The sequence below is a fragment of the Pseudomonas moraviensis subsp. stanleyae genome, from assembly GCF_036283065.1.
GTDB classification, from domain to species: Bacteria; Pseudomonadota; Gammaproteobacteria; order Pseudomonadales; family Pseudomonadaceae; genus Aquipseudomonas; species Aquipseudomonas stanleyae.
The window spans coordinates 1-57,032 of sequence record NZ_JAADJI010000017.1; the positions used below are offsets into that span (position 1 = coordinate 1).

The following is a 57,032-nucleotide window of genomic DNA, read 5'->3' on the forward strand; positions in this document are numbered from 1 at the left end:
CCCTCTCCCAATGGGAGAGGGCTGGGGTGAGGGGCTTCTGGCTCAACGAAAAAGGCGACCTCTGCGGGTCGCCTTCTTGTTTTTCGGATCAGGCCTTACTGCCCGCTATAAATCTGATCAAACACCCCACCATCATTGAAGTGAGTCTTTTGCACGGTGCGCCAGTCACCAAACGTCTTCTCCACCGAAAGGAAATCGACTTTCGGGAAACGGTCGGTGTACTTCGCCAGCACCGCCGGGTCACGCGGGCGCAGGTAGTTGGCCGCCGCAATTTCCTGGCCTTCAGGCGACCACAGGTACTTCAGATACTCATCCGCCGCAGCGCGCGAGCCTTTCTTGTCAACCACTTTGTCGACCACGGAAACCGGTGGCTCGGCTTCGGCGGAGACGCTTGGGTAGATCACTTCGAACTGTTCGCGACCGAACTCGCGAGCGATCATTTCCGCTTCGTTTTCGAAGGTCACCAGCACGTCGCCGATCTGGTTGGTCATGAACGTGGTGGTAGCGGCGCGGCCACCGGTATCCAGCACTGGCGCCTGCTTGAACAGTTTGCCGACGAAGTCCTTGGCCTTGTTCTCGTCGCCGCCGTTTTTCAGCACATAGCCCCAGGCCGAGAGGTAGGTGTAGCGGCCATTACCCGAGGTTTTCGGATTGGGCACGATCACTTGCACGCCATCCTTGAGCAGGTCCGGCCAGTCTTTCAACGCTTTCGGGTTGCCCTTGCGAACGATGAACACCGTGGCCGAGGTGAACGGCGCGCTGTTGTTCGGCAGGCGCGTGACCCAGTTGTCCGGGACCAGTTTGCCGTTGTCGGCGAGGGCGTTGATGTCGGTGGCCATGTTCATGGTGATGACGTCCGCCGGCAGGCCATCGATCACCGAGCGCGCCTGCTTGCTCGAGCCGCCGAAGGACATCTGAACGGTGATGTTTTCCTTGTGCTCGGCTTGCCAGTGTTTCTGGAACGCAGTGTTGTAGTCCTTGTAGAAATCCCGCATCACGTCGTAGGAAACGTTAAGCAGCGTCGGGGCTGCCTGGGCGATGTTGGCCAAGGCCAGGCCAGCGGCGAGAATTGAGGCGCCAAAGAGTCTTTTCACTGCGCATTCCTTGTTGGTTATCGTCGCAGGAGCTGCCGAAGGCTGCGATCTTTTGATCTTGATTGTATTGAAACAAAGTCAAAAGATCGCAGCCTTCGGCAGCTCCTACAGGGGTGATGTTTAATTGCCAGCGACTATAACGGCCCGCGCATAGTCGCTTAAAGATTAAAAAGCTCTGTGCTTATTCCACTTTCTTGAACAGCTGACTGCCGCAGCGCGAACAGAACGCCGCGCTCTGCTCGTGGGTCTTTTTCTGACACCCCGGGCAGTCATGTTGCAGCTGCTCGCCGCGCATGGCATTGGCCAGCTCAGCGGTGAAAATCCCCGTGGGCACAGCGATGATCGAGTAACCGGTGATCATCACCAGCGACGAAATCACCTGGCCCAGCGGCGTCTTCGGCACGATGTCGCCGAAACCTACGGTGGTCAGGGTGACGATCGCCCAATAGATGCCTTTCGGAATACTGGTAAAGCCATGTTCCGGGCCTTCGATCACGTACATCAGCGTGCCGAACACTGTCACCAGCGTGCACACGCTGACCAAAAACACGACGATTTTCTGCTTGCTGCCGCGCAGCGCCGACATCAGATAGTTGGCTTGCTTGAGGTACGGGCTGAGTTTGAGCACGCGGAAAATCCGCAGCATCCTGATTATCCGGATGATCAGCAGGTACTGCGCATCGCTGTAATACAGCGCGAGGATGCCCGGGACGATCGCCAGCAGATCCACCAGGCCATAAAAGCTGAAGGCATAGCGCAGCGGCTTGGGCGAGCAGTACAGCCGCAGGATGTACTCGCCGAGGAAGATCGCCGTGAAGCCCCACTCGATGTAAGCCAGTACGTCGGCGTAATTGCGGTGAATGCTATCGATACTGTCGAGCATCACGATCACCAGGCTGGCGAGGATGATCAACAGCAGGATGCCGTCGAAGCGACGCCCGGCCGGGGTGTCGCTCTGGAAAATCATGACGTAGAGCCGTTCGCGCCAATTGTTGCTGCTGTCCATGGATAACGCCTGAATCGAAGATCAGCGCAGCCTAGGGTGATTGTCCTCGTGAGCGCAAGACTCATGCGCAAGCGACGCTTTGCCCAGCATCTGGATGCCGGCGCGAATCAGCCAGCAGGCGAGGATGAACGGCGCGGTCAGCGTCGCCAGTCCGATGGCAGCAAACAGCGGCGTTACCAACAGCGCCAGGACAATCCCGAGCAGCGGCAGCCACGGATGTTGCCGTTGCCCGCTGAAGGCGAGGGCGGCAAGCACGGCGTTGTAGCCACCGAGGCCGAGCAGTGCGGCGGACGTTTCGTGGTGCAGAAGACTGGAGCCGAGGCCGATCGCCGACGCCAGCAGCGCCCAACAGAACGCGCGGCGATCGGCAATCAGCAGACCGCTGGCGATCAACGCCCCGGCCAAAGGATGATCGAGGAGCATCACCTGGCCAAATCCGCGCAGTTCAGCGGTCAGCACATTCACCGTGTTCAGGTCGATCGACGCCGCCGGCGCGGACGGTTCGGCGAATATCAGCAGCACCCAACTGATCGCTACGAACGGCGACGTGTAGGCGGGTATGGAACGGCTGCGATAGACATGCTTGAGCCATTGCTGAGTGAGCATCGCGCTCAAACCGCCAGCCGCGAGAATCAGCGGCGGCAGCAGCGGTGACCAAGGGAAATACAGGCTCAGCAGCAAGCCGAGCAGCACGCCGTTGTAGCTGAACAGCCCGGCCTGGCGATCGGCCTTGGCGTAGTTGCGCCGTTGCGCGGTAAGCAGACCGGCAACGCCACCGAGCAACGCCCCGGCGAACAGCACCGGTGCGGTCAGCAGAATCGCCAACAGACACAGCAGGCCGCACAGCGGATGACGCTGGAAGAAAATCTGACTGAAACCGTTGAGCAAAGCCTCGGCCCAGTCGGGGCAGTGGGTGTTGAAATGATTGGCAGACATGGCAGTTCTGAAAGTCAGGGAAAACCGAGGCGCCTGCTTCGCGAGCAGGCTCGCTCCCACATGGATCTGCGTCCAGTCATTGAGTTTGTGGTGCACACAAATCAACTGTGGGAGCGAGCCTGCTCGCGAAGAGGCCAGTACAAGCGCTAAATCAACGTCTCGATGCGCAGCGAATTGGTCGACCCCGGCTGTCCAAACGGCACGCCGGCGGTGATCAGCAGCGTGTCGCCACGCTCGGCCATGCCTTGCGCCTGAGCGATTTCCAGCGCAGTCGAGCAGACTTCGTCGACCTGCCGCAGGCGATCGTTGACCACCGAATGAATGCCCCACGCCACGCTCAAGCGCCGTGCGGTTTGCAGGTTCGGCGTCAGATTGAGGATCGGCGCTTTCGGCCGCTCCCGCGATGCACGCAGCGTCGAGGCGCCCGACTCGCTGTAATTGACCAGCACCGCCACCGGCAGCACGTTGCTGATCCGGCGGATCGCGCAACTGATCGCATCGGAAACGGTCGCTTCAGCCTTCGGTCGGCTGACGTCGAGCTGGGTCTGATAATCCGGGCCGTTCTCAACCTGACGGATGATCTTGCTCATCATCTGCACGGCTTCCAGCGGGTATTCGCCGGACGCAGTTTCTGCCGACAACATCACCGCATCGGCGCCTTCGGCCACGGCGTTCGCAACATCAGTGACTTCGGCGCGGGTCGGCGTCGGGGAGAAGCGCATCGACTCAAGCATCTGCGTTGCCACCACCACCGGTTTGCCCAGCGCGCGGCAGGTAGTGATGATGTTTTTCTGAATCTGCGGCACGCTTTCCGCCGGCACTTCCACGCCAAGATCCCCGCGCGCGACCATGATCGCGTCGCTCAGCTCAGCGATTTCACGCAATTGCTCGACCGCCGAAGGCTTCTCGATTTTTGCCATCAGGAACGCCTTGTCGCCGATCAATGCGCGAGCCTCGACGATGTCTTGTGGACGCTGGACGAACGACAGCGCGACCCAATCCACACCCAATTCCAGGCCGAAGCTCAGATCGCGGCGATCCTTGGCGGTCAGCGGGCTCAGGTCCAGCACCGCTTGCGGCACATTCACACCTTTGCGATCAGACAGTTCGCCGCCGTTGAGCACGGTGGTGTCGATCGCATCGGCGTACTTGCTGACCACGCGCAGGCGCAGTTTGCCGTCATCGAGCAGCAGGTCCATGCCCGCTTCCAGCGCAGCGATGATCTCCGGATGCGGCAGGTTGACCCGGCGTTCATCGCCCGGTGTCGCATCGAGATCGAGCCGGAACGCTTGACCGCGATGCAGCTGCACCTTGCCTTCAGCGAACTTGCCGACGCGCAGTTTCGGCCCCTGCAGATCCATCAGAATGCCCAGCGGATAATTGAGCTGGCGCTCGACTTCGCGGATCCACTGATAGCGCTTGGCGTGGTCGGCGTGATCGCCGTGGCTGAAGTTCAGGCGGAAGATGTTGACCCCGGCCTCGACCAGCTCGCGGATGTCGTCGATGCCATCGACGGCAGGGCCGAGGGTGGCGAGGATTTTGACCTTTTTATCAGGCGTCATGATTTGCAGTTCTCAAGGATCAGAATGGCGCGGAAGTCGTTGACATTGGTGCGGGTCGGCTCGGTAACGATCAGTGCATCGAGCGCCTGGAAGTAGCCGTAGCCGTTGTTGTTATCCAGTTCGTCGCTGGCGCTCAGACCGAGGGCGGCGGCGCGGGCGTAGCTGTCCGGGGTCATGATCGCGCCGGCGTTGTCTTCCGAACCGTCGATGCCATCGGTGTCGCCGGCCAACGCATAGACGCCGGGCTGGCCCTTGAGGCTGTCGGTCAGGCTGAGGAGGAATTCGGCGTTGCGGCCGCCACGGCCATTGCCGCGCACGGTTACCGTGGTCTCACCGCCGGAGAGGATCACGCACGGCGCCGCCAATGGCTGGCCGTGGTGGATGATCTGTCGGGCGATGCCGGCGTGGACTTTCGCCACTTCGCGGGATTCGCCTTCGAGGTCGCCGAGGATCAGCGTGCTGAAACCGGCCTGACGGCATTTCACCGCCGCCGCATCCAATGATTGCTGCGGGCGGGCGATCAACTGGAAGTGGCTGCGCGCCAGACTCGGGTCGCCGGGTTTGACCGTTTCCGATTCCGGGCTCTGCAGCCATGTGCGCACGGAGGCGGGAATGTCGATGCCGTAGCGCTTGATGATCGCCAGCGCTTCGGCGGAAGTGCTCGGGTCGGCCACGGTCGGGCCAGAAGCGATAACGGTGGCGAGGTCGCCCGGTACGTCGGAGATCGCATAGGTGTAAACCGTTGCCGGCCAGCAGGCCTTGCCGAGGCGTCCGCCCTTGATCGCCGAGAGGTGCTTGCGCACGCAGTTCATCTCGCCGATGGTCGCTCCGGATTTCAGCAGAGCCTTGTTGATCGACTGCTTGTCAGCGAGGGTGATGCCTTCGGCCGGCAAGGCGAGCAGGGCAGAGCCGCCGCCGGAGAGCAGGAAGATCACGCGGTCGTCTTCGCTGAGGTTGCTGACCAGTTCGAGTACGCGTTTGGCCACCGCCAGACCGGCGGCGTCCGGCACCGGATGCGCGGCTTCGACCACTTCGATTTTTTCGCACGGGGCGCCGTGACCGTAGCGGGTCACCACCAGGCCGGTGACTTCACCCTCCCAGCAACGCTCGACCACTTGCGCCATGGCGGCAGCGGCTTTGCCGGCGCCGATGACGATCACCCGACCGCTGCGATCGGCAGGCAAATGGGCTTCGAGGACTTGGTTCGGATGGGCCGCGTCGATGGCTGTGGCAAACAGCTCGCGCAGCAGTTGTTGCGGATCGACCGACATGGCGGGCTCCCGGAATTCTTGTTATTCGAAAGGGCGACTCAGATCCCTTGTGGGAGCGAGCCTGCTCGCGAACGCGGTTTGTCAGCCAACATGGATGTTGAATGTGAAGCCGCTTTCGCGAGCAGGCTCGCTCCCACAGGGTTTTGTGCAGGCTTTATTTTTTGTCGCGAATCGAGAAATTGGCCATGTGCTCAAGGCCCTTGATCAGCGCCGAGTGGTCCCAATTGCTGCCACCGATGGCCGCGCAGGTGCTGAACACTTGCTGGGCGTTGGCGGTGTTCGGCAGGTTGATGTTCAGCTCCCTGGCGCCTTGCAGGGCCAGGTTCAGGTCCTTCTGGTGCAGACTGATGCGGAAGCCCGGGTCGAAGGTGCCTTTGATCATGCGCTCGCCGTGCACTTCGAGGATCTTCGAAGAAGCGAAGCCGCCCATCAACGCTTCACGTACCTTGGCCGGATCAGCACCGTTTTTCGAAGCGAACAGCAGAGCTTCAGCGACGGCCTGAATGTTCAGGGCGACGATGATCTGGTTGGCGACTTTGGCGGTCTGACCGTCGCCATTGCCACCGACCAGGGTGATGTTCTTGCCCATGGCCTGGAACAGCGGCAGGGCGCGTTCGAAGGCATCCGCGTCACCACCGACCATGATGCTCAGGGTCGCGGCTTTGGCGCCGACTTCGCCGCCGGACACCGGGGCGTCGAGGTACTGCGCGCCTTTCTCGTTGATCTTCGCCGCGAAGGCTTTGGTGGCAGTTGGCGAGATCGAGCTCATGTCGATGACCACTTTGCCCTTGCCGATACCGGCCGCGACGCCGTCGGCGCGGAACAGCACGTCATCGACCTGTGGGGTATCCGGAACCATGACGATGATGAATTCGGCTTCCTGCGCCACTTCGCGCGGGTTGGCCAGAGCGACGGCGCCAGCGGCGATCAGATCGGCCGGGGCAGCATCGTGGTGTTGCGACAGGAACAGGCTGTGACCGGCTTTCTGCAGGTTCGCCGCCATTGGGTGGCCCATGATGCCGGTGCCGATGAATCCGATTTTAGCCATGAGAAAATCCTCTTGTTTTTGTCGTGCGCAAGCAAATAGGGGAGCTGCTTTTCATGTGGGAGCGAGCCTGCTCGCGAATGCGGTGGAACATTCAATATCCGCGTTGACTGAACCACCGCATTCGCGAGCAGGCTCGCTCCCACAGGGGATTTGCTGTGTTCTTAGATTGCGTTGTGGGTTTTCAGCCAGCTCAGGCCAGCCTCGGTGGTGGTCAACGGCTTGTATTCACAGCCGACCCAACCCTGATAACCGATGCGGTCAAGGTGTTCGAACAGGAAGCGGTAGTTGATCTCACCGGTGCCCGGTTCGTTGCGGCCCGGGTTGTCCGCGAGCTGCACATGGTTGATCTCGCCCAGGTGCGATTGCAGGGTGCGGGCCAGATCGCCTTCCATGATCTGCATGTGATAGATGTCGTATTGCAGGAACAGATTGGCGCTGCCGACCTGCTCGCGAATCGACAGGGCTTGCGCCGTGTTGTTCAGGTAGAAACCGGGGATGTCGCGGGTGTTGATCGCTTCCATCACCAGTTTGATGCCTGCCGCTTGCAGCTTGTCAGCGGCGTATTTGAGGTTGGCAACAAAGGTCTTTTCCACCGTGGCATCGTCAATGCCCTGCGGGCGGATACCGGCGAGGCAGTTGACCTGGGTGTTGCCCAGCACTTGCGCGTAGGCAATCGCCAGATCGACCCCGGCACGGAACTCTTCGACCCGGTCCGGCAGGCAGGCGATACCGCGCTCGCCCTTGGCCCAGTCACCGGCCGGCAGGTTGAACAGCACCTGGGTCAGACCGTTGGCCTCGAGTTTTGCCTTGATTTCAGCCGAGCTGAAGTCGTACGGGAACAGGTATTCCACGCCACTGAAACCGGCCTTGGCGGCGGCGTCGAAACGGGCAAGGAAATCCTGTTCGGTGAACAGCATGGACAGGTTGGCTGCGAAACGCGGCATGGTGGTCTCCCGTAAATCTTGTGAGGACCCTGTGGGAGCAAGCTTGTGTGGCGAGGGAGCTTGCTCCCGCTGGGCTGCGTAGCAGACCCAGGATTTTCAGGACCGCTTCGCGCCCCAGCGGGAGCAAGCTCCCTCGCCACATAGCTCGCTCCCACAGGGAGAGCAGTCAGCAGTTAATCCAACATCGAAATCGCCGTCGGCGCGTCATTGCCGACCAGTGCCAGGTCTTCGAACTCGTTGACCGCGTTGATCTCGGTACCCATGGAGATGTTGGTCACACGCTCCAGAATGATCTCGACGATCACCGGCACCTTGAACTCTTCGATCATCTGTTCGGCCTTGCGCAGGGCAGGGGCGATTTCCGACGGTTCGAACACACGCAGCGCCTTGCAGCCGAGGCCTTCGGCGACCGCGATGTGGTCAACCCCGTAACCGTTGAGTTCCGGCGCATTGAGGTTATCGAAGGACAGCTGTACGCAGTAGTCCATTTCGAACCCGCGCTGCGCCTGACGGATCAGGCCCAGGTACGAGTTGTTCACCACGACGTGGATGTACGGCAGTTTGAACTGAGCGCCGACCGCCAGTTCTTCGATCATGAACTGGAAATCATAGTCCCCCGACAGGGCCACGACTTTGCGGTTCGGATTGGCCTTGACCACGCCCAGCGCTGCCGGAATGGTCCAGCCCAACGGGCCGGCCTGGCCACAGTTGATCCAGTGACGCGGCTTGTACACGTGCAGGAACTGCGCGCCGGCAATCTGCGACAGACCAATGGTGCTGACGTAGCAGGTGTCCTTGCCGAACACCTGGTTCATTTCCTCGTAAACGCGCTGCGGCTTGACCGGCACGTTATCGAAGTGAGTCTTGCGATGCAGGCTGGCCTTGCGCTGCTGGCAATCCTGCAGCCAGGCGCTGCGGTTCTTCAGCTTGCCGGCGGCTTGCCATTCACGTGCTACTTCGATGAATACGGTCAGTGCGGCAGCAGCATCGGAAACGATGCCCAGATCCGGCGTGAACACACGGCCGATCTGCGTGCCTTCGATGTCGACGTGAATGAACTTGCGACCTTCGGTGTACACGTCAACCGAACCGGTGTGACGGTTGGCCCAACGGTTACCGATGCCCAGCACCACGTCGGATTTCAACATCGTCGCGTTGCCGTAGCGGTGCGAAGTCTGCAGACCGACCATGCCGACCATCAGCGGGTGATCGTCAGGAATGGTGCCCCAGCCCATCAAGGTCGGGATGACCGGAATACCAGTCAGCTCGGCGAACTCGACCAGCAGGTCGCTGGCGTCGGCATTGATGATGCCGCCACCGGCGACCAGCAACGGACGCTCGGCCTGATCCAGCAGCGCCAACGCTTTCTCGACCTGCACGCGGGTTGCGGTCGGTTTGGCCAGTGGCAGCGGTTGGTAGGCGTCGATGTCGAATTCGATCTCGGCCATCTGCACGTCGAATGGCAGGTCTATCAGCACTGGGCCCGGACGGCCGGAGCGCATTTCATAAAAGGCTTTCTGGAACGCGTAAGGCACCTGGCCCGGTTCGAGCACCGTGGTCGCCCACTTGGTGACTGGCTTGACGATGCTGGTGATGTCGACAGCCTGGAAGTCTTCCTTGTGCATCCGGGCGCGGGGTGCTTGCCCGGTGATGCAGAGGATTGGAATCGAGTCGGCCGAGGCGCTGTAGAGCCCGGTGACCATGTCGGTGCCGGCCGGGCCGGACGTGCCGATGCACACGCCGATGTTGCCGGCCTTGGTGCGGGTGTAGCCCTCGGCCATGTGCGAGGCGCCTTCAACGTGGCGAGCAAGGACGTGATCGATGCCACCAACCTTCTGCAGGGCGGAGTACAGCGGGTTGATCGCTGCGCCCGGGATGCCAAAAGCGGTATCAACCCCTTCGCGGCGCATCACCAGAACGGCGGCTTCGATTGCTCTCATTTTGCTCATGGTTTTGTGCCTCTTTACGTTTTGTAATTGTATACAAGTGGCTTTGCGCAGAGTGTATTCACGGCGGACGGCGCAGGTCAATCCATTTTCTCAAGCGCCTGTTTCATTCGTCGGAAGCCCGATGTGCTGTGGCTTTTCGTCGCATGTGGCGCTTTTCGAGAATTATTGTATACAAAAAAATAGTTCATTGTGTTCTATTTGTGTCATCGGAATGCGGCACAAACGCGCAGTCCCACGACTTTCCCTATAACAAAATGAGGACGGCACCATGAGCGCTTTAACCTTGAAAGTCGCAGTCAACCTGGTCAGCGAAGCCATCAACGCAGGACGCGAGATCAACGCCGCGCCGCTGACCATCGCAATACTCGACACCGGCGGCCACCTGATCGCCCTGCAGCGCGAGGACGGCGCCAGCCTGTTGCGCCCGAACATCGCCATCGGCAAAGCCTGGGGCGCCATCGCCCTGGGCAAAGGCTCACGCCTGCTCGCCCAGGACGCGCAACAACGCCCGGCTTTCTTTTCTTCTCTGAACAGCATGGGGCAGGGCAGCGTAGTGCCGGCACCGGGTGGGGTGTTGATTCGCGATCAGGCGGGCGTTGTGTTGGGGGCTATCGGGATTAGCGGGGACTTGTCGGATGTGGATGAGCAGGTGGCGATCAGAGCGGTAGAGGCGCTGGATTTGAGGGCGGATGGCGGGGTGGTTGTTTGAATGTCAGTGTTTGAATAAGCGCCATCGCGAGCAGGCTCGCTCCTACACTGGATCTGTGTTCAGACACAAAATGTTTGAACGCCGCAAATCCCCTGTAGGAGTGAGCCTGCTCGCGATAGCTATCTTCCGGACACATCCTGCCAACAGTCTGCCCACTCCATTTGCATCCCCGGTACTAGCCTCTTATGACTTGGTCACAGGAGGCAAAGGAATGCCAGATCTACCTGCTGCACATAAATTGCGAGTCGGGCGCTATGCCGAAGTCAGCCGAATCTATCTGTTAACCAGCAACACCCATGAACGAAGGCCGGTTTTCAAGGATTTTGCCTTGGGCCAACTGGTCGCTGATCAACTGCGAAATGCACAGGACTCGGGATTGGTGCATTCACTGGCCTGGGTCGTCATGCCTGATCATTTTCATTGGCTGATTGAATTACGGCGGGGCTCATTGAGTGAGTTGATGCAGAAAACCAAGTCGATGAGTACCCGATCCGTCAGACAGGCTACCGGAGATAGCAGTGTTATCTGGCAAAGAGGTTTCCATGACAGGGCGCTGCGGCGAGAGGAGGATCTGGTGAAAGTGGCGCGGTATGTGGTAGCTAACCCGTTGCGTGCGGGGCTGGTGGTGAAACTTGGCGACTATCCACTATGGGGTGCGATTTGGGTTTGAGTTGAAACCGAGTCGCCTGGATCGCGAGCAGGCTCACTCCTACAAGGGAACGCATTCCAAATGTAGGAGTGAGCCGGCTCGCGATTGCGTCGCTGCGGTGTATCAGTCCGGCTCACACCCCTTCAACACCAACCGGATAATCGTCTGCGCTGCCGCTTCATAATCGGCTTCGTCGAGCTTGTCCTTCCCGGTCACCGCCGAGATCTGCCAGTCGAAATCGGCGTAGGTCTGGGTCGCGGCCCAGATGCTGAACATCAGGTGGTTGGGGTCGATCGGGGCGATCTGGCCGCGGTCGATCCAGCTCTGGATGCAGGCGATGTTGTGTTTGGCCTGGGCGTTGAGCTGGTCGACAAGATCCGCGCTCAGGTGCGGGGCGCCGTGCATGATTTCGCTGGCGAACACCTTTGAGGCATAGGGCAGGTCGCGGGAGATGCGGATCTTCGAGCGAATGTAGCCGCTCAGCACTTCGCTCGGCACACCGTCCGGGTTGAACGGGGTCGAGGCCTGCAGGATCGGCTCGATGATGCTTTCCAGCACCTCGCGGTAGAGGTTTTCCTTGGATTTGAAGTAGTAGTAGACGTTGGGTTTGGGCAATCCCGCCTTGGCGGCGATGTCGCTGGTTTTGGTCGCCGCGAAGCCCTTGTCGGCAAACTCTTCGCTGGCGGCGCGCAGGATCAGTTCTTTGTTACGCTCGCGGATTGTGCTCATAAACCCGGTGGTTCCTTGCCTGTTCTGGCGGTGGCGCATGGTAGCACCGGCCTTGAGCGGCGCTCAACAATGCAGCCTGTGGCCGGCGGTCGCGTTATGCTTGGCAACATTCATACACAGAAGGAAACAGGATTCATGGCAGGAAGCAGTTTGCTGGTGCTGATCGATGACATCGCCACCGTTCTGGATGACGTTGCATTGATGACGAAAATGGCCGCCAAGAAGACTGCCGGCGTGCTCGGTGACGACCTGGCGCTCAACGCCCAGCAGGTCTCGGGCGTGCGCGCCGAGCGGGAAATTCCCGTGGTCTGGGCGGTGGCCAAGGGTTCGTTCGTCAACAAACTGATCCTCGTGCCGTCGGCACTGGCGATCAGTGCTTTCGTACCGTGGCTGGTGACGCCGCTGTTGATGGTCGGTGGTGCCTATCTGTGCTTCGAGGGTTTCGAGAAACTTGCGCACAAGTTCCTGCACAGCAAAGAGGAAGACGAGGCCGGTCATGCGCAGCTGACCGAGGCTGTGGCTGACCCCGCCACCGATCTGGTGGCATACGAGAAGGACAAGATCAAAGGCGCAATCCGCACTGACTTCATTCTTTCGGCAGAAATCATCGCCATTACCCTCGGCACCGTGGCGGATGCCTCGCTGACTCAGCAAGTGGTCGTCATGTCCGGCATTGCCATCGTCATGACCGTCGGCGTTTACGGTTTGGTGGCGGGCATCGTCAAGCTCGACGATCTGGGTCTGTGGCTGACGCAGAAGCCCGGGCAGATAGCGAAAAAAATCGGTGGCGGTATTCTCAGCGCCGCGCCGTACATGATGAAAACCCTGTCGGTGATCGGTACGGCGGCGATGTTCCTGGTTGGCGGCGGCATCCTGACTCATGGCGTGCCGGTAGTGCATCACTGGATCGAAAGCGTCAGCGCGGCGGCGGGCGGTGCCGGATTTATCGTGCCGTTGTTGCTCAATGCCGTGGCCGGGATTGTTGCCGGTGGCGTGGTGTTACTCGGTGTGAGCCTGATTGGCAAACTGTGGAAGGCTGCGCGGGCATAAGGCGCCCGCGCGTGATCAGGCCCGGACGCTGGCGCTCTGCAGCATGTGATTCCACAGGTAGTGCGCGACGGCTTCATCGGTGTGCTGGCCAATGACCTCGGCCTCGGGAAGTGCCTGGATCAACCCGGCATGCGCGTTGCCCATGAGCACCCCTTTGCCCACGCCGGACAACATGTCGGCGTCGTTCAAGCCGTCGCCAAACGCAATGCACGCCTGGATGGGCACGTTGAGGAAGTCGGCAAGCTGTCTCAAGGCCTTGCCCTTGGAGACGTCTCGGGTCATGACCTCCAGACACCATGCAAAGGTAAAAACGGTGCTGATCTGATCGCCCAGCAAGTCATTCAGCCGTGTCTGCAGCCTGAGCAGGGCGTCGTGATCCTTGTTCCGCTGAAAGAAAAACACCTTCTGTACGGTGCTCAGCGGCAGGCTTCCGGGCGCGCAGATGACCGGCCGAAAGGCTGGATTCTGGCTGAAGTCCTTGAGGTTTTCGTCTTCACGGCTCATCAACCAGCCGGACTGGCAGTAAAAGTTGATGGTCAGGTCCGCGTCTCCTCGCGTCTCCTCCAGCAACATCTGGACGACGCTCGGCGGTAACTCTTCGCTCAGTGCCAGCCCGCCGCAGGCGCTGGAGATGCGCGCACCATTGGAGGTGATCAAATGAACCGGCAGCGACTGGCGGTCCAGCAACGACTCGACGTCGGTCTGATGCCGACCGGTAGCCAGCACAATGTGATGGCCGGCGTGATTCAGGCTGTGAATCACGCTTTTGGTAAACGTACCGAACGTATCGCCTGGCAGCAGCAGCGTGCCGTCCAGGTCAGAGGCAACAAGCAAGTACATGGTGGCTCCTCGGAAGGGGTCGCCCGCCGACCCGACTGCCGCCCGCGCAGGCAATCGAGCAGCGCCGCAAAGGCTACTGGCGTTCGAGCAGTTTCAGTGATTGTGCTTTGGTAAACGTCATCCGCTCTTCCAGGCGCAGATTGTCCTTTTCGTAGTAGATGCTCATGTCGGCATGCTTCTGCGGGACCGGAACGATGCGCTCGATCAGTGGCAAAGTATCCACCAGCAACTGCCGGGCGTAGCCCATCGCGCGGGTATAGGTGTCGATCACTTCTTCGAACTCGGGGTAGATGTTGAAGGCTACCTGATTGAGGATCGGTCCTTCGTCGATGCCCTCGCTGATCTCGTGCAACGTGGCGCCATGCACCCGCTCGCCATTCTTCAGTGCCCAGTTGACCGGGCGTACGCCGCGATATTTGGGCAGGTAGGAAAGGTGCAGGTTGATGATTTTCGCGCAGCAATCGATATAGCGCTTGGGCAAGATTCTCTTGTGGAAAATCACCAGGCAGATATCACAAGCGAACCTGCCGTCGGCATAACCGGGCAAGTCTTCGATCAAGCCGCTTTCGACCACTTCGATCCCGTGCTGCCGGCAATACTGAATCAATGTGCGCTCTGTGCTGACCGGCTCGAATGGATCGGCCACCACGTACGCCACCTTATGGTCGGGGGAGGCGGTGAAATACTCACAGGCGAAAATGGCCAGTTCGCCCTTGCCGCAAATCACTACCGTCTTGGTCTCAGGCGAGTTCAACGGCGCTCTCCTTGGCTTGGTTGCTGGTGTTTTGCTTTGATGCCAGATCCTGCATCACGCACGTCAGGGCGTGGATCAATCTGGCGTTTTCGTCAGGCGTTCGGCAGGAGATCCGGAAATATTTATCGGAGTCGTCATTGCGCTTGCCCGAGCACTCTTTGATGTAGATGTGGTGCTTGTCCAGCAGCAATCGGGAAATGGTCTGGGCGTCCCCGTGATGGGTCTTGCAGTAAATGAAGTTTGCTTCGGTCTCGAAGCTACTGATGCCGTCGATCGCATTCAGCGCCTGTTGAAATGCGCGAGTGTCGCTGATTACTTGTTGGCAGCTGGCCAGGTATTGCTGTTGATACTGGGGCAGATGCAGCAGGAATTCTTCGGCAAAACCATTGATGTTCCAGATCGGCAGCAGCGAGTTGATCAGTGCCATCAAGGTCCGGTTGGCGCTGGCCAAGTATCCAATGCGAATCCCGCCGATTCCGAACGTTTTGCTCATGCTGCGGATCACCACAAGGTTGGGATGTTCGTCGAGCACGTTGAGCAGGGTGCTGCTGGCGTGACTGGAGAAATCGAGGAACGACTCATCGACGATCAGCGAGATGTCCAGTTCCAGCAAGTCAGCGGCCAGCGAAGCCAGGGCCGACGCGGGCGTCAGGGCGCCGGTCGGGTTGTTGGGCGACTCGATGATCACCACGTCAGGGCGCTGCTGCCGGCAGGTGGCAAGTAACGCGTCGATGTCGATAGCGAAGTCATCCTGCTCTCGCGTGTAGTGGCATAGCGTGCGCTGCTCACCGAACACGTTCGCGTATTCGTTGAAGGACGGCACGGTCACCAGCGCGCTGCCGGAATAAACGGCCGGCAGCAATTTGATGATTTCCGCCGCGCCATTGGCGATGCACAGGTGCCTTGCGGAGACGCCCAGGAACTCGCTGAGCGACTCTTCCATCAGCTTTCTGCCGCCAGGGTAGTTCAGGAGGATGTGATCGAAGTTTTCCTTGATCTTGTCTTTCATCTGCTGTGGCGGGAAGTGGAAGTTGTAGATCAGGGCGAAGTCGAGCATCGGGTAGCGCCAGTAACCGCCATGGCGGTTTTGCACGAAGTCCAGTCGATCGCTACTGGAAATGTAGTTGCAGACCGTCAGGTCGTAATGATTGTCGACTTCATACCATTCGGTGGTCGGCACGATGACCGTCTGGATATCCCACTTGCCTTCCAGCGAGGCTTTTTTGAAGACGTCCTCGTAATAAGCGTTGAGGTTGTCATTGCGCACGTTATTGGCAAGTTGAGTTTTGATGTGCTCGGCGAAAGTGGCTGTTCCGACCTGGTACAGGTTGACGGTTTTGAATTGTCCGTCCTGTGCCTGATGGCCGACGTCCTTGGTTGAGCCGAAACCTTGCAAGTGTTCGCCATCGAGCACGGCGTAGGTGCCCTCCATGTTCTTGTCGAGTGGGGACACCAGGGCGATCAGATCCCCGGATTTTTGCAGGAGCTGTTGCAGGCTGGAGGCTGAGAAATAAATGTCGCCCTCGATGATCAGCGTATTCGGCGCAATGTGCTCGCGGGCCAGATACAGCGAGTAGATGTTGTTGGTCGTGGCCCAGTCCGGGTTGCTGACAAATTCGAAGGTGAGGGTGGTGTCCATCGCCCGAAGATGAGCAGTAATGGTCTCGGACTGATAGCCCACCACCACGACCACGTTGGTGATGCCCAGCGTTTCGAGGTTGTTCAGGGCATTGTCGATGAACGCGATATTGTTGGTTTTTACCAGCGGCTTGGGCGTGTGACGCGTGCGTTTGCCCAGGCGACTGCCACGCCCGGCGCAAAGAATGATGGCTGTCTGATTGGTCATTGTAATGTCCTTATTTAATGAAAGATGAGCCCGGGCACCACGTGCTGGTAGACCCATACGCCGTCGATCCTGCCGCGAAAGCTTTCCTCGCCACCGCTGTCGCCACCGGTCTTGATTCCGGCGCCGAGGCCGAAGGTATGGAAGTTTTCCAGCACCCGACCCTCGCATGTGACCGGATTGAGTTGCGCGTTGGTGAGCAGCCCGAAGTCGTCCTGTTGCAGTTCCAGCACCGTGCCATCAACGTCCAGCAAGGGCACCAGCCCGGCCTTGTATCCGGTGCTGTGAATCAGCAGGTCGGATTGCGCGATCTGGCTCAGCACCTGATCGGCAGAGGCATGCGCGATGTCCACGATGTTCAGGTTGCGGATCAATCCTTGTTTGATCTTGCGAGCGAATTCGAACGAGTCGTAGCGCAGGCCTGAATAGCGGTTGACCCTTTGGCTTGCCTGGCAAATGTCGGCATCGACAAAGGGATAGTCTTGCTCGCGGGCGGAGGCAGGGGAGTCGAAGAACAGTTTGAAATCGCGCTTGGTCAGCAGCGTGATGGTGCCCGGGTATTGCAGTTGCTCCACCAGCCGGATGACGCATGAAATTGCGCTGTGCGAAGAGCCAACGATGGCCACGGTGTTGTACTCGCCGCTTTGCAATGCCTGGTCATGGATGCCCTTGATCAGCGCGTCCGAATTGATGTTGTGATGGGGGTGCTGCAAGGTGGCTCGATTGAGCCGGCCGCCGATGTTGAAAATGATCTTCTTGCCCAGCGCCTCTACCCGCCGGCCATCGACCAGGTAACTGACGCGGTAGTGCCCTTGCGAGGTCAGGCGAATTTCGCAGACCGTCGACTCTGTGGAAAATTCGAAGCGTTTGTAGAGCGACTGGTGTTGAGCAACGAAAGTGCCGATGTGTTCGAGGAAGCGCCCGACGTGGCGCAGTTCTACCGCTTCAGAGCGCCGCTCGGCGAAATACGTCCACTCGGGTGTGCTCTGCAGGAAGCGGCTGAGGTCGTCCGTGCGGTCCTGGAATTTTTCCAGAAACACCACACCCAGCGAGTTGGCGGTAATTCGGTATTGACCGATTTCGCCGCTGCCCAATGTTTTGGATTTCTCGAGTATCAGGCAGCGCTGAATTTGTTCGTTGTGAATAAGATCAGGCAACAACGAGATATTGGCGGGTCCGGCACCACATAGGATGAGGTCATAAATCGGCGTATTCATGGTGTTTGCCTGATAGGTGTGAAGTTCGGGGAATTACTTTTTCGAGGCGAAGAAGTTTCCGGCTACCGTGTTTGGTGCGCAGGGGTGGAGTATTGGAAACTTCGCGTCGATTAATCAGTCATGCGCGAGCAGCCGTTTCGATATTTATCACTGAAGCGCCTGTTTCATGCGTAGTCTTTTTATGTCGGAAGATGCCGATGAATATGGCCGTCATCAGCGTGCTGGCAAGCGTCAGGAATATATAAAGTGCTGGACCGCTGAGTCTTTGTATGAAAATCCCGCCAACTATGGGGGCCAAAGAAAAGCCGATGCCATATAGGGAGGCCGCTCCAAAGTAAGCGCCACGCAAGTTGGGTGGGGCCAGGCTGTCGACAAACATATTGATACATGGAAACAGCAAAGTCTGACTGATGCTCATGATCAGTACTGCGCTGTACCACAGCGGTTTGACGTCATGAAAATGTGCGGCCAAGGCAAATCCGGCCTCACTGATGATCAGCAATGCCGAGCCCAGATAAATCTTGGCATTCAGCGATACCGACGACAGGGCACTGGCAAGCGGCAATTGCAGTATGACGATCGTCGAGGCGTGCAAGACGATCAGTGAAGCAAGAAAAGGCAGATAGCCTTCGAAAGCCAGAGAAGCCATCAGTTGCGGCAAGCTGGAGTCAAAACTGCCGAAGATAAACATCATGATGATGTTGTTGATCACCAGCGCAAGGAACAAACGGTCTTTCGCGAGTACGCCCATTGTGCTTTTGAAGCTTGTGGTGTTGACCGCTTTGAGGCTCACGCCTTTGCCGAATACCAACACGCTGACCAACAGCAGGACGTAGGAAAGCGTTACCAGTACGAATGACCAGGAGTCTGCGGAGATGCCCAGTTTCAGACCAAAATAAGGCCCGGTCGCCGCTCCGGCATTCAGGAAAAAGTAGCGAAGGTGCATGGCGCGCTCGACCAGAGGCCGCGACTCGATGATATCGCCAATGACGGTTTTGATCGGATTGTTGACCAGCGCCCACGACAGGTTGGCCAGCAATGTCCCTGCAATGTAGCCATAAGCGTTGCTACTGACGCCCAGCAGCAGATACGACATTGCCGCGACAACACAGCCCAGCACAATTATTTTCAGGCGGCCGATTTTGTCCGACAGATAGCCGCTGTAAAAACTCACGATCGACGACAGGGCAATGGACAGTGTGAGGATCAGACCGATAAATGTCGCACTGAAACCAAATCGGGTGTACAGCACGATCGAGATAAACGGCCAGACCATCATCGATGTAGCGCGAGTGACAAAGGTGCCGATAAATAATATCCAGATGAATAATGGCATCTCGGAAAAATAGCGACTGACAGTATTTTTTATTGAAGTAGACATATTGGAAGCGGCCGCTGTTCAACCCCTGATTTGATGCAGGTTGAAGAAGTTTGATCGATGGACTGCGAATGTCACTCGTGTGGTATTTGATCCGCAGCTATTTAAAGTTGCATGAAGCGCCATGCCATTCGAGGACATATTTGGGCGTTTCCATGGATGTTTACCGATAGGCGAGCGACCCGCTATACGCAAGTTTCGCTGAAAGCTGAACAATAACGTTCGCGACTACCAACAGCCTGCAAGTGGCGAGTAGGAAAGCTTTGAGAGAGGGGATAGGGCATGGCCGATTTCATTCCTTGAGTATCGTTGAACACGTTATTGCTTCCTTGGCAGTGTTGAGCCGAGTCTACATAAGTTGTCACAAAATGTTAATAAAAAATTCACATTTGAATTTTATTGTCCGATTTCGAGTGCGTTTCTGAGGGTGACTCACGAGTTCGTTAAACGGACGGCCTCCCGTTTGATAAACGAAGTCGCCAAGACAGTCTTTACCCGGCGGGCGCCGAGGTGCTGGGAGGAAGGAAGAAAGGGGCGGAAACGCTGGCAAGCCTGGAGGATCGATGCTTGCCAGCGATTTTCAGCGGTTACTCGGCGATTTGCAGCTTACGTGCCTCGGTGTACACGTAACGCACTTTCTCGTACTCGAACGGCGAGTTCATCTGACCGTAGCGGAAGCTGGTCTGGTAGCGCTTATCGATTGCACGCAAGGCCCAGACTTCCGGGTGGTTGGAGCTGACTTCCGCAACGTTGAGGAAGTTGATCGCGGTGTCGGCGGTGTAATCCACGGCCAGACCTGCGGTGTCGCGGATGTTCGACGGGCCGAAGATCGGCAGTACGAAGTACGCGCCGCCCGGTACGCCGTAGAAGCCCAGGGTCTGCCCGAAGTCTTCGTTCTGCCGTGGCAGGCCCATGGCGGTGGCCGGGTCCCACAGCCCGGCGATGCCGATCGTGGTGTTGAGCAACAGGCGCGCAGTGGTTTCCATCGAGCGCTGGCCCTTGAACTGCAACAGGCTGTTGACCAGATTCGGCACGTCGCCAATGTTGTTGAAGAAGTTGCTCACCCCGGTACGCACAAAGCTTGGCGTGATGTAGCGATAGCCATCGACCACCGGCAGGAACACCCACTGGTCGAAGCGATAGTTGAAGTGGTAGACCCGGCGGTTCCACGATTCCAGCGGGTCATAGACGTTCAGCGCATTGAGCGTCGAGCGCTCGAACTCGCGCTGGTCCAGGCCCGGGTTGAACTTGAGTTTGGTCAGCGGCTCCTTGAAGCCGTCGCTGTCGACCACCACCGGTGCGTCGGCTTTACTGTTGTCGGCCTGGGCCACGCCTGCACAGAGGAGCGCTGCAATCAGCAGGAGATATTTAGCCACGGAAGAACTCCAGCATGGCGTCGCTGTTGACGCGGTAGTTAAGGTTGCCGCAGTGGCCGCCCAGTGGATAAACGGTCAGGCGATCACCGAAGGTCTTGCGCAGAAAGCCTAGGTCGCCAGGGCCGAGGATGACGTCATCGGCGTTGTGCATCACGGCGATTTTCGGGCTGTCGTGCAGGTAATCCTTGAGGGCGTACAGGCTGACCTGATCGATCAGTTGCAGCAGGCTGCCGCCATCGGTGCGCGCACGCCACATCGGGATGACCTGTTCGGTGATGTAGCAGTCGAAGTCGCATTGCAGCGCACGCTTGAGGAACGGCGTGAGGCTGGTGCCTTCGGTGATCGGGAATTTCGGCGGGGTGATCAGGCCGCGACGGTTGACCAGGTCCGAGGTGTAGGCAATGTCGGCCGCCGAGAAGCGGAACGAAGTGCCGATGAGCATGGCCATCTGTTCGTTGGTCAGGTGTTGCTTGGATTGCTGGAAGTCGTACAACAGAGCATCGTTGAGGTCGATGTAGCCTTTCTGCTGGAAGTAGCGGGTCAGCTTGGTCAGCACCAGTTCATAGAACGTGGTGCTGCTGTTGATGCCCTTGACCTCGGTCTGCACCAGTTTGTCGAGGTTGGTCACCGAGGTATAGAGGTTGACCGGCGGGTTGAGCAGCAGGACTTTCTTGAAGTTGAAGCTGCGGCGCGTCTCGTCCAGATGGGCGACGAACGCGGCATCGAGGGCGCCGAGGCTGTAACCGGTCAGGTAGTACTCGGTCACCGGCAGTTTCGGGTTCTGCGCCCGCACCGCCTGCATCACACGGTACATGTCCTCGGCGTCTTCCTTGGTCACGCCCGGGGTGGCGAAACGCGAAGCGGCGCTGATGAAGTCGAAGCTGGTCGGCGACGACAACTGCACGACATGGTAGCCGGCCTTGTAATAAAGCTTTTTCAGGTATTCGTTGAGCGTGCTGTCAAAGCGCGCGCCGGTGCCGGCGATCAGGAAGATCAGCGGCGCCGGTTTGTCCTGCGTGGCGATGCGGTAAGTGAGCTTCTTTACCGCCCAGAAATTATCCGGTAGTTCGAACTCACGCTCCGGGCGCAGGGTGAGGCTGCGGTCCGTCTGATTGATGTCGTCGTCCAGCGGCAACTCCGGACGCAGGTCCGGTGGTGTCGTGGCGATTGTCGCCTCGAACGGGTTGGTCAGCGGGTAGCCATAGCTGGCGGCGTCGATATCCACCGCCAGTGCGGACGCACTCAAGATAAGGCCGCTGAACAGCGCGGCGAAGCGCAAGGAACGGAGCATGACTAGATCCCTTAGAGGAAGGTGTCGATTGAAGTTCGCAGGCTATGACCACCGGCCGTGCGCCAAAGTGCCATGCTGCGGCACCAAACAGGCGGAATTCGGGGTAATAGTAGCTGGACGATACACGTTGCGAGGGCTCGCTGAACAGTTAACAGTTGTTAGTGCTTGCGAATGCCGGTCGGCAGATTAAGCTGGCCGCCGATTTCCGCAGATTGGAGTGCTCCATGTCCCGCCGCTTGCCCGTGATTGTGCTGCTCGTTTTGTTGCCGCTGTGGCTGGCCGCCAGTTATACCGCGCGTTACGGCTTCATGGAGGACGGACAGTGGGTGGGCATCTGCGTCGACGAGGCCAGTCGCTGGGAATGCGCGGTGCGCTCGAACCTCGGGCTGATGATTCATTTCAAGGTGCTGGGCTGGGCGGCGCTGGGCGTTGCGCTGTTGGCTTTCGTGGTGCCCGGACGGGCAGGGTGGTGGCTGGCGGTGCTGGCGCTGGTGGTCGGGCTGCCGGCGCTGGCGTTGTACAACACGACCTTGGCGGTGTTTGCCGTGGTGATTGCCGGGTTGCGCCTGGTCAGATCTTCACGCAGCGCGTGACGGAACAGATCGCAGCCTTCGGCAGCTCCAGTGGCATGCCGTACACCTGTAGGAGCTGCCGAAGGCTGCGATCTTTTGATCTTGATCTTGCTCAGCCTTTGCGCACCCGCAGGCAGCGCCACAACGCCAGCACCATCAAGCCACTCACCAGCGCCCACCCCCACGCCTGCTGATTCAGCAACCCTTCCTGATACAACTGCGGCGCAATTCCCGCACCGACGATAAAGGTCAGCAACGCAACCTCCCGACGCGGCACGCTCACCGGGCGGCACAGGTACACCAGCGCCGGCAGCACGAACGCCATGCTGGCAAAACTGCGATAACGCGGATCGAAGACCATCTCCAGCATCATCACCGCGGCGGCAAAACCGGCGGCTGCGACCAGCCACCCGGCGCGACGCTCAAGGAAATCGAACGCGCGAGAACGCCAACCGCTGCGTGCACTCAACGTCAGCGCGGCATGCGCGAGCACCAGCAGATTCAACCCGGTCAGCAAACCGACCCACAGCCATTCACCGGCGAAGCGCGTGGTCAGCCGCGCGAGATCGCCCCAGGCGCCAATCGAGCAAGCAGCGACGGCGCCGAGCAGCGGTAGCAGCAGCGCCGAGCGTGTGCTGCGAACGGCGCTACCAAGGATCAGCGTGCCGAAGAAGATCAAAGCACCGACCGCCAGCCATTCTTTCCAGTACGGCACATTGCTCACCGGCCCGGCGAGCACGCCCTTGTCCTGGCGATCGGCATCGAACAGTCCCCAATAGCCGCCGACCGCGCCTTCGCTGCCACGTTTCCATGGCTGATCGAAGGCTTCGATCAGGTTGTAGCGCCAGCCTTCCTGCTCGGCCATCGCCACAAATCCACGAATGAATTTCGCCTCGTTGACCCGGCTCGGCACGGCGGTTTCGCGCTGACGGCCTTCGCTCGGCCAGCCGGTTTCGCCAATCATCACGTCTTTGGGCGCGAATTTGTTGCCGAACACCTGACGCACATCCGCGACATGCCGCAGCGCCACGTCGATGTTCGACGGATCGTCTTCCCAGTACGGCAGCAAGTGGATGGTCAGGAAATCCACGGCCGGGGCGATTTCCGGGTGCTTGAGCCAGAACTCCCAGACATCGGCGTAAGTCACCGGTTGCTTGACCTGGCTTTTGACCTTGTTGATCAGCCGCGCCAGTTGCGCGCCGGTGACCTCTTTGCGCAGCAGCGCTTCGTTGCCGACGATGACCGCTGTAACCACGTCGGAATTGGCATTGGCCGATTTGATCAACAGGTCGATTTCCTGCTCGCTATCGACAGGGTTGCTGTTGACCCAGGCGCCGATCATCAACTTCAGACCGTGTTTGCGCGCAAGATCGGGCAGGGCTTCGAGGCCGGTCATCGAATAGGTGCGAATACATTCGAAGCGTGTCGCCAGCAGTGCAAGGTCGGCGTCCATGCGCTCCGGGCGCAATTTGAACGGCACGTCGAACGGCGACTGGTCCTTGTCGAACGGTGTGTAGGAGGCGCATTGCAGCTTGTGCGTCGGCGTCGCAGCATCGGGCAGGATCACCGGTTGGCCGAGGCCATACCAGAAACCGCCAAGGGCCAGCAGCCCGAGCAGGCAGGCGAACAGATAGGGCAGAAAAGGAAATCGGAACGTCGCGGACATGGTCAGGCCGAGTGGCAGCAAAGCGACGCATGTTACCTGCATTTATAGAAGGGCAGGTGGCTTGCAGGCGTTGTCCATGCAAAGTTCGGGCGGATTGTCTGGCGTCAATTAATCTTGGTTGATTAATGGCTTTCTGATGTCGTTTCTCGTTGCCTTGAGGTCGCTGACAGAGCAGGTCGACTACCGCGTGAGGTTGATGATCAAACCATCAGTACCCTTTTTGAAAAATCGGCTGATGTTCGGTGTGTGAGGTCCGGCGTGATGGGGGCGCTGTGCACCATAACAATACGTTGACGATGCCCGGCATCCGTCGGGCGCAGCATTTCGGGGAAGTAAACGATGAAGATGCGACGACTTTTAGGCGCAGGTGCCGCTCTGGCGCTTGCGATGAGTTCCACTTTCGCCAACGCTGAAAAACAGACCCTGAACATCGGTTACGTTGACGGCTGGTCCGACAGCGTCGCGACCACCCACGTGGCGGCCGAAGTGATCAAACAGAAACTCGGCTACGACGTGAAGCTGCAAGCGGTTGCCACCGGGATCATGTGGCAGGGCGTGGCCACCGGCAAGCTCGACGCCATGCTCTCGGCCTGGTTGCCAGTGACCCACGGTGACTACTGGACGAAAAACAAGGATCAGGTCGTCGATTATGGCCCGAACTTCAAGGACGCGAAAATCGGCCTGATCGTGCCTGAGTATGTCAAAGCCAAATCGATCGAAGACCTGAAAACCGACGACACCTTCAAAAACCGCATTGTCGGCATCGACGCCGGTTCAGGCGTGATGCTCAAGACCGATCAGGCGATCAAGGACTACGGGCTGGACAAGTACAACCTCAAGGCCAGTTCCGGCGCCGGCATGATTGCCGAGCTGACCCGCGCGGAGAAGAAAAACGAATCCATCGCTGTCACCGGTTGGGTGCCGCACTGGATGTTCGCCAAGTGGAAATTGCGCTTCCTCGACGACCCGAAAGGCGTGTACGGCCAGGCTGAAACGGTCAACAGCATCGGCAGCAAAGGCCTGGAAGCCAAGGCGCCGGAAGTGGCCAAGTTCCTGAAAAACTTCCAGTGGGCCTCGAAAGACGAAATCGGCGAGGTCATGCTGGCGATTCAGGATGGTGCCAAGCCTGACGCAGCGGCCAAGGACTGGGTCGCGAAACATCCGGATCGCGTAGCTGACTGGACCAAATAACAGCTTCACCACCGAACCTGTGGGAGCGAGCCTGCTCGCGAATGCAATCTGCCAGTTGATGCAATATTGACTGTTACGACGCCTTCGCGAGCAGGCTCGCTCCCACAGTTGTTTTTGTGTGTGCTTGAAAATGGCCAGAACATCATGGCCATCTACTACTAAGGTCGTCTGGAACCTCTCTCGCAGCCGCATACATTAGCTACGTTCCAACAATAATCTGTGCTGCGAGGATAAAAACAATGAACGACAGCATTTACCTCTCGATTCAAAACAGTCCCCGATTCAAGGAGCTGGTTCAGAAAAGGGAACGATTCGCCTGGATTCTCTCGGCAATCATGCTTGGGCTGTACTCCGCATTCATCCTGCTGATCGCCTACGGGCCGCACGTGCTCGGGGCGAAACTCAGTCCTGAATCCTCAATTACTTGGGGCATCCCGATCGGTGTCGGCCTGATCATTTCGGCCTTCGTCCTGACCGGCATCTACGTGCGCCGCGCCAATGGCGAGTTCGACGACCTGAACAATGCGATTCTCAAGGAGGCTCAGCAATGATCCGGCGTCTACTGGCTCTTCTGAGCATTGCCGCGTTCGCACCCGGCGCCTGGGCGGCTGACGCCCTGACCGGTGCGGTGGCCAAGCAACCGCTGAATATCCCGGCGATCCTGATGTTCGTGGCCTTCGTCGGCGCGACGTTGTACATCACCTACTGGGCTTCGAAGAAAAACAACTCGGCTGCCGACTACTATGCGGCAGGTGGCAAGATCACCGGTTTCCAGAACGGCCTGGCAATTGCCGGCGACTACATGTCGGCAGCGTCCTTCCTGGGCATTTCCGCGCTGGTGTTCACCTCCGGCTACGACGGCCTGATCTACTCGATCGGCTTCCTGGTGGGCTGGCCGATCATTCTGTTCCTGATCGCCGAGCGCCTGCGCAACCTGGGTAAATACACCTTTGCCGACGTGGCGTCCTACCGCCTCGGGCAAACCCAGATCCGCACCCTGTCCGCCTGCGGTTCGCTGGTGGTGGTGGCGTTCTACCTGATCGCGCAAATGGTCGGTGCCGGCAAGCTGATACAGTTGCTGTTCGGACTCGATTACCACGTTGCGGTGATTCTGGTCGGCGTGCTGATGTGCATGTACGTGCTGTTCGGCGGCATGCTCGCGACCACTTGGGTGCAGATCATCAAGGCAGTGCTGCTGCTGTCCGGTGCCTCGTTCATGGCGCTGATGGTGATGAAGCACGTCGGCTTCGACTTCAACACGCTGTTCTCCGAGGCGATCAAGGTGCACGCCAAGGGTGAAGCGATCATGAGCCCGGGCGGTCTGGTCAAGGATCCGATCTCGGCGTTCTCCTTGGGTCTGGCGCTGATGTTCGGTACCGCTGGCCTGCCGCACATTCTGATGCGCTTCTTCACCGTGAGTGACGCAAAAGAAGCGCGCAAGAGCGTGCTGTACGCTACCGGCTTCATTGGCTACTTCTACATCCTGACCTTCATCATCGGCTTCGGCGCGATCCTGCTGGTCAGCACCAACCCGGCCTTCAAGGATGCAGCTGGCGCCTTGCTCGGCGGCAACAACATGGCGGCGGTGCACCTGGCCAACGCGGTGGGCGGCAGTATCTTCCTGGGCTTCATTTCGGCGGTGGCGTTCGCGACCATTCTCGCGGTGGTAGCCGGTCTGACGCTGGCCGGTGCTTCGGCGGTCTCCCACGACCTGTACGCCAGTGTGATCAAGAAGGGCAAGGCCAACGAGAAGGATGAGATTCGCGTTTCGAAGATCACCACCATCGCCCTGGCAGTGCTGGCGATTGGTCTGGGTATTCTGTTTGAAAGCCAGAACATCGCGTTCATGGTTGGTCTGGCGTTCTCGATCGCGGCGAGCTGCAACTTCCCTGTGCTGCTGCTTTCGATGTACTGGAAGAAGCTGACGACTCGCGGGGCGATGATTGGCGGCTGGCTGGGTCTGGTCAGTGCTGTTGGCCTGATGATTCTCGGCCCGACCATCTGGGTGCAGATTCTGCATCACGAGAAGGCGATCTTCCCTTACGAGTATCCGGCGCTGTTTTCGATGATCATCGCGTTCGTGGGGATCTGGTTCTTCTCGATCACTGACAAGTCGGCGGCTGCGGATAACGAGCGGGCGCTGTTCTTCCCGCAGTTTGTGCGTTCGCAGACCGGGTTGGGGGCGAGTGGGGCGGTTTCGCACTAGCGGATCAGCTGCAAGCTACAAGCTGCAAGCTGCAAGCTGCAAGCTTCAAGAAAACGCCCTGGTTGAGAGATTGGGGCGTTTTTTGTGGGCGGTTATCGGTTGGTTTGGTGTGTATATCCGTTGCTGCGGTAACGGCGGCTTGGGGTTTCGCCCTTACGGCGAGTCACCTTTTCCAAACGCCGAAAAGGTAACCGAAAAGGCTTGCTCCTGCGTTCGGCCCTCGCAGGCTCGGGTTCCTTCGCTCCGGGACTGATCCGGGCGCAGCGCCTCCGGTTTGCTTCGCTGCACCTCCTCTCGCTGTGTTTGGCTACGCCAAACGGTCGCTGCGCTCCCACGCCCGGATCAATCCCTCCACTCAGCCTTCCGAAGTCGCCCGGGGATCAAGATCAAGAGCGGTACTCGAGCTTGCGCTCATTGTTTTGAGTGGTGAAAAGCGTCGCATGGCTTGAGATTTTCGGTGGATTCGCCCCTCACCCCAGCCCTCTCCCGAGGGAGAGGGGGCCGACTTGCGGGCTTTCAGAGTTTGCATTCGACTGGTTATTTCGAGTCGCCGTACCTCGTCCAAACACCTCGGTCAGTCCCCTCTCCCTCCGGGAGAGGGTTAGGGTGAGGGGCTCTTGATCCGGCTTCGGCTTTTGATCTTCCGCCCCTTCGGCAGGCTTCGTTACGGGATCGATCCGGGCGTGGGAGCGCAGCGACCGTTTGGCGAAGCCAAACACAGCGGGAGGAGGTGCAGCGCAGCCAACCGGAGACGCTGCGCCCGGATCGGTCCCGTAACGAAGGTACCCCGAGCCCCAGCGAGCGGGCCGTACGCCAGGGCAAAGCCTTTTGCTTACTTTTTGGCGTTTGAAAAAGTGAGTCGCTGTAAGAGCGAAACCATAAGAAGCCGTTACCGCAGCAACGGATATGCCCCCAATCCAATGAACACCAACAGAAACAAAAACGGCCTCTATATAAGAGGCCGTTCCTGACACACCACTAACCCATCACAAAAAGAAAAAACCTATTTGCGATCTTCCAGCGAAGTAATGTCACGCGACTCGTAACCCGTGTACAGCTGGCGCGGACGGCCAATCTTGTACGGGCTAGACAGCATTTCCTTCCAGTGCGAAATCCAGCCCACAGTACGTGCCAGAGCGAAAATCACAGTGAACATGCTGGTCGGAATGCCGATCGCCTTGAGGATGATCCCCGAGTAGAAATCGACGTTCGGGTACAGCGAGCGCTCGATGAAGTACGGGTCGGTCAGGGCGATCTCTTCCAGGCGCATGGCCAGTTCAAGTTGCGGATCGTTGTTGATGCCCAGTTCCTTCAGCACTTCGTCGCAGGTCTGCTTCATGACAGTCGCGCGCGGGTCGCGGTTCTTGTAGACGCGGTGACCGAAGCCCATCAGCTTGAACGGATCGTTCTTGTCCTTGGCCTTGGCGATGAACTTGTCGATGTTCGACACATCGCCAATCTCGTCAAGCATGGTCAATACGGCTTCGTTCGCACCGCCGTGGGCAGGGCCCCACAGTGCGGCGATACCGGCGGCGATACAGGCGAACGGGTTGGCACCCGACGAGCCGGCCAGACGTACGGTGGAGGTCGACGCGTTCTGCTCGTGGTCGGCATGGAGGATGAAGATCCGGTCCATGGCCTTGGCGAGTACCGGGCTGATCGGTTTGATCTCGCACGGGGTGTTGAACATCATGTGCAGGAAGTTTTCCGCGTACGTCAGGTCGTTGCGCGGGTACATCATGGGTTGGCCCATGGAGTACTTGTATACCATCGCTGCCAGGGTCGGCATCTTCGCAACCAGACGGATCGCGGAGATTTCGCGATGCTGCGGGTTATTGATGTCCAGGGAGTCGTGGTAGAAGGCCGAGAGGGCGCCGACTACACCGCACATGACGGCCATCGGGTGGGCGTCGCGACGGAAACCGTTGAAGAAGGTTTTCAGCTGCTCGTGAACCATGGTGTGGTTTTTCACGGTGCTGACGAACTGGGCCTTCTGTTCTGCGGTCGGCAATTCGCCGTTGAGCAGCAGGTAGCAGGTTTCCAGGTAGTCCGACTTTTCAGCCAGCTGTTCGATCGGATAGCCGCGGTGCAACAAAATGCCGTTGTCGCCGTCGATATAGGTGATTTTCGATTCGCACGAGGCGGTCGACATGAAACCTGGGTCGAAAGTGAAGCGGCCCGTGGCCGTCAGGCCCCGAACATCGATTACATCGGGACCAACGGTGCCGGTTAAAATGGGCAGCTCGACGGGGGCTGCGCCCTCGATGATCAACTGCGCTTTTTTGTCAGCCATGTGGCCTCCTATTTATGCTTGAACCATCAGACAGACCCCCCACGCAGGGCCCGCACCACTATAGTGAGATAAATTCGAATGTCAATTTGCCTAAAGTCTTGCTCCAGAAGGCTTTAAGCCGACTTTTTCCTCGAAATTGCCTGCCATTTACGCCTTTTATGCAACTTGTGCAATCCGCTATTGGGGGTAGGTGAACGCGTTGTCATTAGTAGCCTAACTGTCTATACTCGGCCACCGACCGCCAAGGGCTTTTGGGCTTGCTTTCATTGGGGGTCGCATCCCTGGGTGGTGGTTACCTGACCAGTGCACTCCCCAACAACTTTGCCCTGATTGTTAGGGGCTCTTCAGTGTGAAAAAAAAGCCGTGAAAAGCCAACGACCTGTAAACCTAGACCTAAGGACCATCAAACTCCCAGTCACTGCTTACACGTCCATTCTTCACCGTATCTCCGGTGTCATCCTCTTCGTGTGCCTTGCCGTCATGCTTTATGCATTGGACAAGTCGCTGAGCTCCGAGGAAGGCTTCGGTCAGGTGAAAGCGTGTCTGACCAGTCCGCTAGCCAAGCTAGTGATTTGGGGCATCCTGTCCGCTCTGCTGTATCACCTGGTAGCCGGTGTGCGCCACTTGATCATGGACATGGGCATCGGTGAGACGCTGGAAGGCGGCAAGCTGGGCTCGAAAATCGTTATCGCCGTTTCCGTGGTGGTAATCGTTCTGGCAGGAGTCTGGATATGGTAACTAACGTCACTAACCTGTCGCGTTCGGGCCTCTATGACTGGATGGCACAGCGTGTGTCTGCGGTCGTTCTCGCGGCTTACTTCATCTTTCTGATCGGATACATCGTCGCCAACCCTGGCCTCGAGTATGCCCAGTGGCATGAACTGTTCGCTCACAACGGAATGCGTATTTTCAGCCTGCTGGCCCTTGTTGCTCTCGGCGCTCACGCCTGGGTCGGCATGTGGACCATCGCGACCGACTACCTGACGCCAATGGCGTTCGGCAAGTCCGCAACGGCGATACGTTTCCTTTTCCAGGCAGTATGCGGCGTTGCGATGTTCGCTTACTTCGTCTGGGGTGTGCAGATTCTCTGGGGTATCTGATTCATGGCTAACATTCCAACGATTTCTTTCGACGCCATCATTATTGGTGGTGGCGGTGCCGGCATGCGCGCTGCGCTGCAACTGGCACAGGGCGGCCACAAGACTGCGGTGATCACCAAGGTTTTCCCGACCCGTTCGCACACTGTATCCGCCCAGGGCGGCATCACTTGCGCCATCGCTTCCGCCGACCCGAACGATGACTGGCGCTGGCACATGTACGATACCGTCAAGGGTTCCGACTACATCGGTGACCAGGACGCTATCGAATACATGTGTCAGGAAGGCCCGGCCGCTGTTTTCGAGCTGGACCACATGGGTCTGCCGTTCTCGCGTACCGAGCAAGGCCGCATCTATCAGCGTCCGTTCGGTGGCCAGTCCAAGGACTACGGCAAGGGCGGTCAGGCTGCACGTACCTGCGCCGCGTCCGACCGTACCGGTCACGCGCTGCTGCACACGCTTTATCAGGGCAACCTGAAAGCCGGTACCACGTTCCTCAACGAGTACTACGCTGTCGATCTGGTGAAAAACCAGGAAGGCGAATTCGTTGGCGTGATCGCGATCTGCATCGAAACCGGCGAAACCTCCTACATCCGTGCCAAGGCCACCGTACTGGCGACTGGCGGTGCAGGCCGTATCTACGCGTCCACCACCAACGCCCTGATCAACACCGGTGACGGCGTCGGCATGGCTCTGCGTGCTGGCGTACCGGTACAAGACATTGAAATGTGGCAGTTCCACCCGACCGGCATCGCCGGCGCCGGTGTACTGGTTACAGAAGGTTGCCGTGGTGAAGGTGGTTACCTGATCAACAAGCACGGCGAGCGTTTCATGGAGCGTTATGCTCCGAACGCGAAAGACCTGGCTGGTCGTGACGTGGTTGCGCGTTCGATGGTCAAGGAAATCATCGCCGGCAACGGTTGCGGTCCGAATGGCGACCACGTAATGCTCAAACTCGACCACCTGGGCGAGGAAGTGTTGCACAGCCGTCTGCCAGGCATCTGCGAACTGTCGAAGACTTTCGCCCACGTTGACCCGGTCGTTGCTCCGGTTCCGGTTGTTCCGACCTGCCACTACATGATGGGCGGCGTTGCCACCAACATTCATGGCCAGGCGATCACCCAGAACGCCGAAGGTCAGGACCAGATCATTCCTGGTCTGTTCGCGGTAGGTGAAGTGGCTTGCGTATCGGTACACGGTGCCAACCGTCTGGGCGGCAACTCGCTGCTCGACCTGGTGGTATTCGGTCGCGCTGCCGGCCTGCACCTGGAAAAGGCGTTGACCGATGGCATCGAATACGACGACGCTACCGAGTCCGACATCGAAGCTGCACTGTCGCGTCTGAACGCGCTGAACAACCGTACCGACGGTGAAGACGTTGCCACTCTGCGTCGCGAGCTGCAAAGCTGCATGCAGAACTACTTCGGTGTATTCCGTACCGGCGAATACATGCAGAAGGGCATCGCTCAGCTCGCTGACCTGCGTGCTCGCATCGCCAACGTGAAGATCAACGACAAGTCGCAGGCGTTCAACACTGCACGTATCGAAGCGCTGGAACTGCAAAACCTGCTGGAAGTGGCTGAAGCTACCGCCATCGCGGCCGAAGTACGTAAAGAGTCCCGCGGCGCTCACGCCCGTGAAGACTTCGAAGACCGTGATGACGAAAACTGGCTGTGCCACACCCTGTACTTCCCGGGTGACAAGCGCGTCACCAAGCGTGCCGTGAACTTCTCGCCGAAGACTGTTCCGACTTTCGAACCTAAAGTCCGGACTTATTAAGGGTGACCGCCATGTTGCAAGTCAGTGTTTATCGCTACAACCCTGATCAGGACGCTGCGCCGTTCATGCAGGATTTCCAGGTCGATACCGGTGGTAAGGACCTGATGGTGCTGGACGTGCTGGCCCTGATCAAAGAGCAGGACGAAGGTTTCTCCTATCGTCGCTCCTGCCGTGAAGGCGTCTGCGGCTCCGACGGCATGAACATCAACGGCAAGAACGGCCTGGCGTGCATCACGCCGCTGTCCGCTGTTGTAAAAGGTAACAAGCTGATCGTTCGTCCGCTGCCAGGTTTGCCGGTTATCCGTGACCTGGTCGTCGATATGAGCATCTTCTACAAGCAATACGAGAAGGTGAAGCCTTACCTGCAGAACGACACGCCGGCTCCGGCCATCGAGCGTCTGCAGTCGCCAGAAGAGCGCGAAAAGCTCGACGGTCTGTACGAGTGCATCCTGTGCGCCTGCTGCTCGACCTCTTGCCCGTCCTTCTGGTGGAACCCGGACAAGTTCCTCGGTCCAGCTGCGCTGCTGCAAGCCTACCGCTTCCTGGCAGACAGCCGTGACACCAAGACCAGCGAACGTCTGGCTTCACTTGACGACCCGTTCAGCGTTTTCCGCTGCCGGGGCATCATGAACTGCGTCAACGTATGTCCGAAAGGCCTGAACCCGACTAAGGCCATCGGTCACATCCGTAACATGCTGCTTTCGAGCGGCGTGTGATTCAGCTGCTGTAACCGTTGCACCGTAGAGGCTGTGGCGCGGGCTTCAACCCGCGTCATGGCTATAACCAGAGCCGTAGCCATAAGCTGCAGCTCTTCTTTTGAAGAAATGAGACAAGCAGGGGCATCCGGGCTGGTACCCGGACTATCAGTGTGATCCTAGGTGGCTTGTTTTAGTCGCTGCATTCGGACTTCTGCAAGTTTGCTCGGTGTCGACACCGATGGTGTTCCCCTAACCGAGGGTGACCAAGCATGCAAGAAAGCGTGATGCAGCGCATGTGGAACAGCGCCTACCTTTCAGGTGGAAACGCTGCCTATGTGGAAGAGCTTTATGAGCTCTACCTGCACGACCCTAACGCTGTGCCAGAAGAGTGGCGCACCTACTTTCAGAAGTTGCCCGCCGACGGCAACTCTGCCACTGATGTTTCGCACTCGACGATTCGCGATCATTTCGTGCTGCTGGCAAAGAACCAGCGCCGCGCCCAACCGGTTTCCGCCGGCAGCGTGAGCAGTGAGCACGAGAAGAAGCAAGTTGAAGTGCTGCGATTGATCCAGGCCTACCGTATGCGTGGCCACCAGGCAGCCCAGCTTGACCCGCTGGGACTGTGGCAGCGTCCTGCACCTGCAGACCTGTCGATCAATCATTACGGCTTGACCAATGCCGATCTTGATACGACCTTCCGTGCCGGCGACCTGTTCATCGGCAAAGAGGAAGCGAGCCTACGCGAAATTCACGAAGCGTTGCAGCAGACATATTGCCGCACCATCGGCGCTGAATTCACGCACATCACCGATTCCGAGCAGCGCCAGTGGTTCCAGCAGCGTCTGGAAAGCGTGCGTGGCCGTCCGACGTACTCCGCCGACATCAAGAGCCACCTGCTTGAGCGCGTGACTGCCGGTGAAGGCCTGGAAAAATACCTTGGTACCAAATACCCAGGCACCAAGCGTTTCGGTCTGGAAGGCGGCGAAAGCCTGATTCCGATGCTCGACGAACTGATCCAGCGTTCCGGCTCGTACGGCACCAAGGAAGTCGTCATCGGCATGGCCCACCGTGGCCGTCTGAACGTGCTGGTCAACACCTTCGGCAAGAACCCGCGCGAGCTGTTCGACGAGTTCGAAGGCAAGAAGAAGGTCGAGCTCGGTTCCGGTGACGTGAAATACCACCAGGGCTTCTCGTCCAACGTGATGACCACCGGCGGTGAAGTTCACCTGGCCATGGCGTTCAACCCGTCCCACCTGGAAATCGTTTCCCCGGTGGTCGAAGGTTCGGTACGCGCCCGTCAGGACCGTCGCAACGATCTGACCGGTGAGAAAGTTCTGCCGATCTCCATCCACGGTGACGCGGCGTTCGCCGGTCAGGGCGTGGTCATGGAAACCTTCCAGATGTCGCAGACCCGCGGTTTCAAGACCGGCGGTACCGTGCACATCGTGATCAACAACCAGGTCGGTTTCACCATCAGCAACCCGCTGGACTCGCGTTCCACCGAGTACGCCACCGACGTTGCCAAGATGATCCAGGCGCCGATCCTCCATGTGAATGGTGATGATCCGGAAGCCGTGCTGTTCGTGACCCAGTTGGCCATCGACTACCGCATGCAGTTCAAGCGTGACGTGGTGATCGATCTGGTCTGCTACCGTCGTCGCGGCCACAACGAGGCCGACGAGCCGAGCGGCACCCAGCCACTGATGTATCAGCAGATCACCAAGCAGCGCACCACCCGTGAGCTGTACGCTGAACGCCTGACCCAGGCCGGTGTGCTCGATGCTGAACGTGTTCAGGCCAAGGTCGACGAATACCGCAACGCGCTGGACAACGGTCTGCACGTAGTGAAATCGCTGGTCAAAGAGCCGAACAAAGAGCTGTTCGTCGACTGGCGTCCGTACCTGGGCCACGCCTGGACTGCGCGTCACGACACGCGTTTCGATCTGAAGACCCTGCAAGAGCTGTCCGCCAAGCTGCTGGAAATTCCGGAAGGCTTCGTGGTTCAGCGTCAGGTCGCGAAGATCTATGAAGACCGTCAGAAGATGCAAGCCGGCGGCCTGCCGATCAACTGGGGTTACGCTGAAACCATGGCGTACGCGACCTTGGCGTTCGAAGGTCACCCGATTCGCATGACCGGTCAGGACATCGGCCGCGGTACGTTCTCGCACCGTCACGCTGTGCTGCACAACCAGAAAGACGCGGGCACCTACATTCCGCTGCAGAACCTGTACGACGGTCAGCCACGCTTCGACCTGTACGACTCGTTCCTTTCGGAAGAAGCGGTACTGGCATTCGAATACGGTTACTCGACCACCACGCCAAACGCGCTGGTGATCTGGGAAGCCCAGTTCGGCGACTTCGCCAACGGTGCACAGGTCGTGATCGACCAGTTCATCACCAGCGGCGAGCACAAGTGGGGCCGTCTCTGCGGTCTGACCATGTTGCTGCCACACGGCTACGAAGGCCAGGGCCCTGAGCACAGCTCGGCACGTCTTGAGCGTTACCTGCAGCTGTGCGCCGAGCACAACATTCAGGTGTGCATGCCGACCACGCCAGCGCAGATCTACCACTTGCTGCGTCGTCAGGTGATTCGTCCGCTGCGCAAGCCGCTGGTCGTGCTGACGCCGAAGTCGCTGCTGCGCCACAAGCTGGCCATCTCGACGCTGGAAGATCTGGCCGAAGGTTCGTTCCAGACCGTGATCCCGGAAATCGACGCACTGGACCCGAAAAAGGTCGAGCGTGTGGTTCTGTGCAGCGGCAAGGTCTACTACGACCTGCTGGAAAAACGCCGTGCCGAAGGCCGCGAAGATATTGCCATCGTGCGTATCGAGCAGCTGTATCCGTTCCCTGAGGACGACTTGAAAGAAGTCCTGGCTCCGTACACCAACGTCAAACACGCCGTTTGGTGTCAGGAAGAGCCGATGAACCAGGGTGCCTGGTACTGCAGCCAGCATCACTTGCGTCGCAGCATCGCCAACCTCGACAAGACTCTCGTACTCGAGTACGCGGGCCGTGAGGCTTCGGCTGCGCCAGCTTGTGGTTATGCATCGATGCACGCCGAGCAGCAGGAAAAACTGCTGCAAGATGCTTTCACTGTTTAACGCCTTCGCGCTGACTGAAACCGAATTTTAAGGACCCACAGATAATGGCTATCGAAATCAAAGCCCCGTCATTCCCGGAATCGGTTGCCGATGGCACCGTTGCCACCTGGCACAAGAAACCAGGTGAGGCCGTCAAGCGTGACGACCTGATCGTCGACATCGAAACCGACAAGGTCGTTCTCGAAGTGTTGGCTGAAGCGGACGGCGTGCTGGGCGCAATCGTTGCCGAAGAGGGCGCTACCGTTCTGTCGAACCAGGTCCTGGGCTCGATCGAAGAGGGCGGCGCTGCTGCCGCTGCTCCAGCCGCCGCTGCTGCTCCGGCTGCTACTGCCGCTGCCGCACCGGCTGCTGCCGATGGCGAAGATGACCCGATCGCAGCACCGGCTGCGCGCAAGCTGGCTGAAGAAAACGGCATCAACATCGCTTCCGTTGCCGGTACCGGCAAGGGTGGTCGGGTGACCAAGGAAGACGTGGTTGCCGCTGTTGCTGCGAAGAAAGCCGCGCCGGCTGCCGCGCCTGCCAAGGCTGCTGCTCCTTCGGCTGCTGCGCCTGTGTTCGCTGCCGGCGACCGCATCGAGAAGCGCGTACCGATGACCCGCGTACGTGCCACCGTGGCCAAACGTCTGGTTGAAGCACAGTCGAACATGGCGATGCTGACCACCTTCAACGAAGTCGACATGACCGAAGTCATGGCCCTGCGTTCGAAGTACAAGGACCTGTTCGAGAAGTCGCACAACGGCGTACGCCTGGGCTTCATGTCGTTCTTCGTGAAAGCGGCCACCGAAGCGCTGAAGCGCTTCCCGGCTGTCAACGCGTCGATCGACGGCGGCGACATCGTTTACCACGGCTATGCGGACATCGGCGTTGCCGTTTCCAGCGACCGTGGCCTGGTGGTACCGGTTCTGCGTAACGCCGAGCTGATGAGCCTGGCTGAAATCGAAGGCGGCATCGCGACCTTCGGCAAGAAAGCCCGTGACGGCAAACTGTCGATGGACGAAATGACCGGTGGTACCTTCACCATCACCAACGGTGGTACCTTCGGTTCGATGATGTCGACGCCGATCGTCAACCCGCCGCAGGCAGCGATTCTGGGCATGCACAACATCATCCAGCGTCCAATGGCCATCAACGGTCAGGTCGTGATCCGTCCGATGATGTACCTGGCACTGTCCTACGATCACCGTCTGATCGATGGCAAAGAAGCTGTGACCTTCCTGGTGACCATCAAGAACCTGCTGGAAGATCCGGCTCGTCTGTTGCTGGATATCTAAAAAGCAGCTGCAAGCTTTCAGCTACAAGCCTCAAGCTCAAGGCGAGCGGGTGGGCTTGCAGCTTGAAGCTTGCGGCTTGTAGCTTTATTGCTAAAGAGGATTTTTTGAATGTCGCAGAAATTTGACGTAGTAGTGATCGGTGCCGGCCCTGGTGGCTACGTAGCCGCCATCAAGGCTGCTCAGTTGGGCCTGACCACTGCCTGCATCGAGAAGTACACCGACGCAGAGGGCAAGCAAGCCCTGGGCGGTACCTGCCTGAACGTGGGTTGCATTCCTTCCAAGGCGCTGCTCGACAGCTCGTGGAAATACAAGGAAGCCAAAGAGAGCTTCAACGTTCACGGTATCTCGACCGGCGAAGTCAAAATGGACGTCGCTGCGATGGTTGGTCGCAAGGCTGGCATCGTCAAGAACCTGACCGGCGGCGTTGCCACCCTGTTCAAGGCCAACGGCGTTACTTCGATCCAGGGCCACGGCAAGCTGCTGGCTGGCAAGAAAGTCGAAGTCACCAAGCCGGACGGCTCGGTTGAAGTCATCGAAGCGGAAAACGTCATCCTCGCGCCAGGTTCGCGTCCGATCGACATTCCACCGGCTCCGGTTGACCAGAAAGTCATCGTCGATTCGACGGGCGCTCTGGAATTCCAGTCCGTTCCGAAACGTCTGGGCGTGATCGGCGCTGGCGTGATCGGTCTGGAACTGGGTTCGGTATGGTCACGTCTGGGCTCCGAAGTGGTTGTTCTGGAAGCGCTGGACACTTTCCTGATGGCAGCGGACACCGCTGTTTCCAAGGAAGCGCTGAAAACCCTGACCAAACAGGGCCTGGACATCAAGCTGGGCGCTCGTGTTACCGGTTCGAAAGTCAACGGTGAAGAAGTTGTCGTCAACTACACCGATGCCAACGGCGAACAGACCATCACTTTCGACAAGCTGATCGTTGCCGTTGGTCGCCGTCCGGTGACCACTGATCTGCTGTCTGCCGACTGCGGCGTGGAAATCGACGAGCGCGGTTTCATCGCGGTCGATGACCACTGCGTCACCGCCGTACCGGGCGTCTTCGCCATTGGCGACGTGGTTCGCGGCATGATGCTGGCCCACAAGGCTTCGGAAGAAGGCATCATGGTTGTCGAGCGCATCAAGGGCCACAAGGCTCAGATGAACTATGACTTGATCCCTTCGGTTATTTATACTCACCCGGAAATCGCGTGGGTTGGCAAAACCGAGCAGGCGCTGAAGGCCGAAGGCGTTGAAGTCAACGTCGGCACCTTCCCGTTCGCCGCTTCCGGCCGTGCCATGGCTGCCAACGATACCGGTGGTTTCGTCAAGGTCATCGCCGATGCCAAGACCGACCGTGTATTGGGCGTTCACGTGATTGGCCCGAGCGCTGCAGAACTGGTTCAGCAGGGCGCGATCGGTATGGAGTTCGGCACCAGCGCTGAAGACCTGGGCATGATGGTTTTCTCCCATCCGACCCTGTCCGAAGCCTTGCACGAAGCTGCTCTGGCAGTGAATGGCGGCGCCATCCACATTGCCAACCGCAAGAAGCGTTAAGACACACAATAAGAAACCACGGCGGTAGCGGCCCGTCGTGAGCCTTGCGAGCAAGACTCACCGCGGAATGTCCGCCGGACGCAGTCTTGCGTAGCCCAGCTACGCAAGCAGCAGTCACAGGTGGCGCGGCACTCAAACGAGCGCAGCGCCGAATGCGCAGTACCTAACGAAGACGGTAAAAAGCATGAATCTTCACGAGTATCAGGGTAAGCAGCTGTTCGCTGAATACGGCCTGCCAGTTTCCACTGGTTACGCAGTAGACACCCCGGAAGCAGCAGCAGAAGCTTGCGACAAGATCGGCGGCAACGAGTGGGTCGTCAAAGCCCAGGTTCACGCCGGTGGTCGCGGTAAAGCGGGCGGCGTAAAGCTGGTTCGCAGCAAAGAAGACGCCAAGGCCTTCGCACAGCAGTGGCTGGGCAAGCGTCTGGTGACTTACCAGACTGACGCCAATGGCCAGCCAGTCACCAAGATCCTGGTTGAATCGTGCACTGATATCGCTAAAGAGCTGTACCTGGGCGCTGTCGTTGACCGTTCGAGCCGTCGCATCGTGTTCATGGCTTCCACCGAAGGTGGCGTGGACATCGAGAAAATCGCTCACGACACGCCAGAAAAAATTCTCAAGGCCACTATCGATCCACTGGTTGGCGCTCAGCCATCCCAGGGTCGCGAGCTGGCATTCCAGCTGGGTCTGGAAGGCAAGCAGGTCACTCAGTTCGCCAAGATCTTCGTAGGTCTGGCCAAACTGTTCAAAGACCACGATCTGGCTCTGCTGGAAGTGAACCCGCTGGTGATCAAGGCTGACGGCGATCTGCACTGCCTCGACGCCAAGATCAACATCGACGCCAACGCCATGTACCGTCAGCCCAAGCTGAAGGCTTTCCACGATCCGTCGCAGGACGATCCGCGCGAAGCGCACGCTGCCAAGTTCGAACTGAACTACGTAGCCCTGGAAGGCAACATCGGCTGCATGGTCAACGGTGCCGGTCTGGCCATGGGTACCATGGACATCGTCAACCTGCATGGCGGCAAGCCAGCCAACTTCCTCGACGTAGGTGGTGGCGCAACCAAGGAACGCGTTACTGAAGCGTTCAAGATCATCCTGTCCGACCAGAACGTCGCGGCAGTACTGGTCAACATCTTCGGCGGCATCGTTCGCTGCGACATGATTGCCGAAGGCATCATCGGCGCTGTGAAAGAAGTCGGCGTGAAAATCCCGGTTGTTGTTCGCCTTGAAGGCAACAACGCTGAGCTGGGCGCTAAAGTACTGGCAGAAAGCGGTTTGAACATCATCGCTGCTACCAGCCTGACCGACGCTGCTCAACAAGTTGTCAAAGCTGCGGAGGGCAAATAATGAGCGTCCTGATCAATAAAGACACCAAAGTTATCTGCCAGGGTATTACCGGTTCGCAAGGTAGTTTCCACACCCAGCAAGCCATCGAATACGGCACCAAGATGGTTGGTGGCGTTACTCCAGGCAAGGGCGGCACCGAGCACCTGGGTCTGCCAGTGTTCAACACCGTCAAAGACGCAGTAGCTGCCACTGGCGCTACCGCTTCCGTGATCTACGTTCCGGCTCCTTTCTGCAAGGATTCGATCCTGGAAGCGGCATTCGGCGGCATCAAGCTGATCGTCTGCATCACCGAAGGCATTCCTACCCTGGACATGCTGGACGCCAAAGTTAAGTGCGACGAACTGGGCGTAGTCCTGATCGGCCCTAACTGCCCAGGCGTGATCACCCCAGGCGAATGCAAGATCGGCATCATGCCAGGTCACATTCACTTGCCAGGCAAGGTCGGTATCGTTTCGCGTTCCGGCACCCTGACCTACGAAGCTGTGAAGCAGACTACTGACGCCGGTTTCGGTCAGTCGACTTGCGTTGGCATCGGTGGTGACCCGATCCCGGGTTCGAACTTCATCGACATCCTGAAGCTGTTCCAGGAAGACCCGAAGACCGAAGCGATCGTGATGATCGGCGAGATCGGCGGTTCGGCTGAAGAAGAAGCGGCTGCCTACATCAAGGCCAATGTGACCAAGCCGGTTGTTTCCTACATCGCTGGTGTGACTGCTCCTCCGGGCAAGCGCATGGGCCATGCTGGCGCAATCATCTCTGGCGGCAAAGGCACTGCAGACGAGAAATTCGCTGCACTGCAAGACGCAGGCGTGAAAACCGTGCGTTCGCTGGCGGACATCGGCAAGGCCCTGGCCGAGCTGACTGGCTGGGAAGTGAAGAAGTAAGCTTCGGCTGACTTTTTAGCTCCAGCAACAAAGGCCACCTTCGGGTGGCCTTTGTCGTTTCAGAGCAGCGGCAAGCTTCAAGCGGCTAGCTGCAAGATAGAAGCTTGCAGCTTGAAACTTGTAGCTTGCAGCTGCTTTTCTTATGTAAACGCGACACTGAAACGTCGCGTATCGGATAGTTCGCCCTCTAACAGTGCGTTTGTCAGCCGAATTCGTTAGGCTGACAGCCATTTTTGCGTCCGCCGCCCACAAGGCAGCCACGCGCTTTAAGGGTCAGTCCCATACGGATCGACAGCATTTCCCTAATCCAACAGGGCAATCCCCCTCTAAATTCCGATTTCAGTAGTGTGGTATTACCTTAATGAAAGTTTTGAAAGGTCAGGACATCCTGGCACTTGGTTTTATGACGTTTGCCCTGTTTGTCGGGGCCGGTAACATCATTTTCCCGCCGATCGTCGGCTTGCAGGCCGGACCTCACGTCTGGATGGCTGCGCTGGGCTTTCTGATCACCGCCGTTGGTTTGCCGGTGGTCACCGTGGTGGCGCTGGCCAAGGTTGGCGGCGCGATGGATGCGTTGAGCAGTCCGATCGGCAAGATCGCCGGCGGTATCCTCGCGGCGGCATGCTATCTGGCCGTTGGGCCGCTGTTCGCCACTCCGCGTACCGCGACCGTATCCTTCGAGGTGGGTCTGGCGCCATTGACCGGCGAGAGCCCGCTGGCGCTGTTCCTCTACAGCTCGGTGTACTTCCTGCTGGTGTTCTTCATTTCGCTCTACCCTGGGCGTTTGCTGGATACCGTTGGCCGCTTCCTCGCGCCGCTGAAAATCATTGCGCTGGCAGTGCTGGGTATTGCCGCATTCGCCTTGCCGGCGGGTGACATCGGTCACGGCACGCCGGAATACGTGGCGGCGCCGTTCTCTCAGGGCTTCATCAATGGTTACCTGACCATGGATACCCTCGGCGCGCTGGTGTTTGGCATCGTTATCGTCAACGCGATCCGCTCCCGTGGCGTCGAGTCTCCGGCGCTGATAACCCGTTACGCGATCATCGCCGGGCTGATTGCCGGTGTCGGTCTGGCACTGGTCTACGTCAGCCTGTTCCGCCTCGGTTCCGGCAGCCATGAGGTCGCGGTCGGCGCCACCAACGGCGCGGCGGTGTTGCATGCCTACGTGCAGCACACCTTCGGTTCGCTGGGCAGTGGTTTCCTTGCGGTACTGATCTCGCTGGCGTGTCTGGTCACGGCGGTCGGCCTGACCTGCGCCTGCGCTGAGTACTTCAGCCGTGTGCTGCCACTGTCCTACAAGACTCTGGTGATTATCCTCGCGGCGTTCTCGCTGCTGGTCTCCAACCTCGGTCTGACCAAGCTCATTGCGTTCTCGATTCCGGTGCTCACTGCGATCTACCCGCCGTGCATCGTTCTGGTCGCACTGAGCTTCTGCAAGGATTTCTGGCATGAGCACGGGCGCATTCTTGGCCCGGTGATGCTGGTCTCGTTCCTGTTCGGCACCATCGACGCGTTGAAAGGCGCTGGTCTGGCCGACTGGATGCCGACTCAGCTTACCCATCTGCCGTTGAGCGAGCAGGGGCTGGCGTGGCTGGTGCCGTGCGTGATGACCCTGGTGGTCGCCGTGGTGTGCGATCGCTTGCTGGGCAAGCGCAGCGAAGTCACTGCCTGACGTGATATGACCCGCCACAAGTGGGTCGAGCACGGTTAAACAGAAATGCCCCGTATCAATCGATACGGGGCATTTTTTATGCGTGTGAGGCAGTGTCTTTTTTGCTGAGCTAACGTCGAAGGGTTGCCGAAATCGTTATGTGGGAGCGAGCCTGCTCGCGAATGCGTTGTGTCAGCCGCCATCAGTGTTCGGTGGAACGCCGCTTTCGCGAGCAGGCTCGCTCCCACAGGTCATTCATACCGTGATCACATTTCACAAGGAATTGCATGTCGTTCATCCAAGCCAATCTGATCCACCTGCTCGCCGCTGTCTGGTTTGTCATCTGCTGGGGCGGTTACACCCGTTATGCCACCTGGAAGGCTCGCGATACGGCGTGTCTGGCCAGTGTGTTGCACCTGTACCGCGAAGACTGGATGCGCCGCATGCTGCTGCGTGACAACCGCATCGCCGACGCCAGCGTGATCGGCAACCTTGAGCGCAACGCCTCGTTCTTCGCCTCCAGCACGTTGATCATCCTCGCCGGTATTCTCACCGTACTCGGTGCGTCGGAAAGGGCGGTGTCGTTGTTGGCGGATATTCCGATGGTGCAGCAGGCGTCGCAGGGCATGTCGGAGATCAAGTTGCTCTGTCTGGCGCTGGTGTTCGTCTATGCGTTCTTCACGTTCAGCTGGTGCATGCGGCAGTACAACTTCGCGGCGATTCTGGTCGGTTCGGCACCGATGATCGGTGAGCGTCAGGTCACCGAGCAGGAGCGCAAGGCGTTCGCAGCGCGGGCAGCGCGGGTGATTTCGATGGCGGCCAACCAATTCAACTTCGGCCTGCGTTCTTATTACTTCGGCATGAGCATGCTGGCCTGGTTCGTCAGCCCGTGGCTGTTCATGATCATGAGCGCGGGAGTCGTGGTGGTTTTGTATCGCCGCGAGTTTCATTCCGACGTTCTCGATGTCATGGTCTATACCCCTACAGAGGCGCCCGTCCCTGAGGCGAACAAAGAGGCTGTTTGATGAGTATTCCGTTCTGGTGTGTGTTTATCAGTGCTTTATTGATCTACGTGGCGCGCATGCCGGTGGCCAAGGCCATGAAAGAGCAGGGCGGGTATGACAATCACCAGCCTCGCCAGCAGCAGGCACAGTTGACCGGCTTCGGTGCGAGGGCGCTGGCGGCCCATCAGAACAGTATCGAAGCCTTTATCCTGTTCGCCGTCGGTGTGCTGATGGCCCACACCACGCAAACCGCAGGCTGGCTGATCGATGCGCTGGCGATCATCTTCGTGATCTCGCGGATCTTCTATTTGTGGTTCTACCTGGGCGATTTGCCGAAGTTACGCAGCCTGATTTGGCTAGTTGGCTTCGTCTGTTCGTTGTTGCTGATGATTAGTCCGACTTTTAGAACCGTGTTGCTCTAAACCGGTAAATCCCAGGCAAAAGAAAACCCGCACTTGGCGGGTTTTCTTTCACACCAGAAAGCTTATTGCTTTTTGGCGGCTTCTTCTTGAGCAGCGGCGTTCGATTCAGCCTGAGCTTTGGCAGCTTCGGCGTTTTCTTTTGCTGCGTCGTTCACTTTATCCTGAGCTTTGTTCATGTCTTGCTGAGCTTGCTCAGCATGTTGGTTGGCATCTTGAGCTTTGTCCTCGGATTTTTTATCGCAGGCAGCGAGACCGAGGGAAGCGGTCAACATCAAGGCAATAGCTAAAGTCTTACGCATGGGGTGTATCTCCTTATGGAAAATAACTACTGGCCTTAAGAACTCGCCGCTACGCGTTAAGTTCCTCATTTGTTTCAGATATATAAGTTTGTTTTATCACGGAACTTTTGCCGCTTTTCTCACTACTGGCACAAGGCCCAAACGCGAGTAATTATCACATGGCCGAAAACCCCGTTTTTGAGCGCGCGACGCGCTTTTTATCGGCATTGCGCCACTGTCAGGTCTTGGGTCTGCAGGTACACAGTGCCTCCAGCGAAGGCCTGACAGTGATCCTGCCCTATAGCGAAAAAATCGTTGGTAATCCCGCAACCGGAGTCATCCATGGCGGCGCCATCACGTCGTTGATGGACACCGCCTGCGGTATGTCGACCTTGTGCGTACTGCCGGAGTTCGAAGTCTGTCCGACCCTTGATCTGCGCATCGACTACATGCACGCCGCCGAGCCGCACAAAGCCGTGTATGGCTTTGCCCAGTGCTACCGCGTCACCACCGACGTGATCTTTGCCCGTGGTTTCGCTTACCAGGACGATCCCGAGCAACCGATTGCCCACGTCGTCGGGACATTCATGCGCATGGGCACTGGCCTGAAAGGCAGCAAAGGTTTCGCAGGCGCGATCAAGGGAGCCGGAAAATGAGCAATGACCTCAGGGAGCAGCTGCAACAGGCCCACGCTCAGGGCGATTACGCGCCACTTCTGGCATTGATCCCTTATGCCGGGCTGATCGGTATCGAATGTTCGCGCGTTGGCGATGAGCTCTTGTTCAAGCTGCCGGCGAACAAGGACAACATTGGTAACCCTTTATTGCCGGCGATCCACGGCGGCGTGATTGCCGGCTTCATGGAGCTGGCCGCAGCCCTGCATTTGCTGATTTTCACCGGCACGCCGGGTGTGCCGAAGATCATCGATTTTTCCCTCGATTACCTGCGCGCCGGGCAGTTTCGCGACACTTGGGCCAGGTGTCAGGTCTGCCGTCAGGGGCGTCGCGTGGCTAATGTCGCAGTCACTGCCTGGCAGAGTACCGAGGCCGAACCGATCGCCACCGCCCGCGCGCACTTCAAAATCGATGAGCCCTTGAAATCCTGAACAGCGCCCCCAACTCAGATGACAACCCGCCGCAGACCATTCGGGTCGCGGCCAATGCCATCTGATTGGAGTTTGATGACCATGAGTGTGGAAACTCAAAAGGAAACCCTGGGCTTCCAGACCGAGGTAAAGCAGCTGCTGCACCTCATGATCCATTCGCTGTATTCGAATAAGGAAATTTTCCTTCGCGAATTGATCTCGAACGCCTCTGACGCCGTCGACAAGCTGCGCTTCGAAGCCCTGGCCAAGCCTGAGTTGCTCGAAGGTGGCGCTGAGCTGAAAATCCGTGTGAGCTTCGACAAGGACGCCAAGACCGTCACCCTCGAAGACAACGGTATCGGCATGAACCGTGACGATGTGATCACCCACCTGGGGACCATCGCCAAATCCGGCACCGCCGATTTCATGAAAAACCTGTCCGGCGATCAGAAGAAAGATTCGCACCTGATCGGCCAGTTCGGTGTCGGCTTCTACTCGGCCTTCATCGTTGCTGACAAGGTTGATGTCTACAGCCGTCGCGCCGGCACCGATGCCAGCGAAGGCGTGCACTGGTCGTCGAAAGGCGAGGGCGAGTTCGAAGTCGCCAACATCGACAAGCCAGAGCGCGGCACCCGCATCGTCCTGCATCTCAAATCCGGTGAAGACGAATTCGCTGATGGCTGGCGTCTGCGCAACATCATCAAGAAGTATTCCGACCACATCGCTTTGCCGATCGAACTGCCGAAGGAAGTCACTCCGGCCGAAGGCGAAGAGGCTCCGGCCGTTGAATGGGAAACCGTCAACCGCGCCAGCGCCCTGTGGACCCGTCCGCGCACTGAGGTGAAGGACGAGGAATACCAGGAGTTCTACAAACACATCGCTCACGACTTCGAGAATCCGCTGTCGTGGAGCCACAACAAGGTCGAAGGCAAGCTCGAGTACAGCTCGCTGCTATACGTGCCGGCCCGCGCGCCGTTCGACCTGTACCAGCGTGAAGCGCCGAAGGGCCTGAAGCTGTACGTGCAGCGCGTGTTTGTAATGGATCAGGCCGAGTCGTTCCTGCCGCTGTACCTGCGCTTCATCAAAGGTGTGGTCGATTCCAACGACCTGTCGCTGAACGTGTCGCGTGAGATCCTGCAGAAAGACCCGATCATCGATTCGATGAAAACCGCGCTGACCAAGCGTGTGCTCGACATGCTGGAAAAACTGGCGAAGAACGAGCCGGAGCAATACAAGGGCTTCTGGAAAAACTTCGGTCAGGTCATGAAAGAAGGCCCGGCGGAAGACTTCGCGAACAAAGAGAAAATTGCCGGTCTGCTGCGTTTCGCATCGACCCAGGGCGATGATGGTGAGCAGGTTGTCGGTCTGGCTGACTACCTGGCCCGCGCCAAGGAAGGTCAGGACAAGATCTACTACCTCACCGGCGAAACCTACGCGCAGGTCAAGAACAGTCCGCACCTGGAAGTCTTCCGCAAGAAAGGCATCGAAGTGCTGCTGCTGACCGACCGCATCGACGAGTGGCTGATGAGCTACCTCAGCGAGTTCGACGGCAAGACCTTTGTCGACGTGGCACGTGGTGACCTTGATCTGGGCAACCTGGACTCGGAAGAGGACAAGAAAGCTGCGGAAGAAGTCGCCAAGTCCAAGGAAGGTCTGGTCGAGCGTCTGAAAACCGCACTGGGCGATTCCGTGGCCGAGGTGCGTGTATCCCATCGTCTGACCGATTCGCCAGCCATTCTGGCCATCGGCGAACAGGACCTGGGCCTGCAAATGCGCCAGATCCTCGAAGCCAGCGGGCAGAAAGTCCCGGATTCGAAGCCGATCTTCGAATTCAACCCAAGCCACCCGCTGATCGAGAAACTCGATGGCGAGCAGAGCGAAGAGCGTTTTGGCGATCTGTCGCACATCCTCTTCGATCAGGCTGCCCTGGCCGCGGGCGACAGCTTGAAGGATCCGGCCGCTTACGTGCGCCGTCTGAACAAGCTGCTGGTTGAACTGTCGGTTTGATCACGTTGTAGGAAAAACCCGCTTCGGCGGGTTTTTTCGTTCTGGTGTCTACACAATCAGGAGTCAGAAATGAGCCAAGTCACTGTACGTTCCGTGGTCTATCAGATTGACGGCCAAGCCTATGAAGGTCGCCTGGCGTTCGACGCCGAGCACAAGGCCGCGCGCCCGGGTTTGCTGATGGCGCCGAACTGGATGGGCGTCAGCGCCGGTGCCGAAGACATCGCCAAAGCGGTGGCGGCCAAGGGTTATGTTGTATTGATCGCGGATGTCTACGGCCAGACCGTGCGTCCGCAGAACGCTGATCAGGCGCTGGCAGCGATGATGCCGCTCAAGGACGACCGCGCGCTGCTGCGCAAGCGTCTGCAAGTGGCCTTCGAGCAATTGCAAAGCCAGGGCGAAGCGGCGGTCGATACCTCGAAACTGGCGGTGTTCGGTTTCTGCTTCGGTGGTTGCTGTGCGCTGGACCTGGCCCGCACCGGCGCGCCGGTAAAAGCGGCGGTGTCGTTCCACGGCACGCTGGATTCGCCGAATCCGGCGGATGCACAGAACATCAAGGGCTCGGTGCTGGTGCTGCATGGCGCGTCCGATCCGTTGGTGCCGAAGGAGCAACTGCCAGCGTTCGAAGATGAAATGAACGCGGCTAAGGTCGACTGGCAACTTCTCAGCTATGGCGGTGCGGTGCACTCGTTCACCGATCCGCACGCCAATGTCCCGGGCAAAATGATGTACGACGAAAAGACCGCCAAGCGCGCGTTCAAGTCGATGCATGATTTGCTGGATGAGGTGTTCAACGGCTAAAAGCGAAAAGCCCCTCACCCTAGCCCTCCCCCGGAGGGAGAGGGGACTGATTGGGGGATGCTCGGGAGTGACGTCGACCTGAACGTGAATAGGCGAATCCATAAACGCCGATACTTTTCAGGTCGATGTATAACGCAAGACACCTCGGTCGGCTCCCTCTCCCTCTGGGAGAGGGCTGGGGTGAGGGTAAGCGGCCTAGCGCGGTAGTTCGATTCGCTCGACTTCCCCCGGCACCGTCGGCCAGTCCCCGGCCGCCCACTTGCGCCGCGCTTCATCAATCGCCGCTGGATCGCTGGCGACGAAATTCCAGTTGATCCGCCTCGGCCCGTCCAGCGGCGCGCCGCCGAACACCACCGCGTGCACATCGCTTTCAGCAAACAGACTCATTTCTTCGCCAACCGGCAACACCACCAGCGCATGCGGCTCAACCGCCTCGCCATTCAACTGCGCATCGCCGCTCAATACATACACCGCGCGTTCTTCATGCTCGCTGGGAATCAGCAGGGTGGTCGCTGTCTGCATCTTCACTTCGGCATACAGCGTAGGAGAAAGCACCGGCACCGGCGATTTTAGGCAAAAGCCTGACCCGGCAATCATGCGAATCTGCACACCGAGGTTATCGCTTAGCGGCAACGTCGCTGCCGGGTGATGACTGTAATGCCCCAGGCCCTGTTCGTGCTCCTTGGGCGAGGCCAGCCAGACTTGCAAGCCGTGCAGTGTGAAGGTCTCGGCGAGCAGCGGCGCAGGTGTACGCTCGACGTGGGCGATGGCGCTGCCAGCGGTCATCCAGCTGACGTCGCCGGCACCGACCACCTGATCGGAGCCCAGACTGTCCTTGTGCTGCAGTTGCCCTTCAAACAAATAGGTGAGGGTCGACAGACCGATGTGCGGATGCTGTCGGATGTCCATCCCTTTGCCCGTCGGATAAATCGTCTCGAGCATGTGGTCGAAAAACACGAAAGGTCCGACGTTGCGGCATTTGGCTGACGGCAGCGGGCGCAGGATCGGCTGGCCTTCGACGTCTTCGGCGCGCGGGCGGATGATCAGGAGTGGCGTGTCCATGGTGCATTCCAGGCTGAGCGGGTGATGCCAGAAGCATAACCCGCCGCTGGCATCGGGAGGATTATTGGCTGTCGAAGCCTTGAGGCGCGTGGGTTTCGATGCTGACTTCGCTGGTGGTCATCAGCTTGTGAATCGGGCAACGATCGGCGACACGCAGCAGTTCCTCGCGCTGGGCGTCGGTCAATACGCCTTTGAGCGTCAGGGTGACATGCAGGGCGTATTTGCCTTTCTGCTCTTCACTGTTGTCGCGCTTGACTTCGACACCCACGCCGGTCAGCGGGATGTCTTTTTTCTTCGCGTACATCTTCAGGGTCAGCGCTTTGCAGGCGCCGAGGGCGGCGTCGAAATAGTCGTGCGGCTCTGGCGCGGTGCCCTCACCACCGGCGGTTTTCGGTACATCGGCAAACAATTCGTGGTCGTCGATCTGGACGGTATGACGAAAACCTTCGGCAGAGACGGTATTGACGGTGACAGTCATGGAAACCTCACAGGCGGCAGGAAAAATCGTTCGATCAAAACAGACCTTGCAGTTATAGAGCATTCCCGGCAGTTGGCGTTCCGCTTTTCCGCAGGGATGAACCCTTGTCGTTCGGGCGCGGTCTAGGCTATGCCCATCTGCCGGAGATTACTTGTGTCCTTGTCTCGTCTGAGTCTTGCCTGCCTGCTGCTGTTCGCTGGCAGCGCCGGCGCCCGCGAATACACCTACAGCGATGCGCACCTGCATTACGTGGATTTTTTCCAGGAAAGCGCCGGCATGCAGAAATTGCTTACGGCCATGAAGGAAAACTCCATCGAGCACGTGATGATTTCCGGCATTCCCGTGGCGAAGAAATGGCATGAAGACGAACCCAAGCGGCCGCGTTACTACGCCGGTGATGATGCCGATGCCTATTGGTACAGCGCCACTGACGTGATCATCGCCGACGCGGTGCAGAAACTCGCGCCGGAGCAGCGCCAGTACTTTCATCCGTTCCTGTCCGGCTTCAATCCCAACGACAAGAACTCTGCCGCGCACATCCAGCGCATGCTCGACCTGTATCCGGGGTTGTGGCAGGGCATTGGCGAGGTGTTCACCCGGCACGATGATCTGACCGCGCTGACCTCCGGCGACACGCCCCGGGCCAACAACGAGGCAATGACCAGGATCTATCACCTCGCCGCTGAAAACGATCTGCCGGTAATGCTGCATTCCAACATCACCTCCAAGCGTGAGAAAAATCCGCTGTACCTGAAGGAAGTCGAAGAGCCGCTGCGCAATCATCCGCACACACGCTTCATCTGGGCCCATGCCGGCACTAGCGCGGAAATTCATCGGCATCAAAAGCAATTGCCGTTTCTGTTGCCAACCCTGACGCGCATGCTGGAGGCCTATCCGAATCTGTTCATCGACCTGTCGTGGAGCATGCTCACGCCGTACCTGCTGGACGAGCAGGGCAAGCCGCGTGCGGAATGGCTGGCGCTGGTGGAGAAATATCCCGAACGCTTCATGCTTGGCTCTGACGTTGTAGGAAGGTTCAACAAGCTCGGCCAGGAGATGCACAGCTACAAGCCATTTCTCGATGCCTTGCCGGAAGCGGTCGCGCGCAAAGTAGCGCGGGATAACTTCCTGGCGATATTGCCGCGCGGCACAGGCAAAACCGCGGATCAGCGCTGAAACGTCAAATCTTGGGTTCGAACCAGCCGCTCGTCTGCCTGGCGCCTATTCGTCTTACGCATTTTCAGGGCAATGCCGATACCTTCTAAAGCAACCCGCTGCAGGTGATGCAGCGCTTTTTGGAAGGAGCCAGAGTCATGAATATCCGCAGTCTCAATATTGCCCCGCGCGCCGGTATCGGTTTCGGCCTGCTGGCCTTGATGGTGTTTGCCCTTGGCGCGTTCGCCTTGCTGCAAATGTCGAACATGCGTGCGCAGTCCGATGAAGTCGACAACAACTGGCTGCCAAGCGTGATGGCCGTCGGTGAAATGAGTCAGGACATGCTGCGACTGCGCGCGTTGACCATGCGCCTGCTGCTCAACCGTGACCCCAAGGCCCTGGAACAGAACGTCGCCAAGCTCAACGAACTGCGCAGTGGCTTGAGCGAAGCGCAGCAACGCTATGACGTGTTGATCGCTTTGCCTGAAGAGCGCGCGCTGTTCGAGCGCTTCAAGGTTGCCGAGCACAAATACTTGGAACTGCAGGCGCAAGTCCTGCAGCTGTCAGCGCAGAATCGGGTGGCAGACGCTTCGGCGATTCTCAATGATCAGATGAGCCCATTGGCAGACGAGATCGCCGCCACCCTGCGTCAGCTGGTCGAGTTGAATAAACACAATGCCAACCTGGCCACCGAGGCTGCACGGTTGGTATTCAGCCAGTCGCGGCTGTGGGTCGGGGTGATGATCGCCATGGCTGCGCTGATCACCATCGGCCTGGCATTGCTGCTGACACGCAGCATCGTCGTGCCATTGTCGCAATCGCTCAGCGTGGCTGAAGTGGTGGCTGGCGGGGATTTGACCGGTGACATTCACATCGCTGGCAAAGATGAGCCGGCGCGCCTGCTGCAAGCGCTGAAAAGCATGCAGCACAATCTGCGTGACACGATTCGGCGGATCTCCGAGTCGTCCACGCAGTTGGCCTCGGCGGCGGAAGAGTTGAGCAGTGTCACCGAAGACGCCACTCGCGGCCTGCACCAGCAGAGCCAGGAAATCGAACAGGCCGCGACCGCGGTCAATCAGATGACAGCGGCGGTGGAAGAGGTGGCGAACAACGCTGTCGCCACGTCCGAAGCGTCCCGCGAGTCCGACCGCATTGCCCGGCAAGGGCGCGAGCAGGTGCAGCAGACGGTGACGTCGATCGAGTTTCTCGCCGGCGACGTCACCAATAATGCGGCGCAAGTTGAGGCGCTGGCGCAAAAGGTTCATGGCATCAGCAAGGTGCTGGACGTGATTCGGTCGATCGCCGAACAGACCAATCTGCTCGCGCTCAACGCCGCCATCGAAGCGGCACGCGCCGGCGATGCCGGGCGTGGTTTTGCGGTGGTTGCCGATGAAGTGCGCGCCTTGGCTCATCGCACCCAGCAGTCGACCCAGGAAATCGAGCAAATGATCGGCGGGATTCAGCAGGGCACCGATTCGGCGGTCAGCTCGATGCAGCAAAGCAACGCCCGGGCGCGCTCGACCCTGGAGTTGGCCAAGGGCGCAGGTTCGGCTCTGGAGGAAATCGCCTCGGCGTTTACCTTGATCAACGAGCGCAATCTGGTCATCGCCAGTGCCTCGGAAGAGCAGGCCGCAGTGGCGCGCGAGGTGGATCGCAATCTGATGAACATTCGTGACCTGGCGATGCAGACCTCGGCGGGGGCCAATCAGACCAGTGCGGCGAGTCAGGAGTTGTCGAAGTTGGCGGTGGATCTTAACGGGATGGTGGCGCGGTTTTCGGTCTGACCGAGCAATCGACTGCAATTAAAACCTGTGGGAGCGAGCCTGCTCGCGAAAGCGCAGTGTCAGCCACTGGAAAGGTTGGCTAAGCAGGCGCCTTCGCGAGCAGGCTCGCTCCCACAGGGTTTGGTGTATTTGCGAAATTTGCGGACATAAAAAGCCCCGCATTCGCGGGGCTCTTTGTTGTTGCGGTCGATCAGCTGCCTTTGACAGTCTTGCCGTTGACCGTACCGTCCTGGAGCATGATGTTGTACTCCTTGCCGTCAGTCTCGACCTGTTGCAAGCGCACCAGCAGGTAATCCCAGTCCTTGGCGAACCACAGCACGGTGATGCGTTTGCTTTGTGTCGGGTCGCGCACGCGTTCGACCTTGATCGCGTCGATCTGGCCGGCCTTGGTGTCGACCTTCTCCGAGCCCAACACGCGGAAGTCGTAGGTATCGACTTCGCCATCATCGACGACCTGATAGCTCATGCTCTTCTTGCCGGCGGCGACGTCATGTTGCAGCGCCAGTTGATAGGTCGACTTGTCGACCATGCCGCGATTCAGCGGGATCTTCACTGCGTCGCCACGGTCAGTGCCGGTGACCAGTTTGTTGGCCCAGTCGAAGTCCAGATCAGCCTTTTTCGCTTTGCCCAGACCACCGCGTTCGAAGTGGTAGGACTGCGGCAGGAGGGTGTCCTTGTCCAGCTTCAGCGTGCTTTCTTCGGTCAGGCTGGCGATCATCATCGACGCCTTGAAGCTGAGTTTCCAGACACCGTTGGCTTCCTTGGTCAGGCTGCGTTCGGCGGTGCCGCTCATGGGCAGCTGCTTCCAGTCGGCGGTGTAGCTGGCGGAGAACGGTTGAAGGTCCGCTGCCTGCGCGAAGGGCAGGGCGAGCAGAGCGCAAGCGAAGAGCAGGGCGCGACGCATAATATCTCCTAGTTTCGAATCAAGTGGCCGCTGGCGGCGAGTAGCTGACCGTCGAGTAAAGCACCCTGGTCACCGAGTGTCAGCCTGCCTTCGGCAAACCAGCGTACCGCCATCGGATAGATCAGGTGTTCCTGAACGTGGACTCGTTGCGCCAGACTCTGCGGCGTGTCGTGCAACTCTACCGGTAATACTGCTTGTACGACCAGTGGTCCGCCATCGAGTTCCTCGGTGACGAAGTGCACGGAGCAGCCATGTTCCGTGTCGCCGGCCTCCAGCGCCCGCTGATGAGTGTGTAACCCTTTGTATTTGGGCAGCAGCGACGGGTGGATGTTGAGCAGGCGACCCTGGTAGTGGCGCACGAAGTCAGCGCTGAGAATGCGCATGAAGCCGGCCAGCACCACGAGTTCGGGATTGAATTGGTCAATGAGTTCGATCAGCGCGGCGTCGAAGGCCTCGCGGCCCTCGAATGCCTTGTGATCCAGCGAGCGGGTGGCGATACCCGCGTCGCGGGCGCGTTGCAGGCCGTAGGCGTCGGCGCGGTTGGAAATCACCGCAGCGATGCGGGCCGGGCTGTCGCCGGTCCGCGTGCTGTCGATCAGAGCCTGCAAGTTACTGCCGGTGCCGGACAACAGCACCACGACATCACAGGGCTTTGGCATCAGTGAGCCTTGAGGTTCTTCAGCTCGACCTGCGCAGCGCCTTCGGCGGCCACGGCGATCTGGCCGATGACCCAAGGCTGCTCGCCAGCGTCACGCAGGGTGTTCAGGGCAACTTCGACGTGCTCCTGAGCCACGCAGATGACCATGCCGACGCCGCAGTTCAATACGCGGTGCATCTCGGTTTCGTCAACGTTGCCTTTCTCTTGCAGCCAGTCGAACACGGCCGGGCGAGTCCAGCTGGCCACGTCAACCACGGCCTGAGCGCCTTTTGGCAGTACGCGCGGGATGTTGTCGAGCAGGCCGCCACCGGTGATGTGGGCCATGGCCTTGACCGCGCCGGTGTCCTTGATCAGCTTGAGCAATGGCTTGACGTAGATGCGGGTCGGGGCCATCAGCAGGTCGGTCAGCGGTTTGCCGTCGAGCTGGGTGTTTTCGATGTCGGCACCGGACACTTCGATGATCTTGCGGATCAGCGAGTAGCCGTTGGAGTGCGGGCCGGACGATGGCAGGGCGATCAGCGCGTCACCGGTGGCGACTTTCGAGCCGTCGATGATTTCCGACTTTTCCACGACGCCGACGCAGAAGCCGGCCAGATCGTAGTCTTCGCCTTCGTACATGCCTGGCATTTCAGCGGTTTCGCCGCCGACCAGCGAGCAACCCGACAGTTCGCAGCCAGCGCCGATGCCGGTGACAACCTGGGCAGCGGTGTCGACGTTCAGTTTGCCGGTGGCGTAGTAGTCAAGGAAGAACAGCGGCTCGGCGCCGCACACCACCAGATCGTTAACGCACATGGCGACCAGGTCGATGCCGATGCTGTCGTGCTTGTTCAGGTTCAGCGCCAGACGCAGCTTGGTGCCGACGCCATCGGTGCCGGAGACCAGCACTGGTTGCTTGTAGCCGGCCGGGATTTCGCAGAGGGCGCCGAAACCGCCCAGGCCGCCCATGACTTCCGGGCGCGCAGTGCGCTTGGCGACGCTCTTGATGCGTTCGACCAATGCTTCACCGGCGTCGATGTCTACACCGGCGTCCTTGTAGCTCAGGGAGGGTTGCTTGCTCATGATCCAGGCCTTTAGGGGAGGGGATTCAGGGGGTAACGACCGAGTTCAGCGGGAACATCGAACTCGATGGGCGATCGCCTCACGCGAGTTTCGAGGGGCCCGGCTGTTGCCGGTCTGCGAAGGCGCGCGATTTTATCAGGCTTGAAGGGCAGCGGCCATCCTCGCACCGACGGGCAGGGCCATATCGGCGGAAATTTTTTGCAATCGCTGCGTATGACTGCCTGTATAAGGTGTGGCGATTAACCGTCTATCGTTAGGACTGTGCAAAAACTTACCGCCACCGTGTGAATGTTTTGCGAAATGTGGGGGTCACAGCCTTGCTCAAACGGTTCACGCGGCGTGTTCCAGCCGCTCCTGTCGACGGGAATTTTCCATGCGTTTTTGTAAATTATTGTTAGTAGGCTGCCTGACACTGGTCAGCCTGGCGAGCCATGCCGAAAACCTCAAAGGCCTGTATCAGGTGCGTCAGCCGGTCAGCGGCCAGGCGGCGGAAGAGCGTGATCGTGCTACGCAGGCGGCGCTCGACACTTTGGTGCTGCGCCTGACCGGCGACCCGAAAGCCGCGCAGAACCCGGGGCTGGCGCCGATTCGCAAGGATCCGCAGCAGATCATCAGCCAGTTCGGTTTCGACGCCGGGCCACCGGAAGTACTGAAAGTCGATTTCGATCCGGCCACCACCGAGCAGGCCTTGCGCCGGGCCGGGTTGCCGGTGTGGGGCGCCAGTCGGCCGTCGATCCTCGGCTGGTGGCTGAACGATTCAACCGAAGGTGCGAGTTTGGTCGGTGATGGTCAGGCCGCAGCCTCAACATTGCGCACGGCCGCGCAACATCGCGGTCTGCCGCTGCGTTTGCCGCTGGCCGATCTCAGCGAGCAACTGGTGGCCACCGCGCCGGCGCTGGAAAGCGCTGACCCCGCGCCCCTGCGCAGTGCTTCGGAACGCTACAACGCTGACGCCTTGCTGGCGGTGCACGCCCGCGAAGAAAGCGGGCAGTGGCAGGCGAAATGGCGCTTGTGGCTCGGTGATCAGAAAGAGGCTGGCAGCGTGCAGGGCGCCGATCAGGCTGCGGTTGCCGATGCGGTGATGCTGGCAGTGGCCGAGCGCCTCGCACCGCGATTTGTCGCCAGGCCCGGCGCATCGGGTCAGCAGACCCTGGAAGTGCAGGGCATGAATCTTGAGCATTACGCGGCGCTGCTGCGGTTACTCGAACCGTTTGGCGTGCGTCTGCAAAGCGTGCAGGGCGATCGCATCGTCTATCGGGTCAATGGCAGCGCTGACCAGTTGCGCGCGCAATTGTCGCTGGCAAAGTTGCAGGAGCTGCCCGCTGAAGCGCCGGCCCCGGCGGCGCCTGCCCAGCCAGCAGTCGAGGGTGCGCCTGCGGTTGCAG

The 57,032-nt window shown here is 59.0% G+C and carries 50 protein-coding genes and 1 pseudogene (1 of these 51 running past the window's edge); 27 read left to right on the forward strand and 24 right to left on the reverse strand.

Annotation, left to right across the window (positions count from 1 at the left end):
- Positions 1-95 precede the first annotated feature (95 nt).
- From GXB78_RS26150 to gcl, 8 genes are all read right to left on the reverse strand, one after another.
- Positions 96-1,094 carry a sulfate ABC transporter substrate-binding protein gene (locus GXB78_RS26150; protein ID WP_329517596.1) on the reverse strand — a complete coding sequence of 333 codons (999 nt, stop codon included), beginning with the start codon at positions 1,092-1,094 and terminating at the stop codon, positions 96-98.
- 181 nt (positions 1,095-1,275) lie between these two features.
- Positions 1,276-2,100: an ion transporter gene (locus GXB78_RS26155; protein WP_064365449.1), complete on the reverse strand. Its 825-nt coding sequence runs from the start codon at positions 2,098-2,100 to the stop codon at positions 1,276-1,278.
- Between the two features lie 21 nt (positions 2,101-2,121).
- On the reverse strand, positions 2,122-3,036 hold the full coding sequence (locus GXB78_RS26160; RefSeq protein ID WP_329517597.1) for an urea transporter: 915 nt from the start codon (positions 3,034-3,036) through the stop codon (positions 2,122-2,124).
- A gap of 146 nt (positions 3,037-3,182) precedes the next feature.
- Positions 3,183-4,598 (reverse strand): pyruvate kinase, encoded by a 1,416-nt coding sequence (gene pyk, locus GXB78_RS26165; protein ID WP_329517598.1) that lies wholly within the window; start codon positions 4,596-4,598, stop codon positions 3,183-3,185.
- Positions 4,595-5,869 (reverse strand): glycerate kinase type-2 family protein, encoded by a 1,275-nt coding sequence (locus GXB78_RS26170; RefSeq protein WP_329517599.1) that lies wholly within the window; start codon positions 5,867-5,869, stop codon positions 4,595-4,597. Before GXB78_RS26170 ends, pyk begins: the two co-directional genes overlap by 4 nt.
- Positions 5,870-6,023: 154 nt before the next feature.
- Complete coding sequence (locus GXB78_RS26175) at positions 6,024-6,917, reverse strand: 2-hydroxy-3-oxopropionate reductase (protein ID WP_329517600.1); 894 nt, start codon at positions 6,915-6,917, stop codon at positions 6,024-6,026.
- A 161-nt stretch (positions 6,918-7,078) separates the two neighbouring features.
- Complete coding sequence (gene hyi, locus GXB78_RS26180) at positions 7,079-7,861, reverse strand: hydroxypyruvate isomerase (RefSeq protein ID WP_329517601.1); 783 nt, start codon at positions 7,859-7,861, stop codon at positions 7,079-7,081.
- A gap of 173 nt (positions 7,862-8,034) precedes the next feature.
- Entirely contained in the window at positions 8,035-9,810 is a 1,776-nt protein-coding gene (gene gcl, locus GXB78_RS26185; RefSeq protein ID WP_329517602.1) for a glyoxylate carboligase, read from the reverse strand.
- 268 nt (positions 9,811-10,078) lie between these two features.
- Here gcl and GXB78_RS26190 point away from each other — a divergent pair, with 268 nt between their 5' ends.
- Both GXB78_RS26190 and GXB78_RS26195 read left to right on the forward strand, forming a co-directional pair.
- On the forward strand, positions 10,079-10,519 hold the full coding sequence (locus GXB78_RS26190) for a GlcG/HbpS family heme-binding protein (RefSeq protein WP_329517603.1): 441 nt from the start codon (positions 10,079-10,081) through the stop codon (positions 10,517-10,519).
- 211 nt (positions 10,520-10,730) lie between these two features.
- Complete coding sequence (locus tag GXB78_RS26195; RefSeq protein WP_329517604.1) at positions 10,731-11,189, forward strand: REP-associated tyrosine transposase; 459 nt, start codon at positions 10,731-10,733, stop codon at positions 11,187-11,189.
- Between the two features lie 102 nt (positions 11,190-11,291).
- On the opposite strand, the gene GXB78_RS26200 is transcribed toward GXB78_RS26195, so the two are convergent.
- Positions 11,292-11,897 carry a TetR/AcrR family transcriptional regulator gene (locus GXB78_RS26200; protein WP_329517605.1) on the reverse strand — a complete coding sequence of 202 codons (606 nt, stop codon included), beginning with the start codon at positions 11,895-11,897 and terminating at the stop codon, positions 11,292-11,294.
- Between the two features lie 135 nt (positions 11,898-12,032).
- Here GXB78_RS26200 and GXB78_RS26205 point away from each other — a divergent pair, with 135 nt between their 5' ends.
- Entirely contained in the window at positions 12,033-12,947 is a 915-nt protein-coding gene (locus tag GXB78_RS26205) for a DUF808 domain-containing protein (RefSeq protein WP_329517606.1), read from the forward strand.
- Between the two features lie 15 nt (positions 12,948-12,962).
- Here the strand turns inward: GXB78_RS26205 and GXB78_RS26210 are convergent, their stop codons facing one another.
- The 7 genes from GXB78_RS26210 to GXB78_RS26240 form a co-directional block, all read right to left on the reverse strand.
- A complete protein-coding gene (locus tag GXB78_RS26210; protein ID WP_329517607.1) occupies positions 12,963-13,787 on the reverse strand; it encodes a Cof-type HAD-IIB family hydrolase in 825 nt (274 codons plus the stop codon).
- Positions 13,788-13,860: 73 nt separating this feature from the next.
- Positions 13,861-14,541 (reverse strand): formyltransferase family protein, encoded by a 681-nt coding sequence (locus GXB78_RS26215; RefSeq protein ID WP_329517608.1) that lies wholly within the window; start codon positions 14,539-14,541, stop codon positions 13,861-13,863.
- Complete coding sequence (locus tag GXB78_RS26220; RefSeq protein ID WP_329517609.1) at positions 14,528-16,387, reverse strand: aminotransferase class I/II-fold pyridoxal phosphate-dependent enzyme; 1,860 nt, start codon at positions 16,385-16,387, stop codon at positions 14,528-14,530. The genes GXB78_RS26215 and GXB78_RS26220 overlap by 14 nt, the downstream gene beginning before the upstream one ends.
- Before the next feature lie 14 nt (positions 16,388-16,401).
- On the reverse strand, positions 16,402-17,601 hold the full coding sequence (locus GXB78_RS26225) for an FAD/NAD(P)-binding protein (RefSeq protein ID WP_329517610.1): 1,200 nt from the start codon (positions 17,599-17,601) through the stop codon (positions 16,402-16,404).
- A gap of 118 nt (positions 17,602-17,719) precedes the next feature.
- Positions 17,720-18,982 carry an MFS transporter gene (locus tag GXB78_RS26230; protein WP_329517611.1) on the reverse strand — a complete coding sequence of 421 codons (1,263 nt, stop codon included), beginning with the start codon at positions 18,980-18,982 and terminating at the stop codon, positions 17,720-17,722.
- Between the two features lie 584 nt (positions 18,983-19,566).
- Positions 19,567-20,355 carry an MlaA family lipoprotein gene (locus GXB78_RS26235; RefSeq protein WP_101158680.1) on the reverse strand — a complete coding sequence of 263 codons (789 nt, stop codon included), beginning with the start codon at positions 20,353-20,355 and terminating at the stop codon, positions 19,567-19,569.
- A complete protein-coding gene (locus tag GXB78_RS26240) occupies positions 20,348-21,646 on the reverse strand; it encodes a serine/threonine protein kinase (protein ID WP_329517612.1) in 1,299 nt (432 codons plus the stop codon). Before GXB78_RS26240 ends, GXB78_RS26235 begins: the two co-directional genes overlap by 8 nt.
- A 224-nt stretch (positions 21,647-21,870) precedes the next feature.
- Here GXB78_RS26240 and GXB78_RS26245 point away from each other — a divergent pair, with 224 nt between their 5' ends.
- Complete coding sequence (locus GXB78_RS26245) at positions 21,871-22,239, forward strand: hypothetical protein (protein WP_329517613.1); 369 nt, start codon at positions 21,871-21,873, stop codon at positions 22,237-22,239.
- A gap of 91 nt (positions 22,240-22,330) precedes the next feature.
- Here GXB78_RS26245 and GXB78_RS26250 read toward each other — a convergent pair whose 3' ends face one another.
- Positions 22,331-23,926 carry a glycoside hydrolase family 17 protein gene (locus GXB78_RS26250; RefSeq protein WP_329517614.1) on the reverse strand — a complete coding sequence of 532 codons (1,596 nt, stop codon included), beginning with the start codon at positions 23,924-23,926 and terminating at the stop codon, positions 22,331-22,333.
- A gap of 297 nt (positions 23,927-24,223) precedes the next feature.
- On the opposite strand from GXB78_RS26250, the gene GXB78_RS26255 reads away from it, so the two are divergent.
- The 3 genes from GXB78_RS26255 (at position 24,224) to GXB78_RS26265 (ending at position 27,281) form a co-directional block, all read left to right on the forward strand.
- Positions 24,224-25,075 carry a glycine betaine ABC transporter substrate-binding protein gene (locus GXB78_RS26255; protein ID WP_329517615.1) on the forward strand — a complete coding sequence of 284 codons (852 nt, stop codon included), beginning with the start codon at positions 24,224-24,226 and terminating at the stop codon, positions 25,073-25,075.
- A 239-nt stretch (positions 25,076-25,314) separates the two neighbouring features.
- Entirely contained in the window at positions 25,315-25,626 is a 312-nt protein-coding gene (locus GXB78_RS26260; RefSeq protein WP_016771016.1) for a DUF485 domain-containing protein, read from the forward strand.
- Entirely contained in the window at positions 25,623-27,281 is a 1,659-nt protein-coding gene (locus tag GXB78_RS26265) for a cation acetate symporter (RefSeq protein ID WP_133340650.1), read from the forward strand. Before GXB78_RS26260 ends, GXB78_RS26265 begins: the two co-directional genes overlap by 4 nt.
- 1,003 nt (positions 27,282-28,284) lie before the next feature.
- Here the strand turns inward: GXB78_RS26265 and gltA are convergent.
- Positions 28,285-29,574 (reverse strand): citrate synthase, encoded by a 1,290-nt coding sequence (gene gltA / locus GXB78_RS26270; RefSeq protein ID WP_101158686.1) that lies wholly within the window; start codon positions 29,572-29,574, stop codon positions 28,285-28,287.
- Positions 29,575-29,937: 363 nt separating this feature from the next.
- Here gltA and sdhC point away from each other — a divergent pair, with 363 nt between their 5' ends.
- From sdhC to GXB78_RS26330, 12 genes are all read left to right on the forward strand, one after another.
- A complete protein-coding gene (gene sdhC / locus GXB78_RS26275) occupies positions 29,938-30,312 on the forward strand; it encodes a succinate dehydrogenase, cytochrome b556 subunit (protein WP_325719133.1) in 375 nt (124 codons plus the stop codon).
- Positions 30,306-30,674, forward strand: coding sequence for a succinate dehydrogenase, hydrophobic membrane anchor protein (gene sdhD / locus GXB78_RS26280; protein WP_008049683.1), 369 nt, complete (start codon positions 30,306-30,308; stop codon positions 30,672-30,674). Before sdhC ends, sdhD begins: the two co-directional genes overlap by 7 nt.
- 3 nt (positions 30,675-30,677) lie before the next feature.
- Positions 30,678-32,450: a succinate dehydrogenase flavoprotein subunit gene (gene sdhA, locus GXB78_RS26285; RefSeq protein ID WP_042607585.1), complete on the forward strand. Its 1,773-nt coding sequence runs from the start codon at positions 30,678-30,680 to the stop codon at positions 32,448-32,450.
- 11 nt (positions 32,451-32,461) lie between these two features.
- Complete coding sequence (locus GXB78_RS26290; RefSeq protein WP_016773675.1) at positions 32,462-33,166, forward strand: succinate dehydrogenase iron-sulfur subunit; 705 nt, start codon at positions 32,462-32,464, stop codon at positions 33,164-33,166.
- Between the two features lie 251 nt (positions 33,167-33,417).
- Entirely contained in the window at positions 33,418-36,249 is a 2,832-nt protein-coding gene (locus GXB78_RS26295; RefSeq protein WP_042607586.1) for a 2-oxoglutarate dehydrogenase E1 component, read from the forward strand.
- 44 nt (positions 36,250-36,293) lie between these two features.
- The gene (odhB, locus tag GXB78_RS26300; RefSeq protein WP_024012151.1) at positions 36,294-37,520 is read left to right on the forward strand and encodes a 2-oxoglutarate dehydrogenase complex dihydrolipoyllysine-residue succinyltransferase; all 1,227 of its coding nucleotides are present in this window, start codon (positions 36,294-36,296) and stop codon (positions 37,518-37,520) included.
- Between the two features lie 108 nt (positions 37,521-37,628).
- Positions 37,629-39,065 carry a dihydrolipoyl dehydrogenase gene (gene lpdA, locus GXB78_RS26305; protein WP_042607587.1) on the forward strand — a complete coding sequence of 479 codons (1,437 nt, stop codon included), beginning with the start codon at positions 37,629-37,631 and terminating at the stop codon, positions 39,063-39,065.
- Positions 39,066-39,249: 184 nt separating this feature from the next.
- Positions 39,250-40,416 (forward strand): ADP-forming succinate--CoA ligase subunit beta, encoded by a 1,167-nt coding sequence (sucC, locus tag GXB78_RS26310; RefSeq protein ID WP_016773679.1) that lies wholly within the window; start codon positions 39,250-39,252, stop codon positions 40,414-40,416.
- A complete protein-coding gene (sucD, locus tag GXB78_RS26315) occupies positions 40,416-41,300 on the forward strand; it encodes a succinate--CoA ligase subunit alpha (protein ID WP_016773680.1) in 885 nt (294 codons plus the stop codon). Before sucC ends, sucD begins: the two co-directional genes overlap by 1 nt.
- A 361-nt stretch (positions 41,301-41,661) precedes the next feature.
- On the forward strand, positions 41,662-42,975 hold the full coding sequence (gene brnQ / locus GXB78_RS26320) for a branched-chain amino acid transport system II carrier protein (RefSeq protein WP_041479558.1): 1,314 nt from the start codon (positions 41,662-41,664) through the stop codon (positions 42,973-42,975).
- 266 nt (positions 42,976-43,241) lie between these two features.
- Positions 43,242-43,979, forward strand: a complete 738-nt coding sequence (locus GXB78_RS26325) for a DUF599 domain-containing protein (protein ID WP_329517616.1) — start codon at positions 43,242-43,244, stop codon at positions 43,977-43,979.
- The gene (locus GXB78_RS26330) at positions 43,979-44,380 is read left to right on the forward strand and encodes an MAPEG family protein (RefSeq protein WP_329517617.1); all 402 of its coding nucleotides are present in this window, start codon (positions 43,979-43,981) and stop codon (positions 44,378-44,380) included. The genes GXB78_RS26325 and GXB78_RS26330 overlap by 1 nt, the downstream gene beginning before the upstream one ends.
- A gap of 62 nt (positions 44,381-44,442) precedes the next feature.
- Here the strand turns inward: GXB78_RS26330 and GXB78_RS26335 are convergent, their stop codons facing one another.
- Positions 44,443-44,679 (reverse strand): hypothetical protein, encoded by a 237-nt coding sequence (locus GXB78_RS26335; RefSeq protein WP_007959016.1) that lies wholly within the window; start codon positions 44,677-44,679, stop codon positions 44,443-44,445.
- A gap of 158 nt (positions 44,680-44,837) precedes the next feature.
- Between GXB78_RS26335 and GXB78_RS26340 the strand changes: the two genes are divergently transcribed.
- The 4 genes from GXB78_RS26340 (at position 44,838) to GXB78_RS26355 (ending at position 48,547) form a co-directional block, all read left to right on the forward strand.
- The gene (locus tag GXB78_RS26340; protein ID WP_329517618.1) at positions 44,838-45,314 is read left to right on the forward strand and encodes a PaaI family thioesterase; all 477 of its coding nucleotides are present in this window, start codon (positions 44,838-44,840) and stop codon (positions 45,312-45,314) included.
- The gene (locus tag GXB78_RS26345) at positions 45,311-45,763 is read left to right on the forward strand and encodes a PaaI family thioesterase (RefSeq protein ID WP_016773686.1); all 453 of its coding nucleotides are present in this window, start codon (positions 45,311-45,313) and stop codon (positions 45,761-45,763) included. Before GXB78_RS26340 ends, GXB78_RS26345 begins: the two co-directional genes overlap by 4 nt.
- 81 nt (positions 45,764-45,844) lie before the next feature.
- Positions 45,845-47,749 (forward strand): molecular chaperone HtpG, encoded by a 1,905-nt coding sequence (gene htpG, locus GXB78_RS26350; RefSeq protein WP_329517619.1) that lies wholly within the window; start codon positions 45,845-45,847, stop codon positions 47,747-47,749.
- Positions 47,750-47,818: 69 nt separating this feature from the next.
- Positions 47,819-48,547: a dienelactone hydrolase family protein gene (locus GXB78_RS26355; protein WP_329517620.1), complete on the forward strand. Its 729-nt coding sequence runs from the start codon at positions 47,819-47,821 to the stop codon at positions 48,545-48,547.
- A 195-nt stretch (positions 48,548-48,742) separates the two neighbouring features.
- Here the strand turns inward: GXB78_RS26355 and GXB78_RS26360 are convergent, their stop codons facing one another.
- Both GXB78_RS26360 and GXB78_RS26365 read right to left on the reverse strand, forming a co-directional pair.
- Positions 48,743-49,609, reverse strand: a complete 867-nt coding sequence (locus GXB78_RS26360; protein ID WP_329517621.1) for a pirin family protein — start codon at positions 49,607-49,609, stop codon at positions 48,743-48,745.
- A 61-nt stretch (positions 49,610-49,670) separates the two neighbouring features.
- Positions 49,671-50,087, reverse strand: coding sequence for an OsmC family protein (locus tag GXB78_RS26365; protein ID WP_042607595.1), 417 nt, complete (start codon positions 50,085-50,087; stop codon positions 49,671-49,673).
- Between the two features lie 129 nt (positions 50,088-50,216).
- On the opposite strand from GXB78_RS26365, the gene GXB78_RS26370 reads away from it, so the two are divergent.
- The 3 genes and pseudogenes from GXB78_RS26370 to GXB78_RS28245 all read left to right on the forward strand — a co-directional run bounded on the left by GXB78_RS26370 (position 50,217) and on the right by GXB78_RS28245 (position 53,026).
- On the forward strand, positions 50,217-51,263 hold the full coding sequence (locus GXB78_RS26370; protein WP_329517622.1) for an amidohydrolase family protein: 1,047 nt from the start codon (positions 50,217-50,219) through the stop codon (positions 51,261-51,263).
- A 137-nt stretch (positions 51,264-51,400) separates the two neighbouring features.
- A pseudogene (locus GXB78_RS28240) lies at positions 51,401-52,171 on the forward strand (MCP four helix bundle domain-containing protein); the annotation flags it as partial.
- Entirely contained in the window at positions 52,163-53,026 is an 864-nt protein-coding gene (locus GXB78_RS28245; protein ID WP_408005160.1) for a methyl-accepting chemotaxis protein, read from the forward strand. The pseudogene GXB78_RS28240 and the gene GXB78_RS28245, both read left to right, overlap by 9 nt.
- Before the next feature lie 190 nt (positions 53,027-53,216).
- Here GXB78_RS28245 and GXB78_RS26380 read toward each other — a convergent pair whose 3' ends face one another.
- Genes GXB78_RS26380 through purM form a run of 3 tightly spaced genes read right to left on the reverse strand, consistent with a single transcriptional unit; the run spans position 53,217 to position 55,647 of the window.
- A complete protein-coding gene (locus GXB78_RS26380; protein WP_016773693.1) occupies positions 53,217-53,930 on the reverse strand; it encodes a DUF3108 domain-containing protein in 714 nt (237 codons plus the stop codon).
- An 8-nt stretch (positions 53,931-53,938) separates the two neighbouring features.
- Positions 53,939-54,589 (reverse strand): phosphoribosylglycinamide formyltransferase, encoded by a 651-nt coding sequence (gene purN / locus GXB78_RS26385; protein WP_329517624.1) that lies wholly within the window; start codon positions 54,587-54,589, stop codon positions 53,939-53,941.
- Entirely contained in the window at positions 54,589-55,647 is a 1,059-nt protein-coding gene (gene purM, locus GXB78_RS26390) for a phosphoribosylformylglycinamidine cyclo-ligase (RefSeq protein ID WP_039763675.1), read from the reverse strand. The genes purN and purM overlap by 1 nt, the downstream gene beginning before the upstream one ends.
- Before the next feature lie 373 nt (positions 55,648-56,020).
- Between purM and GXB78_RS26395 the strand changes: the two genes are divergently transcribed.
- Positions 56,021-57,032: the 5' portion of a DUF2066 domain-containing protein gene (locus GXB78_RS26395; protein WP_329517625.1), read on the forward strand. It continues 47 nt past the right edge of the window; the window shows 1,012 of its 1,059 coding nt (coding positions 1-1,012); its start codon is at positions 56,021-56,023; the stop codon falls past the right edge of the window.

Bases quoted from the DNA above. Each gene is read 5' to 3' on its own strand.
- GXB78_RS26155 (WP_064365449.1), bottom strand. From the start codon at position 2,100: ATGGACAGCAGCAACAATTGGCGCGAACGGCTCTACGTCATGATTTTC.
- GXB78_RS26160 (WP_329517597.1), bottom strand. From the start codon at position 3,036: ATGTCTGCCAATCATTTCAACACCCACTGCCCCGACTGGGCCGAGGCT.
- pyk (WP_329517598.1), bottom strand. From the start codon at position 4,598: ATGACGCCTGATAAAAAGGTCAAAATCCTCGCCACCCTCGGCCCTGCC.
- GXB78_RS26170 (WP_329517599.1), bottom strand. From the start codon at position 5,869: ATGTCGGTCGATCCGCAACAACTGCTGCGCGAGCTGTTTGCCACAGCC.
- GXB78_RS26175 (WP_329517600.1), bottom strand. From the start codon at position 6,917: ATGGCTAAAATCGGATTCATCGGCACCGGCATCATGGGCCACCCAATG.
- hyi (WP_329517601.1), bottom strand. From the start codon at position 7,861: ATGCCGCGTTTCGCAGCCAACCTGTCCATGCTGTTCACCGAACAGGAT.
- gcl (WP_329517602.1), bottom strand. From the start codon at position 9,810: ATGAGCAAAATGAGAGCAATCGAAGCCGCCGTTCTGGTGATGCGCCGC.
- GXB78_RS26190 (WP_329517603.1), top strand. From the start codon at position 10,079: ATGAGCGCTTTAACCTTGAAAGTCGCAGTCAACCTGGTCAGCGAAGCC.
- GXB78_RS26195 (WP_329517604.1), top strand. From the start codon at position 10,731: ATGCCAGATCTACCTGCTGCACATAAATTGCGAGTCGGGCGCTATGCC.
- GXB78_RS26200 (WP_329517605.1), bottom strand. From the start codon at position 11,897: ATGAGCACAATCCGCGAGCGTAACAAAGAACTGATCCTGCGCGCCGCC.
- GXB78_RS26205 (WP_329517606.1), top strand. From the start codon at position 12,033: ATGGCAGGAAGCAGTTTGCTGGTGCTGATCGATGACATCGCCACCGTT.
- GXB78_RS26210 (WP_329517607.1), bottom strand. From the start codon at position 13,787: ATGTACTTGCTTGTTGCCTCTGACCTGGACGGCACGCTGCTGCTGCCA.
- GXB78_RS26220 (WP_329517609.1), bottom strand. From the start codon at position 16,387: ATGACCAATCAGACAGCCATCATTCTTTGCGCCGGGCGTGGCAGTCGC.
- GXB78_RS26225 (WP_329517610.1), bottom strand. From the start codon at position 17,601: ATGAATACGCCGATTTATGACCTCATCCTATGTGGTGCCGGACCCGCC.
- GXB78_RS26230 (WP_329517611.1), bottom strand. From the start codon at position 18,982: ATGTCTACTTCAATAAAAAATACTGTCAGTCGCTATTTTTCCGAGATG.
- GXB78_RS26240 (WP_329517612.1), bottom strand. From the start codon at position 21,646: ATGCTCCGTTCCTTGCGCTTCGCCGCGCTGTTCAGCGGCCTTATCTTG.
- GXB78_RS26245 (WP_329517613.1), top strand. From the start codon at position 21,871: ATGTCCCGCCGCTTGCCCGTGATTGTGCTGCTCGTTTTGTTGCCGCTG.
- GXB78_RS26250 (WP_329517614.1), bottom strand. From the start codon at position 23,926: ATGCAGGTAACATGCGTCGCTTTGCTGCCACTCGGCCTGACCATGTCC.
- GXB78_RS26255 (WP_329517615.1), top strand. From the start codon at position 24,224: ATGAAGATGCGACGACTTTTAGGCGCAGGTGCCGCTCTGGCGCTTGCG.
- GXB78_RS26260 (WP_016771016.1), top strand. From the start codon at position 25,315: ATGAACGACAGCATTTACCTCTCGATTCAAAACAGTCCCCGATTCAAG.
- GXB78_RS26265 (WP_133340650.1), top strand. From the start codon at position 25,623: ATGATCCGGCGTCTACTGGCTCTTCTGAGCATTGCCGCGTTCGCACCC.
- gltA (WP_101158686.1), bottom strand. From the start codon at position 29,574: ATGGCTGACAAAAAAGCGCAGTTGATCATCGAGGGCGCAGCCCCCGTC.
- sdhD (WP_008049683.1), top strand. From the start codon at position 30,306: ATGGTAACTAACGTCACTAACCTGTCGCGTTCGGGCCTCTATGACTGG.
- sdhA (WP_042607585.1), top strand. From the start codon at position 30,678: ATGGCTAACATTCCAACGATTTCTTTCGACGCCATCATTATTGGTGGT.
- GXB78_RS26290 (WP_016773675.1), top strand. From the start codon at position 32,462: ATGTTGCAAGTCAGTGTTTATCGCTACAACCCTGATCAGGACGCTGCG.
- GXB78_RS26295 (WP_042607586.1), top strand. From the start codon at position 33,418: ATGCAAGAAAGCGTGATGCAGCGCATGTGGAACAGCGCCTACCTTTCA.
- odhB (WP_024012151.1), top strand. From the start codon at position 36,294: ATGGCTATCGAAATCAAAGCCCCGTCATTCCCGGAATCGGTTGCCGAT.
- lpdA (WP_042607587.1), top strand. From the start codon at position 37,629: ATGTCGCAGAAATTTGACGTAGTAGTGATCGGTGCCGGCCCTGGTGGC.
- sucC (WP_016773679.1), top strand. From the start codon at position 39,250: ATGAATCTTCACGAGTATCAGGGTAAGCAGCTGTTCGCTGAATACGGC.
- sucD (WP_016773680.1), top strand. From the start codon at position 40,416: ATGAGCGTCCTGATCAATAAAGACACCAAAGTTATCTGCCAGGGTATT.
- brnQ (WP_041479558.1), top strand. From the start codon at position 41,662: ATGAAAGTTTTGAAAGGTCAGGACATCCTGGCACTTGGTTTTATGACG.
- GXB78_RS26325 (WP_329517616.1), top strand. From the start codon at position 43,242: ATGTCGTTCATCCAAGCCAATCTGATCCACCTGCTCGCCGCTGTCTGG.
- GXB78_RS26330 (WP_329517617.1), top strand. From the start codon at position 43,979: ATGAGTATTCCGTTCTGGTGTGTGTTTATCAGTGCTTTATTGATCTAC.
- GXB78_RS26335 (WP_007959016.1), bottom strand. From the start codon at position 44,679: ATGCGTAAGACTTTAGCTATTGCCTTGATGTTGACCGCTTCCCTCGGT.
- GXB78_RS26340 (WP_329517618.1), top strand. From the start codon at position 44,838: ATGGCCGAAAACCCCGTTTTTGAGCGCGCGACGCGCTTTTTATCGGCA.
- GXB78_RS26345 (WP_016773686.1), top strand. From the start codon at position 45,311: ATGAGCAATGACCTCAGGGAGCAGCTGCAACAGGCCCACGCTCAGGGC.
- htpG (WP_329517619.1), top strand. From the start codon at position 45,845: ATGAGTGTGGAAACTCAAAAGGAAACCCTGGGCTTCCAGACCGAGGTA.
- GXB78_RS26355 (WP_329517620.1), top strand. From the start codon at position 47,819: ATGAGCCAAGTCACTGTACGTTCCGTGGTCTATCAGATTGACGGCCAA.
- GXB78_RS26360 (WP_329517621.1), bottom strand. From the start codon at position 49,609: ATGGACACGCCACTCCTGATCATCCGCCCGCGCGCCGAAGACGTCGAA.
- GXB78_RS26365 (WP_042607595.1), bottom strand. From the start codon at position 50,087: ATGACTGTCACCGTCAATACCGTCTCTGCCGAAGGTTTTCGTCATACC.
- GXB78_RS26370 (WP_329517622.1), top strand. From the start codon at position 50,217: ATGCCCATCTGCCGGAGATTACTTGTGTCCTTGTCTCGTCTGAGTCTT.
- GXB78_RS28245 (WP_408005160.1), top strand. From the start codon at position 52,163: ATGCAGCACAATCTGCGTGACACGATTCGGCGGATCTCCGAGTCGTCC.
- GXB78_RS26380 (WP_016773693.1), bottom strand. From the start codon at position 53,930: ATGCGTCGCGCCCTGCTCTTCGCTTGCGCTCTGCTCGCCCTGCCCTTC.
- purN (WP_329517624.1), bottom strand. From the start codon at position 54,589: ATGCCAAAGCCCTGTGATGTCGTGGTGCTGTTGTCCGGCACCGGCAGT.
- purM (WP_039763675.1), bottom strand. From the start codon at position 55,647: ATGAGCAAGCAACCCTCCCTGAGCTACAAGGACGCCGGTGTAGACATC.